A 55,937-nucleotide genomic window follows, 5' to 3' on the forward strand; every position below is an offset into this window, starting at 1 on the left:
TGCTCCGCCGCCTCGCCCGAGGCGAACCCGCCACCCGCCAACAACGCCTCACCTTCGACACACCCGACTGACAGCAATGTGAAACGCCCTCTGAGTCATCTCTTCGCGCAGGGCGCGGTGTCGGTCGACGCACTGCGGTACGAGGCTGACGCCCGCACCGCGCTCGTCAAGATGGTCAAGCGACAGCCGTCCGGACGGGTCATCGACCCGGCCTTCCAGCCCCGCAAGGTGATCTACGCGATCGCCCTCGGCTCCGGTAAGCCGCTCACGGTGAACTCGCTGTTCACCTTCGCCCAGGTCGCGCTCTACCGGGCGATGAAGTCCCTGCGCAACGAGGGCGTCGAGGTCGAGGTCGTCGGCATCCCGTCGGCCTGATCCGTCTACGACATCAGCTCCACAGGTCCCGGATCAGGACCTTCGCTCCGCGCTTCACCCTTTCCGCCGCACATCTCGCAGGGTGGCCGTCCCCGGCCACCCCGCCGCGACCACGCGTTTGGAGTTGACCATGCCTGTCCCCCGCCAGACCTGCGCCGGCACGTCGGCGCTGCCGAGCCGCACCACCCCACCGGTGATCGAGCTGATCTTCGAGCGGCTGGCCGCCGCTGACGTACCGACCGAGACCGCCGAGCTGGTCCTCGCCGCGCTCACCAGCGAGGAGGAGCTGGACGCCGCGCTCGCCGGCGCTCCGGTCCGGCTCGACCCCCGCTCCCCCACCGGCGGCGACTCGGCGGAGCACATCTGGTTGAAGTCGGTGACCGTCGCCGGCTTTCGCGGCGTCGGCCCGGAGCGGACCCTCCAGGTCGACCCCGGTCCGGGCCTCACGCTGGTCGTCGGCCGTAACGAATCCGGCAAGTCCAGCTTCGCCGAGGCCGTCGAGCTCGCCCTGACCGGTGACAGCGCGCGGTGGGCCGACAAGACGAGCGTCTGGCGTACGGGGTGGCGCAACCTGCACAACCCGGACCCGTGCTGGGTCGACGTGGAGTTGCGGGTCGACGGGGTGGCGACGCCGACCCGGGTGCACCGCGCCTGGCCGGTCGACGCGGGTCTGACCGACGCCGAGGTGACGGTCACGAGCGCGCACGGGCGGCACGGGGGCCTCGACGAGCTGGGGCTGGGCCGCCCGCTGGAGCTGTACCGGCCGTTCCTCACGGCGGCCGAACTGGGCAAGCTCGCCTCCGGCACGCAGAGCCAGCTCTTCGACGCGCTCTTCGCGATCCTCGGGCTCGACGCGCTCACCGACGCGGATCAGCGTCTGCTATGCGCCGCCCGGCCGCACGACACCACCATCAAGGAGGTAGGCGCACAGCGCACCGCCCTGGCCCACGCGCTCGCCGACATCACCGACGAGCGGGCCCAGCGGATCGCCGCACTGCTGCGCGGCCGGGGAGCTGTTGACCTCGGCGCGGTCGCGGCGGTCCTCGACGAGCCGGACGAGGCGACCACCGACCGGGAGGTGCTGCTCGGCCGGGAACTCGCCGACCTCGACCCGCCGCCGGTCGACGAGGTGACCCGGCTCGCCGCTCAGCTGCGGGAGGCGGCGGACGAGGCGACGCGGTACGACGGTGGTCGGCCCCGGGCCGCGTTGCGCAGCGCCGAACTGCTCCGCCTCGCCCTCGAACAGCACGAGGACGCGGGCGACGGGCCGTGTCCGGTCTGCGCCACCGGCGCCCTTGACGGTGGATGGCGTGCGGCCGCCGCGCAGTCCGTGACCGAGCTGCGGCAGCGCAGCGTCGCCGCCCAGACGGCGATGACCCGCCGGACGGCCGTGCTACGGCAGGCGCACCACCTGATCGACGACCTGGCGGTGCCCGAGGGTCCGGGGTCGGAGTCCTCGGTCGGCGTGTTGCGCGACGCCGTGGCGGCGCTTCGACGCGTACCCGGGGAGCCTGCCGCGCTGGCCGACCCACATGGCCGCGCGGTACCCGGCTGTGGTGTTGGCGGCGGACGCGGCCCGCGCGTACGCCGAAGGGTTCCTGCGGCAGCGCGGCACCGGCTGGCGGGCTGCGGCGGCCGACGTGCGCGAGTGGGTGGCCGCCGGCGGCGGGCTCGCGGCGCGGGAGGCGACCCTGGCCCGGTTGAAGGCCGCGCGCGCGTGGCTGAAGGGGGCGGCTATGGAGATCCGCAACGAGCGGATCGCGCCCTTCGCCGGGCATTCGCAGCGGATCTGGGCTCAGCTACGGCAGGAGAGCAACGTCGAGTTGGGTGCGATGACGCTGGAGGGGATCAACAACCGGCGGCGGGTGGTCTTCCCGGTCAGCGTGGATGGCGCCGACAACGGGACCGCGCTGGGCGTGATGAGTCAGGGTGAGATGCAGGCGCTCGGGTTGGCCACGTTCCTGCCGCGCAGCTGTGCCCCGAAGAGCCCGTTCCGGTTCATCGTGGTCGACGACCCGGTGCAGAGCATGGATCCGTCGAAGGTGGACGGCCTGGCCCGGGTGCTCGCGGAGTTGGCCGAGCAGCGGCAGGTGGTCGTGTTCACGCATGACAGCCGTCTGCCGGACGCGGTGAGCCGGCTCGACCTGGGCCGGGCTCGGATCATCGAGGTGATCCGGGCGGAGAGGTCGGTGGTGACGCTGCGGGCCGGCTCCGATCCGGTGACCCGCTACCTGAACGACGCCCACGCCCTGTCGCGCAACGACGAGATCCCCGCCGAGGTGCGCGGCCCGGTGGTGGCCGAGCTGTGCCGCTCCGCGGTGGAGGCCGCCTGCCACCGGACGGTCTGGCGGTCCCGGGTAGCGCGCGGGGTCCCGCACGCCGACATCGAGTCGGCCATCGAGGGCGCGTCGCGTCGACTGGCCACCGTCGTCGCCCTGGCCGCGTTCGACGACGCCGAGAAGGGCGGTGACGTGCTCGGCTGGCTCCACCGCCGACACGGGCGGCGGGTCGTCGACGCGTACCAGGCGTGTCGGGAAGGGGTGCACGGCGCGTACCAGGCGGACCTGCCCGGCCTGGTCGCGGACGTCCGTCTCCTCGCCGGGGCGCGGTCGTGAGCGCGCCATCGCCGCAGCGCTGCCTCGCGGCGGCCGACGAACTGCTGCGTAGGGCCGGTCTGCTCGGAGCTGCGGCCCTGAGCGCCGGTTGGTGGCCACGGGCCTGCGCCTGCCTGATCCGACTCGCCCTCGAAGGTGGCGTCGACGCGTACTGGGGGCGGGTAAAGCCGACCGTCGCGGCCTGCCGACAGGGCCGCGCGAAGCAGTTGATGCTGCGCGGCCGGCTCGGTCCGGGCCCAGAGGTCGCCCGCCGGGTGGCGTTCGCGTGGACGACGCTCTCCGCCGCCACGCACCACCACTGCTACGAGTTGGCCCCCACGGCGACCGAGTTGCGTCGCCTACACAGCGAGGTGAGCACCCTCCTCGCCCGACTTGAACCGAGCGGCTAGACCTGTTCAGTCACTCGTCTGTGGACACTACGGGGCTTGAAAGTGCCGCTCCGGTTGAGTCGGCGTGAGCAGCTAGACACGTACTGTAATGCCGCTGTTGTCGATCACGGAGGATGTGCGATGCCGCCCGAGTTCGATGGATCCGCGAACAAGGTATCCATGCCCGCTGACGACGTTTCCGACGCCACCGCTTCCCCCGACGCGGAACCGACAGTCAGCCTGGTCGAGATCGAGCCAGGGTTGGCCGTCCTCTTCGCGGACCAGCCGCCGGTCGGCTTCGACGTGATCCCCTTCGAGATGATGGGCACTCAGGCGAACAAGGGCCTGACCGACAAGCTGGCGTTGGCCTCGGGCCTCGGCAATCTTGCGGCGCAGGGCGCGCAGAGCGCGGTCAACGCGCACGGCCTGGTGCGCCTGGCGCCCGAGACGCTGCAGGCGCTCAAAATGGCGCGACCGATGACGTCGGGCGGTTGGAACCTGGGGTCGCTCGTTACGGGCAAGGGGAGGATCGCCGCCTCGGTGCGCTGGGCGCCCGTGACGGGGGCACAGACCGCCTCCATACTCTCGGCTCTCGGGCCGGCCGCCGCGCTGCTGGCGCTGCAGGTGCAGCTGGCGTCGATCTCACGTCGTATCGACGAGAACGTCGAACTCACTCGTGACGTCCTTCGTGCCCTCCATGAGGATCAGTGGGCAACGCTACTCGGCCTGCACGAGACGACGATGCGCGCCGTGCGCGAGGCCCAGGCGGCCGGCACCGTCAACGACCACATCTACTCCGCCATCGCGACCCGGGACCCCGACCTACGCAAGCAACGACTGCTCTTCCGGTCGTTCGTCCGCGGGCACATCGACGCGCTGGACACCGACGGGCAGAGCCGCCGTGCCCACATCCAGAAGAACGTCGAGCAGATCCTCGCCGACGCCCACGGCATGCTGATGGCAGAGTGGTCCTGGTATCGCTCTCAGGTGTTGCGAGCGAGTCACATCAGCCGCGACGAGGCCCATGCCGTCGAGAACGAGCGGCTTCTGACCGAGTTGGTCGCCGATACCCAGCGCGATCACACCCAGGCCATGGACGAGGTCACGGGTCTCCTCACCGACCTTGAACGTCAGTGCCGTCTGATCGCCGAACTCCCGGCCGAGCGGAGCCTGCCGTTCACCGCCAAGCGTCAGAACATCCGGGACACCGTCGCCATGGCCGAGGCTCTGGCCGAGCGGGTGGCGATTCTCCGCAACCGTGTCTACACGCAACCCGCTTCGCTGGACCCACCTCTCACCGCCTTCCCCGAGGCGGTGCCGGATGAGGTGCTGCGAATCCTCCGTTGGATAGTGCCCGGCGACCAACCCCTGCTGGCCATCGCCGATGTCAATCTCGACCGTCTCGTCGGCGACGACGCCTACCTCGGAGTGACACCCGAACGGTTCTTCATCTCGGCACAGGGCGCCGTGCGCAAACAGGGCATCATCGAGCGCGAATTCCCCCTCGCGGACCTTCGCTACGTGCGGTTCCGCGAACGTGACAAGCGAGGCCCTGTACTGGATGTCATCACGACCGAGGAAAACATCCGGCTCACCTTCGACGACTGGGCCGGCAAGGGGCAGGGGTTGGACGACACTCGCCGGCTTGCCAACCTCCTGGCTACGGCGATGAACCTACCCGAGGCCGAGCGACGCACCGATCCGCTGCTGACCGCCGCGTCCTCGACCCGGCCGGCAATTACGCCGTGACCGCAAGGCGTCCCCGTCGAAGGGCGCATCGGAGGCGACCATCACGGCCCTTCACCAGTCACGGGCCCAGTCCGGCGGCGGTACGACGGCGAGTTGCGGCTCGCCGCTGATCGATTCGAGGGCGTGCACGATCCGTAGGTCGCCGTCGGCCGCAGCGTCCTCGTCGGTGACCACCCGGCCACTGCTGCCGTCGGTGCTGACCAGCAGCCACCGATCGGGATGGATGCTGCCGTCGTCGACCAGCGCCCGCACCCCGAAGGTCTTGGCGAGAGCGGCCGCCAACTCGCGCTCGCCCTGGCCGGTAGCGTCAGCGAGTTCCGTGTCCCCGGTCAGGATCCATCCAAATTCCTCATCGTCGTCGGGAGGATTCAACATGGCGACCGGCCTCGGGTCGTCGACTTCCCGGTCCACGATCCGGCCGACGTAGACGCCGTCAGGTGAGATTCCATACTCCTCGCTGAGCAAGCGGCGAAGGGCGGCCGCAGGCAGTTCCCTCTCGAAGTGGATCTGGTAGAGCAACACTTACCCCCGGTAGCTCTTGTGATGGCGGAAAACATCCAGCGCCCGTTCCTGCGCGGCCTCGGTGAGGAACGGATTGCGGGCCATCGCGGCTCTTGCCTTCTCGATGTCACCGCCAGCGGCAATGTACTCCTTCAGGGCGCCGTACTCGGCGCGGTTCAACTGCGCCAGGCCGGGGCCCGCCTCGGGAAAGACGGTGCCGCTCGGTTCGACCGCGTAGGTACGACCGTTGACCTGGTAACGCTGTCGATCTGGATCCCAGGTGGCGCGACCGGCTGCGATGTCGTCCAGGTCCTTGGCGACGTCCGTGCCGGGCAGGACGACCGTGTTGACTTCCTTCGAGGGGTTCTTGGGTCGAATGCTGTCGAGGTTGTGCCGTGGATGAGGCGGCTTGAGAGAGATCTTCCCGGCGGGCCCGGGGACAGCTCTTCGGGCCGCATCAGTAGCGTCGCCAGCGGCCTTCGGCCCGACCTCCCTGGCTTCGCGCATCGATGCCGAGGCCGCCTTGGCGATGATGCCGGAGGCAGCCTCGCTTCCTGCCTTCCGGCCTCGCCTACCCAAGGACGATCTCCAGCGCTTGACCGATCAGGAAGTCGATAGCGATGTCAATCAGCTTCTTGAAGACGGGTATCTCCAGCAACGAGGCTCCCAGGGTCGGCCCGGCCGCGGCGATGGCCTGGACGATCGCGATGGCCAGCAGAGTCAACTGAACGATCACATTGATCTTCAGAGCGAGCACCGCCATGGCACACACCAACAACGCTGCTCCGACTGCCCGCGCTCCCGTACCGATCCCCCGCAAAACCTCGGACGCCGAATCGCTCTGGGCCCACTGAGCGCGGAAGGCTTCCAACGCCTCCCCGTGGTTGTCGCCGAGCAACGCCGCGGCCTCACTGGCAGCGGCCGAGACGGTGTCGACGTCAGCTCCGAACGCTATCCACGCCTGGCCCAGCTCGAAGAGTCGTTCCTCATCGCTCTCCGGCCAGACGTAGCCGAGTTCGTTCAGCAGGCCAGACAACTCACCCGGAATCTGGATCCCCATCGCGGGTCAGCCGAACGCACGAAAAAGGTCGCGGTTGTCTTCCTCGACCTGGTCGTAGGCATTCCCCATCAGGATCAGGCCATCGCCGAAGCCGGTCAGAGCGTTGAGGACCGAGGTGACCGAACGCTCCGCGACTCCGCTGGCGGCTTGGTAGGACACGCCAATCAGGCCGCCGACATCATCCGTGCCGAAGATGTCCCCCATTCCGTCGGCCGTCGTCCGCAGTTGCTGCCACCGTTCGCCAAGCTGGCCTGCCGCCGTCCGCACCGCCTCCCCGACCTCCCGCAGGCGATCCGGATCGACGTCAAGCGGCCTCATCGACGCGGCTCACGTAGCAGCGCCACGACGTCCTGCAGTGCCTGGTTCATCTGGGCCATCTGTCGGATCGACCGGTCCTGCACCTCGTGCAGGCTCCCCGCCAAGGCGTCGACGTCGACGGGCTGCCCGACGGCGGGCTGGCCTTCTCGCAGGACGTCGAACGCTTCGTTGACGGCGGCCATCACATGCTCGGCCAGCTCCGCCGAGGGCGTCCGCATCAGTCGCGGATCGATCGTGAGCGAGTCGAGCCTATCGCCAGCGACGCTGGCGCTGACCAGCCCGTCGGCGGCGCTGCCGTGGCCGACAGCGACCTCCCGAGAGTCCTCGGTGGTGGTTTCCGGGCCGCTTCGCACTGCCTCCAACGCGCGGCGTGTCTCGGTCAGCACATCGTCCATGGAAGACAGTTCGCGTTCGCTCACCACAACACGGGAAGATATCAGCTCAGCACGAAGCGTCAGTGGCGCGCGAGGGCCGGCGGGATCCGTACCCCTGACGTGGACATCCCTGGCTACGACAGTGGCAGGACCTGGCTACTGGCCCAGGGGCGAACTCGTCAAGAGTCTGAGCGAGCAGGTCAGCGCGACGGCCCCGGTGGCTTATGGTGATAAACCGGACGCTCACCGGGTGGGCGTCCGGCCGTGGGATACGCGCTGCTCAGCCGGAGGGTGGACCGATGATCGAGCACGCCTGCGGCGTCGACGACTGCTGAGATGGACTGGGCCGGATGGGCGTTTGTTCGGGTTGGTCGCCACCGCGCTGCTCACCGCGGCGATGATCACCGCTCAGCTTGCCGGCCTCACCCGGCTCGACCTGCCCCTGGTGCTCGGGACCTTCGTCACCGCCGATCCCGACCGGGCCCGGGTCGTCGGGTTCTTCCTGCACCTGTGCGTCGGTCAGGGGTTCGCCCTCGGGTACGCGGGCACGTTCGCCCTGTTGTACCGCGCCACCTGGTGGATCGGAGCGCTGCTCGGGATCGTGCACGTCGGGATCGCCCTGACGGTGCTCCTGCCGCTGCTTCCTGGTGTCCACCCCCGCATGGCGTCGCAGCGGGCGGGACCGGCCAGCACGGCGGTGTTGGAGCCGCCCGGGCTGTTCGCCCTCAACTACGGTGTCCAGACTCCCCTGGTCACGGTTGTCGTCCACGTCGTCTACGGGGTCGCTCTCGGACTGCTACTGCAAGCCAGGTGACCCGCCGCTCGTCGAGGAGCGGTCGCCGTGACTGGTGAGCGACCGATCAGCGACTACGGGCTGCTGGGCGACACGCGTACCGCCGCCCTGGTCGCGAGCGACGGCGCGATGGACTGGCTCTGCGTACCGCGATTCGACGGTGAGCCACTGTTCGGCCGGCTGGTCGGGGGCCCGGACGCGGGGACGTTCCGGGTCGGCCCGGCCGGGCCAGCCACGGTCGTCGAACGGCGGTACCGGCAGCACACCGCCACCTTGGAGACGACGTGGGCGGTGGGTGACGGCCGGCTCCGCCTCACCGAGGCGATGGTGGCCGAGGTCAGCGGGTGTCTGCTCCCCACGACACTGATCGTGCGACGGTTGTCGGCCGAGCAGGCAGCGGTCGAGGCCGTGGTGCAGTTCGATCCCCGCCTGGGCGCACGGCACCGCAGGCCACGGGTCCAGCACCGGCGGCAGACCCTGGTGTGTGAGTGGGGTGCACTGGCGGTTGCGCTGGACAGCACGCCCGCATTGAGGATCGAACCGGGCCGACCCACGCCGGTCACGGTCCGGCCAGGTCGTCCGGTCACCCTCGTCCTGGCCGTGGCCTACCGCGAACCGGTGATCCACGTCGAGCCCACGGCCGCCTGGGACCTGCTCGTCGAGGACGAGGCCCGCTGGCGCGCCTGGACCGCGGAGATCGACGAGCGGGTGCCGTTCCGGGAGCACGTCGCACGAAGCCTGCTCACGATGCGGCTGCTCACCTACTCACCCTCGGGAGCGCCGGTGGCCGCGCCGACCCCGTCGCTGCCCGAGGAGCCCGGCGGTGAACGTAACTGGGACTACCGCTACGTCTGGCCCCGCGACGCCAGCATCGGCATCAGCGCCTTCCTCAGCGTCGGCAAGGCCGACGAGGCCCAGGGCTTCCTCGCCTGGCTGCTGCACGCCAGCCGGCTGCAACGGCCGCGCCTGCCGGCGCTGCTCACCCTGCATGGCCGGCACGTACCGGCGGAACGGGAACTTCCCGGTTGGCCCGGCTACCTCGACAGCCGTCCGGTACGCCTGGGCAACGCCGCCGCCGGCCAGCACCAGCTCGACGGCTACGGCTGGGTGATCGACGCCGCCTGGGCGTTCGCCCAGACCGGACACCGCCTGTACACCGAGACGTGGCGGGCGGTACGCGGGTTCGCCGACGTGGTCGCCCGGTGTTGGCCGGAGCCCGACGCCGGCATCTGGGAGGTGCGGGAACCCGCCCAGCACGTCCACTCCAAGCTGATGGGCTGGCTCGCCTTGGACCGCGCTCTGGCCATTGCCGACACACACCCCCTGCCGGACCGTCAACGTCGACGCTGGCAGCGATCCCGGGATGCCATCGCCGCCGAGGTCCGGACGCGTGGCTTCGACCCGACGACGGGTAGCTACGTGCGCACCTACGGCTCCCCGGACCTCGACGCGGCGCTGCTCGTCCTACCGCTGCTCGGCCTGGACCCGGCCGAGTCACCCCGGGTACGCGGCACCATCGACGCCATCCGGGACCGGCTGTCCGCCGGGGGTCCACTGCTCTACCGCTACCCGCCGGGGCGTGACGGCCTCCCCGGCGCCGAGGGCGCGTTCCTGCCCTGCTCGTTCTGGCTCGTTCAGGCCCTTGCCCGCACCGGGCGTCGCCGCGAGGCCGTCGAGCTGTTCCAGGCCATGGTCGACCACGCGAGTCCCCTCGGCCTGTACGCCGAAGAGGTGGACCCGGCGACGGGCGCCCACCTCGGCAACTTTCCCCAGACACTGACCCACGCCGCGCTCGTCCAGGCCGCGCTCGCCATCCGCGACGCCCCCATGGTGTCTTCAGCATTTTGAACGGACCAGAGGCAACCGGTTGGGGCATCGAACCGCTTTCTACTGCATGAGGTTCGACAAGGAGCGCACCGTGATGGTTGACCTTCGCGCCGGGCTGGTGGCGACGATGCTCGTCGTCACGATCGCTGGGTGCTCCGACAACGGCCGCACCGACGAGCCGCCAGATCGGACCGTCAGCGCGAGCCCGACACCGGTCCAGACCGACAGAGACCCGATCGCGAAACGGTTCCCGCGCCTCGGCGACTTCGTCGAAGCCCACTGGCAGGCGGCAACGGCCGGGGGCGAGAGCCGGGTCTCCGTACCGGGCCCGACCGACACACAGATCGAGGCACTGGTCGTGCTGCGACCCGACACCATCGCCACGATCCTCAAGGGCTACGAGTGGCAGCCCGCGCCACCCGGTTGGGAAGTGTCGCTGAGCGCCGAGCTGCGTCCGTTCCTGCCCACCGGTGGCACGTGGCAGGTCAGTGAGAAGTACGCCGAGGACGTGCGGACGGCACAGTACAACGGCACCGTCTACCTCGATGCCGGCAGCGGCACGGTCTTCCTACGGGTCATCGACAGTTGACCCAGCCGACGATGACGCGCCGATCGTGCGGGTAGGGTCCCGATCATGACCATCCCGCACCTGACCGCTGCCGACGGCACCGCCCTGCCGGCGATCGGACTCGGCACGTACCAGCTCAACGGTTCGGCGGGGGCCGAGGCGATCGGGCACGCGATCCGGGCGGGCTACCGGTTGCTCGACTCGGCGGTCAACTACGAGAACGAGGGCGCGGTGGGACGGGCGGCCCGGGCGGCCGCCGACGTGCGCGACGAACTGGTCGTCACCTCGAAGCTGCCGGGGCGGCACCACGACTACGACGAGGCGCTGACCACCATCGAGGAGAGTGTCTTCCGCACCGGCCTCGACCGGATCGACCTGTACCTGATCCACTGGCCGAACCCCAAGGTCGACAGGTATGTGCAGGCGTGGCGGGCGTTGATCGAGGCGCGCGAGCGGGGTCTGGTGCGGCACATCGGGCTTTCCAACTTCCTGCCCGAGCACATCGACCGGCTGGTCGCCGAGACCGGGGTCGCCCCGGTGGTCAACCAGATCGAGGTGCACCCGTACTTCCCGCAGCAGGAGGCGCTGGACTACCACCGGGAGCACGGCATCCTGGTGCAGGGGTGGAGCCCGCTCGGCCACGGCAACGACCTGCGACAGCACCCGGTGATCGCCGAGATCGCGGCCGCGCACGGCGTCAGCACCGCCCAGGCGATCCTGGCCTGGCACGTGGCCCGCCAGGTGATCCCGCTGCCCAAGGCCGCGTCGCCGCAGCGGCAGGTCGAGAACCTGGCCGTCTTCGACCTCGCGCTCACCGACGCGCAGGTCGAGGCCATCACGGCGCTGGGCCGCCCGGCCGGGCGGCTGTCAGATCAAGACCCCGCGGTGTACGAGGAGTTCTGACCGACCCACCCCCCCTGCGCCGATCTTGCACTTTCGGTGGCGACATCTGAGGCGTCACCGCCCAAATCGACAACCGAAAGTGCAAGATCGGCGGGGTCAGGGGCGGGGGTCGGGGGTCAGGGGTTCAGGCCAGGCCGCCGAGGGTCGGGTCGCTGATGCTGTCCTTGCCGTTCTCGACGTGGCCGGCGCAGCGGTACGCGAAGTCGGCGTCACCCGCGACGGCGACCGTCAGGTCGTACCAGCCGTGGGTGCGGGCCAGCGGCCAGGTGGCGCGCTCGGTGCGACCGGGGCGCAGCGACAGCGTGACGGGCCGGGAGTGGTACCCGTCCCGGACGGTCACCTCGACGCGCTTCGGCCCACGGTTGGTCAGCGCGAGCCCCATCTTGTCGCCCCGCTCGTCGAGGGAGGGCGTGATGTCGAGATCCGACCGGCCGCCGGCGAACCGCCGGAAGAAGCCGTTGGGCCCGTGCACCGACAGGTCGTACCCGGAGGAGGTTTTCCAGGTGTCGGCCAGGCGCTTGCCCGGCTCGACGGTGTAGCTGCGCGGCGCGGCCGTGCTGCCGCCCTCACGGACCTGGAGGACCGCGGTGGCCCCGCCGGTGTTGCGGAACTCCATCCGGAACTCCCCGTCGCCCCGCCGTCCGTCGGCGTGCAGGGCGTACGGGATCGCCCGCGCCGGGCGTAGGCCGCGCTCCTGCTTCGGCAGCCGTTGATCGACCGGCGGCACGGGCACCTCGTCGGGGTGCCGGACCAGGTCGGCGGGCTTGAAGTCGTCGGTGTCCGGCAGCTTGACGTCGTGCGACCGGTTCGGGTGCCGGAAGTCGAAGGCCGTGGTCAGGTCACCGACGACGGCGCGCCGCCAGGGGGTGATGTTCTTCTCGATCAGGTCCGGCCGGCCGTGCCCGAACCGCGTCTCGAGGAACTTGATCAGCGAGGTGTGGTCGAAGACCTGCGAGTTGACGTAGCCGCCGCGGGTCCACGGCGAGACGATGATCATGGGTACGCGGATGCCGAGGCCGTACGGGCCGGCCGGGTGGTCCGCGTCGCCGGGGAAGATCTCGTTGGTGGTCGGCACGGTCGACTGCCCGTGCTCGCGCGTCTGTGGCGGCGTCGGCGGGACCACGTGGTCGAAGAAGCCGCCCTCCTCGTCGTACGTGATGAACAGCGCCATCTTGCTCCACACCTCGGGGTTCGCGGCGAGGATGTCGATGACCTGCGAGATGTACCAGGAGCCGTAGGCCGGCTCCCAGTTCGGGTGCTCGGTGTACGCCTCCGGCGCGGTGATCCAGGAGACCTGCGGCAGGCGTCCCGCCTCGACGTCGGCCCGGAAGTCGGCCAGCAGCGCCTTCGGGTCGCTGCCCTGGGTGCGGATCTCGGTGCCGGTCTTGGCCCGGTCCGCCAGCGGGGAGCCGGGCTGCGCGTTCTGGTACTGGTGGAAGTAGAGCAGCGAGTTGTCGCCGTAGTTGCCGATGTACGGGTCGTTCGTCCAACCCCAGGAGCCGGCGGCGTTCAGGCCGGTGCCGACGTCCTGGTAGATCTTCCAGGAGATGCCGTTGCGCTCCAGCCGCTCCGGGTACGTCGACCAGTCGTAGCCGGCCTCGGCGTTGGTGATGACCGGGCCGCCGCCCTTGCCGTCGTTGCCGACCCAGCCGCTCCACATGTGGTAGCGGTTCGGGTCGGTCGGCCCCATGAGCGAGCAGTGGTAGCTGTCGCAGACGGTGAACGCGTCGGCCAGCGCGTAGTGGTAGGGCAGGTCCTGCCGGGTGTGGTACGTCATCGACGTGACGCCCTTGTTCGGCACCCACCCGTCGAAGCGGCCGTCGTTCCAGGCGGCGTGCCCGTCGTTCCAGCCGTGCGGAGGGTCCGGCAGGAAGGTCTGGCCAAGGTCCTTCACCTCGGGACGGAACGGCAGCAGCTCGTCGGCGCCGTCGGGCTGGTGCCACACGTCCCTACCCGACGGCAGTGTCGCCGGATGGGGGTCACCGAAACCGCGTACGCCGCGCATCGTGCCGAAGTAGTGGTCGAAGGAGCGGTTCTCCTGCATCAGGATGATCACGTGCTCGACGTCGTTGATCGAGCCGGTCCGGTTGTTCGCCGGGATGGCGAGCGCCTTGCTGAGGTCCAGCGGGAGCGCCGCGCCGATCGCGGGAACCCCCATCGCCTTGAGGAACGTACGCCGATCCACCGTGCCCATAACTCCGCCTTTGTGTGCTCTGGTCGAGAAACTGGCGACCGGACGCTATCGAGGGCGGGTTGACGGCAGATGACCATAATTGGGCCGGACGGGAGCCCTCCGACGTACCGTGAGATCGTGCCGACGAGAGACGTACTCACCAAGGCTGACCTCGCCGAACTACGCCGCACGGCCCTCGGGACGGCCGACCCGCTCGGTGTCGCGGCCGACCTCGCCGAGGCGGTCGAGCAGGGCCGGTTGGAAGACCCGGACGACGCCGGTGACGCGCTGACCCTGGCCGCCGAGATCGCCCGGATCAGGGCCAGGACCGAGGCCGCCCTGCGGTACGCGGACCAGGCGCTGGCGGCGTACCCCTCGGCGGACGATCCCCGCGCGGGTGTTGCCCGCGCGCTGCGGGCCCGGGTCATGTTCCAGGCCGGCGGCCGTGACGACGAGGCGATGGCGGAGCTGACCGCGCTGCGTCCGCTGCTGCTCACGCAGCCCGACGTGCCCGCGTACCTGAGCGCGGCGCTGGACGCCGCCGGTCGGTCGGCGACCGCCGAGACGTGGCTCAGCGAGGCCGTCGACACGCTGCTCGGCGAGCGCGACACCACCGCCGATCCGGAGGTCGGTCCGCCAGACGCGCCCGGCGTGCTGTTCCTCCTGCTGCAACAGCGCCACCGGATACGACGGAACCTCAACCTGCCACACGACCGGCAGGACGACCTGGCCGACCGGCTGGAGAACCAACTCGTCCGCCAGGCCTCGGAACGCCAGGGCGGCACGTCGGATCTGCTGCTCTGGCCCCGGGACGAGTTCGACCGTCTGCTCGCCGCGCATCCCGAGCTGATCGACGTGTACGGGCCGGACTGGGACGCGCACCGGGCGCGGCTGGAGAAGGAGCTGGTACGGCTGACCGGCGCCGGCCGAACCGGTCTGGGCGTGTTCCGGGCGACCGTGGCCGGCCTGGACGCGTTCGCCCGTGGGCGCGACGGCGACCCGACCGACGCCGCGATCCGGGCCGGCTACGCGGCCGAGGTGTCGGCGCGGCCCGCCGCCCGGGTGCCCTGGCCGCCGGAACGCAACGACGCGTGCTGGTGCGGATCGGGCCTGAAGTACAAGAAAGACTGCCTGCCACGGTCGCGAAGCTGAGCGGCGACTCCGCTACCGATAGCCTCCATGCCTGGATCACCGAGATCCGCCATGGCCGGAGGAGTCGCCGAATGTTCGAAGAGTTCCAGGGCATCCCCGCCCATCCGCTCGTGCTGCACGCCGCGGTCGTGTTCGTGCCGCTGCTGGCGCTGCTGGCGATCGCGTACGCGCTCGTCGCGCCGATCCGCCCGCACACGCGCTGGGTGCTGGGTCTGCTCGCGGTGGGCGCGCCGATCTGCGCGCTGCTGGCGAAGCTCACCGGGGACGCCTTCTTCGAGCGGTTGCGCTCGGCGAACCGGGTCACGCCGGAGTTCGTCCCCAAGCTGGAGGCGCACCAGGACTTCGGCGACATGACCCTGTACGCGGCGATCGCGCTGGGTGTCGTGGCGCTGGCCCTGGTCCGCTTCGTCCCGCCGCGCGCCACCGAGGGCGTACCCGCCAGTCGGGCGGTGACCGTGGCGTTGCAGGTGCTGACGGTGGTGGCCGCCGCCGTCGCCGTGTACTACGTGGTCCGGACCGGCGACTCGGGCGCGAAGGTCGTCTGGGAAGGTCAGTGACGTGCAGCGGGGGCGCGGTCCGACCGGAGTCGGGCCGCGCCCCCGCGATGACGGTCAGCCGGCGTGGTACGCCCGGATGACTGTCTGCTCGATGCCGCTCCCACCGTTCGCGGCGGCCTTCACCCGCAGCGAGACAGCCTGCCCGGAGGCGGCCTTCGGCAGGTCGAACCGGTAACTGTCACCGCTGCCGGTGACCCGGGACGGCTTCCAGGTGACGCCGTCGTCGGTCGAGGTCCAGACCTGCATCGACGTCACCTTGTGCGCCTTGACGCCGTGCGCCTGCCGGACGGCCAGCTCGGCGGTTCCGCCGACGGTGTGGTTGTCGTGGTCCATGGGCAGCGCGTAGTCGACCGCGAGCAGCGGCAACGGCACCCTCCCGGTCCCCTCCGGTCCGGCGGAACGGAACGACCACGACGTGGTGACCTTCGTGGAGATCGGCAGGATGAGGCTGGTGTCGACGTCCAGGGTCACCCGGTAGTCGGCCGCCGACTGCGGCACCGTGAAGTCGGCGACCGGCCGATCGCGTTCCTCGACCAGCTTGCCGTTGCGGTACAGCGACAGCGTGCGCTTCAGCCCGATGGCCTCGCCCTGGATGCAGTCGGCGCGCTGGTGCTGATCGGTCAGCGACACCATGTCGACGTGCAGGTTGCCCCGGGTCCGCGACGGCGGGCTGGCGCAGCTCCAGCCCTCACCGGCCGGGTCGTCGTACCAGTCGGAGTGCAGCGGCTGCCGCGCCCACACCTTGGACTGCCGGCTGCCCGGCAGGTACTGGCGCGGCGCCTCCAGGGCCGGCAGTCCGCCGTAGGCGCCCTGGTCGGCCCAGACGATCTCCGGCGAGAGGTAGGACGTCCGGTTCGGTGGCATGGGACCCTCGTACGTCTGGGTCACCGGCACCCCGTCGGCAGTGTCGCCGACGCGGACCAGCCCGGTGTACATCTCCGGCGAGTCGGTCTGGTGGAACCGCTCGTCGAGGCGGGCCAGCCGGGCCTGCTCGGCCCTGGTCACCCGGAACGACGGGTCGGCCGGCACACCGGCGGCGTACTCGTGCACGATGTTGTACCGGTACGGCTTCGCGGTGCCGGCCGGCGCGTCCATGTTGACGGCCGCCCAGGTGCGGCGCGAACCGATGGTGGGCTTCGGGATCGCCACGCTGCGGACCGCCGCCGCCACCCCGAACCCGCTGATCTGGTGCCACCAGGGCAGGCCGTTCACCGCGGTCTGGAAGGTGGTGACGTCGGTCCGGGTGGTCTTGGTGGCCACCCCGTCGACGGTTGCCGTGACCGGCTTCGCCTGCGCGGGGTCGAGGGTCACGGTCCGGGCGCCGCGCACGTCCAGGTCACCGGCCGCGGTGAGGGCCATCTCCTCTACGTCGCTGTCCACGTAGTAGGCGACCGAAGCGCCCAGCACCGAGTATCGACCGGCCGGCACCCGCAGCGTGAAGGTCTCGCCGGGCGTGCCGCTGTCCCCGCCGTAGAACAACAGCGGATCGGTGAGGTTGGCGACCATGAGGTTCACCCAGGTCTCCGCCCCGTCCCGTAGGCCGGGCATCGGCTTGGTGTGGACCGTCAGGTCGTAGCTGGGCTGCTCGACGTAGAAGCTCACCGGGGTGGTGGCGACCACGTTGCGGCCGGTGCGGGCGGTGACGGTGGCCAGGTAGAGGCCCGGCCGGTTGGCCAGCGCCGTACGGTTGATCCGCAGCGTCGCCGCCGCCGTCGCGCCCCGCTTGAGGGTCACCCGGTTCGTCGACAGCGACGCCGCGCCGCGCGGCACGGGCTGGCCGTCGTGGTTGACGATCGCCACGTCGAGGTCGAGAACCGTCGTGGCCGGGGTGGACGCGCCGGTCCAGCTCAGCTTCGTCTCGCTGGTCCCGGACTGCGGGTACGTGAACGTGCCGAGGTTGACCACCGGCTGGTCGCTGGTGGGGCCGCCGAGGGCACGGGCCGCGTTGAGGCGGCCGGCTCCGATGGCGTACGGGTCGATGCCGGTCAGCGGGTCGGACGCGCCGACGAGGGCGGCCTTGAGCTGTGTGCCCGTCCAGTCGGGGTGCCGCTGGGCGAGCAGCGCGGCGGCGCCGGCGACGTGCGGCGTCGCCATCGAGGTGCCGCTGAGCGACTCGTAGTACCTGTCGATCGGGTCCTGGAGGTTGGTGCCGGCGGCGCGGGCCGCGACGATGTCGACGCCGGGCGCGACGAGTTCCGGCTTGGCCGCGTGGTTGTTGATCAGCGGTCCTCGGCTGGAGAAGTCGGCGAGCTTGTCGTCACGGTCGACCGCGCCGACGGTGAGGGCGCTGGCCGCCGAGCCGGGCGAGGAGATCTGCGCGCCGCTGTTGCCGGCCGCGATGACGAACAGCGTGCCGGTCTGCCGGCTCAGGGCGTCGACGGCGAGCGAGAGCGGGTCGCTGCCGTCGTCGGCCTCGCCGCCGCCGAGGCTCATGTTGATCACGTCGGCCCGGGTGGACGCCCACTCCATGCCGGCGATGATGCCGGAGTCGGCACCGGAACCGTGGTCGTCGAGGACCTTGCCGATCACCAGCTTGGCGTCGGGCGCGACCCCACGACGCTGGCCGTGGGAGGCCGCGCCGGTGCCGGCGATGGTCGACGCGACGTGCGTACCGTGGCCGTTGTGGTCGACGGCGTCCCCGCCCTCGGCGGTGAAGTCGGCGCGCTCGACGACCCTGCCGGCCAGGTCCGGGTGGCTGTAGTCGGCGCCGGTGTCGAGCACCGCGACGCGGGCGCCCTCACCGGTGTAGCCGGCCTTCCAGGCGTCGGGCGCGTCGATCTGGGCCAGGTTACGGTCCAGGCCGGCGGGCTTCGCGCCGGCGGGCAGGGCGGTGGCCCGGACCTTGCGGTCGAGCCAGACCTTCTTCGCCCCGGCGAGCAGCGAGTTGGTCGCCAGCTTCGCGGTGGCCGGGCTCTTCTTGGGTACGTGTCCGGCCACCGCGCCGATGCTGGACAGCGTCCGCACGTCGCCGAGCGCGGCAACCCGGGCGGAGGCGGTGGCGGGCTGCACGATGACGGGCAGCTCGGTGGTGTTCTCGTCGTCGTACCCGTCGGCGATCAGCGCGGTGACGTCGAAGAGGTCGGGGTCGAGGACCGGGCCGATCTGGGACGCGACGCGGGCGGGGATGACGTGCAGGTGACCGTCCGGGCCGCAGGTCTGCCGGATCACGGCGTTGGCGTCGGCCGGTCGGATCGTGGCCTGCGGGCATCCGGTGCCGGTGCTCCGCACGGTCACCACGTCGCCGGTCAGCAGGGTGACGGTGTGGGTCCTGCCGTCCGTGGAGGTGCGGGGTGTGTCGGTGCCGGCGATACCGCCGGGGCCGGCTGTGGCGGTGCCGCCGGGCACGGCGGTCAGCGCCGTGGCCGTCATGGCGACGGCCAGCAGCCAGCGTGTCTTCCTGAGCATGTCGCTCCTGTCTCATGTGGACAAATGGCGCCTCTTGGGCGACATTTGCAAGATCATAGGTCCGTATAGCGGATCTTCGGCAGGTCGCGGCGAGGGTTTTTTCGTCCGCCGTGACAACGTTTTCCGCCATGTGTCGACGGCCTACCCAGTTCGATGTCGATTCGATTACGGCCCCTGTCCCGGGCCGGAAAACGGCCGATGCCGGCCACCCGAAGGGATCGACGCCGACGTCCACCCGCACCTAGCATGGCGACGAATGGATCTTCGCGATTGGCCCTGCCGAGACCCGGCACCAGCCCGACCGAAGGGAGACGCGCATGCGTCGACCCCGCCATCTGGCACTTCTCAGCGTCGGCGTGTCCGGCGCACTGGTCCTGAGCGCGACACCGACACCGGCAACCGCCCAGCCCACCGCACCCGCGCCCACCGGCATCGTGGTGGCCGACGGCATGACCCAACCGGTGTTCTCGCTCGCCGACGCCATCGAGGAGCGGGTGTACGTCCAGACCCCGGTGGACACCGACCACGACGGCCGCCCCGACCGGGTCGCCATCGACATCTCCCGACCCCGGGAGACCGCCACCGAGGGCTTCAAGGTGCCCGTCATCTTCGAGCACAGCCCGTACCGCAAGGGCACCTGGGGCGACGTGCCGTACCCGAGCGTGCTCGTCGACGAGCTGCCGCAGAACGGCCGGACCGACCACTCCGGGCGGCGGGCGCTCGACGCCGACGCCCAGCGCGCCCAGGCCAAGGCCGACCTGCCCGGCTCGCTGGACGACTACTACGTGCCGCGGGGGTACGCGGTGGTGCTCGGTCAGAGCGTCGGCACCGGCGACTCGGACGGCTGCCCCACAAGCGGCGACCAGGCCGAGACGCTCGGCACCAAGGCCGTCATCGACTGGCTCAACGGCCGGGCCAGGGGGTACGACGCCAACGGCGCCCCGGTGACCGCCGGCTGGACCACCGGCGCGGTGGGCATGACCGGCGTCTCCTACAACGGGACGCTGCCCAACCAGGTGGCCACCACCGGGGTCAAGGGCCTGAAGACCATCGTGCCGGTCTCGGCGATCAGCAGTTGGTACGACTACTACCGGGCCAACGGCCTGGTGGTCGCGCCCGGCACCTTCCAGGGCGAGGACCTCGACATCCTGGCCCAGTACACGGCCGGGCAGGCGCGCGCCGAGGGGCCCTGCGCCGACGAGCTCGCGCAGATCACCAGGGAACAGGACCGGATCACCGGCGACTACTCCACGTTCTGGCAGGACCGCGACTACCTCGACGCCCGTGACGTCCAGGCCAGCGTCTTCGTCGTGCACGGCCTCAACGACTGGAACGTCAAGACCGAGCACTTCGCCGGTTGGTGGGACGAGTTGGCCAAGCGCCACGTGCCGCGCAAGATCTGGCTGCACCAGGGTGGGCACGGCGGGCCGGGCAGCAGCGCCTCGGTGACCCTGCCGGACGGCCGCACCTGGACGTACAAGCAGACGGAGAACCGCTGGTTCGACTTCTGGCTGTGGAACGTGCGCAACGGCGTCATGGACGAGCCGACCGCGGTGCTCCAGCGCGAGGACCGCGTCTACACCACGTACGCCAACTGGCCCGACCCGGCCGCGCGCGAGGTCGGGCTGCGGTTCGCCGCCACCGACGCCACCGCGCCCGGCACGCTCACCACGGGCAAGCCGCCGAAGGCACGTGTCGAGCAGAGTTTCGTCGACGAGGGACGGACGATCCACCCGGACACCCTGGTGGCCGACCCGGACACGGCCAGCGCCAACCGGCTCGCCTACCGCTCCCCCGCGCTCGCGCAGAGCGTCCGCATCTCGGGCCGACCGGAGATGCGGTTGCGGATGGCGATCGACAACAAGCCGGACGCCAACCTCACCGCGTACCTGGTCGACTACGGCCCGGCCGGGTCGACCGCCGCGCCGACAGTGGTGACGCGCGGCTGGATGGACCCGCAGAACCGCGTCAGCGCCGCGCGCACCGCGCCGGTCAAGCAGGGCAAGCTGTACGACTACCGGTGGACCATGGAGCCGAAGGACTACGTGTTCCCGGCGGGTCACCGGATCGGCGTGGTCGTCTTCTCCAGCGACCAGGAGTACACGCTGCTGCCGTTGGGGGGCACCGAGTTGCGGGTCGCCCCGAACGACAGCGAGCTGCGGCTGCCCGTGGTCGGCGGGCGGGGCGTACTCGGCTTCTGATCGGCTCCGTCAAGGGGTGGGGCGGTTCGACGACGCGTCGGGCCGCCCCACCCGGGTCTGTTCGGCTAACGGCTTTGTGGTGGCGGGCACACCCTCTAAGGCATCCTAGGAAGATAGCCCATCGCGGCTCCGGGCCCGGTGCCGCAGCCGGCCGGGCCCCCACCACGGGGCCCGGCCCTTGTGCTGTCGTCGTCATTTTTCCACCAACTGCGGCACGTATTGACAACTTTCGACATCAGGGTGAGGCTTGGACCGCAGAGAGCGCTCTCTTGTACCGGCCCCACCGGGCCGCCACCAGTCTGGCCAGGGAATTACTCCGCTGTCTTCGGCGGCGGCACCGGAGTTGCCCCCTGACCCGTCCCCCGAACAGGAGTCACACGATGGACAGGGCCGCACCCCTCTCCCACCGCCGGCTACGCCTCACCGTGGCGATCGGCGCCCTGCTGACGCTCCTCGGCACGTACCTGGCCTGGACCACCGACCGGGCCGACGCCGCCCCGGTCGCCAACGTCATCCGGGTCGCCGAGTTCCCCGCCGACTGCACGTACAGTCACCGGCTGCCCGACGACCCGATCGTCTTTCCCGGGCTGCCCGGGGCCTCACACATGCACAGCTTCTTCGGCAGCAAGGCGACCAACGCCACCACCACCCTGCCCGACCTGGTGAAGTCGACCACCACCTGCAACCCGGCGGTGGACGTCTCGTCGTACTGGGTGCCGACCCTGTACCGCGACAACGTCGCGGTGGAACCGGCCATCGCCACCTTCTACTACCTCGGTGAGGGTGTGCGCTCCGACGTCGTCGCCAACACCCAACCGTTCCCGCAGGGCCTGCGACTCGTCGCCGGCAACGCGAAGGCCACCGGGCCGAACGACAGCATCGCCCGCTGGTCCTGCCTGCACGCCGGTCAGGTGCCACCGTCGAAGGACTTCGTCAACTGCCCGGCCGGCACCATGCTGGAGTCGTACCTGGACTTCCCGCAGTGCTGGAACGGCCGCGACCTGGACTCCGCGGACCACAAGAGCCACCTGGCGTACCCGGTGAACCAGGCCTGCCCGAGCACCCACCCGGTGCACGTGCCGAAGTTGCGGCAGGTGCTGCGGTACCCGGTCAGCGGCGACCCGTCGCACTTCCGGCTCGCGTCCGGGCCGGGCTACACCATGCACGGCGACTTCTTCAACGCCTGGCCGACGGCGGAGATGGCCCGCCGGGTCCAGGACTGCATCCGTCCGGTCATCAAGTGCGGCCACGACGGTCGACCGGTCTGAGTCGTCGCACCCGGGAGGGGCGGTCCGGTGCTGCCGGGCCGCCCCCGCTTCTCGCACGCGGTTCCGGAAGGAGGAGGCGTGCGCGCACACGTCACGCTGCTCGTGACGGCGATGCTCGTCGCCGGCTGCGCCGGCGGGCCGTCGAGCACCCCGGACGCCACCGCGCCCACCACACCCGCGCCGACGACGGCCACCCCGTCGGACAGCTCCTTCAGCCCGACCGACATCGCCTGGCTGCAACTGACGGCGGCGATGACGCAACGCCTGCAACCGGTCCTGGACCTGGTGCCGACCCGCACCACCGACCCGGCGTGGCGACGGCTGGCCGTCGAGGTCCAGGCCAGCAACCGGGCCGACCTGACCCGCTCCCTCGACCTGCTGGGCGAGGCCGGAGCGCCGACGACCAACCCGCACGAGGGTCACGACATGCCCGGCATGATCACCGCCGACGAGTTGGCCGCGCTGCGGTCGGCCACCGGGACGCCGTTCCAGCGACGGCTCGCCACGCACCTGCGGGCGCACCTCGCGCAGGCCGTCAAGATCGCTGCCGCTGAGCAGCGGGGCGGCGTCCAGCCGGAGACGACGGCACTGGCCGCAGCCGTCATCCGAGCCGGCGACGCCGACCTCGCCCGCCTCGACCAGCTCGACCGACCAGCAGGAACACGCCCGCCCGCCGGACCGTACGGTCCGGCCCCGGCGCCGCGCCCTCAGCTCACCAGCAGTCGGGCGATCGTCGCCGGCTCCGCGAGGTGCGGGAAGTGGCTACCGGCCAGCACGGTGACCTCGATCTCCGGCAGGGCTTCCGTCAGCCAGGCCAGGTAACGGGCCGGCGGCTCGGACGAGGTGACCCAGCGGTAGGGAATCCCCCGCTCGGCGATGGACCGCAGATCGCGGGACCGCTCGGCCGCGATGCCCTCGTCGGAGGAGTGCAGGACCTCGCCCCAGTAGCCCAGCAGGAGGTCCGGGCGGGGGTCGGTCGCGGTGGTGACGATCTCGCGCGCCTCCGCCGGCAACGACTCGATGCCCATGCCGGCCAGCATGCGGTCCCACACCTGTCGCCACTGCGGGCCGCGCAGCGTCGGCTCGGCCTGGCGTACGGCGACGCCGAACGGGCCGGGCAGCAGGATCTGGTCCAGGTTCACCACACCCCGCACCGGATAGCGCGCCGCGTAGGTCGTGGCGACCACCGCCCCCACCGAGTGCCCCACCACGACCGGCGTGGCGAGACCCGCCTCGGTCACCTGGTTGTGCACGACCTCGGCGACCTCGGCCATCCGGTAGGAGTCCCGCCGGGGCGCGTCGCCGTGCCCGGGCAGGTCGAGGGCGAGGATCTGGCGGTCCGGGTCGATCGCCGCGAGTTCGCGCCGCAGCGGGCCCCACTGTCGCCTGTCGTACGTCAGGCCGTGCACCAGGACCAGCGGCGCTCGGGTGTCGTCGTCGTTCACTGCCGTGCCTCTCTCGGGTTCCGGTCATCTCGGCGGCCTGCCCGCAGCGAGCCGATGGTCAGGTCCAGGGCGGCCTCCAGGTGGTCGACCTTCCCGGTGGAGAGCAGCAGCAGGACGCCGCCCTGGATGCCGGCCAGGAGTGCCGCGGCGGCGCGCTCGGCGTCCACCTCGGGGGCGATGTCACCCGTCGACTGCATGTGCCGGATGCCGTCGGTGATCTTGTCCTGCCAGCGCCACATCAGCCCGGTCACGATCGCCTGGGCCCCCGGCGCCCGTCGGCCCGTCTGACCGAGCAGGCCGTTGAGCGGGCACTTCACGCCCTGCGCGAGGTAGCGCTCGATGAGCCGGTCGCGCCACGCGTGCCAGGCCGGCCAGGACGTCAGGTTGCTGAGCATCGGCTCCTGGTCGATGAGCACCTGGTCGGCCTCGTGCTGGGCCACCGCGAGCAGCAGCCCCTCCTTGCCGTCGGGGAAGTAGTGGAAGAGTTGGCCCTTGCTGGTGCCGGTGTGGGCCATCACATCCTCCAGGCGTACCTCGTCGACGCCGTGCTCACGGATCTCGGCGGCGGCACCGGCGACGATCCGTGCCCGGGTCGCCTCGCCCTTGCGGGTCAACGCACGAGTCATGGCCCCACCATAGCCCGGCTTTGGACTTGCGGGTCCATTTTTGGCGAGCCAGGGTCGGTGACGCGCGGTCCGCTCCGGGCCCCGCACAGCGACCAGGAGGACGCGACGATGAACCAGTACCACCTGCTCGGACGCTCCGGCCTGCGGGTGAGCCGACTCGCACTGGGCACCATGAACTTCGGCGTCGACGGCTTCCACGCCGCGTACGGCAAGACCGAGGAGGAGTCAGAGCCGATCTTCCGACAGTATCTGGAGGCGGGCGGGAACTTCGTCGACACGGCGGACTTCTACACCGCCGGCGAGAGCGAGAAGATCCTCGGCCGCCTGATCGACCGTGCCGGCGTGCGGGAACGGCTCGTCCTCACCACCAAGTTCACCTACAGCGTCGACCCGGGCGACCCGAACGCCAGCGGCAACGGTCGCAAGCACATCATGCGGGCCGTCGAGGCGTCGCTGCGCCGGCTCGGCACCGACTACATCGACCTGTACCTGCTGCACACCTGGGATCGGATCACGCCGGCCGAGGAGGTCGTACAGACCCTCGACGACCTGGTCCGGGCCGGCAAGATCCGGTATGCCGGGCTGTCCGACGTGCCGGCCTGGTACGCGGCCCGCGCACAGAGCTACGCCGAGGCGCACGCCCTGACGCCGATGATCAATATCCAGCTCCCGTACTCCCTGGTGGTGCGGCACATCGAGGCGGAGTTCACCGCGATGGCCCAGACCCTGGGCATGGGCATCACCGCGTTCAGCCCGATCGGCGGCGGCCTGCTCAGCGGCAAGTACCGCCGCAGCAGCGAGGGCCTCAGCGGGACGGGCCGGCTGACCACCCCCGACGCGGGAGGCCGGGAGATCAGCCCCGACGACTGGAAGGTCATCGAGGCCCTGGAGGAGGTCGCCGTCGACCTGGGTCGCCCGATGGCGCAGGTCGCGATCAACTGGGTGGTCAACCAACCGGCCGTCGGCTCGGTGATCATCGGGGCGAGCAGCGCCGAGCAGGTCGCCAGCAACTTCGGCGCGCTCGACTTCGAGATCCCGGCCGACGCCCGACGCCGCATCGACGAGGCCAGCGCTCCGAACCTCGGGCTGCCGTACGGCATGTTCACCCCGCAGTACCAGTCCTGGCTGGTGAGCCCGGGCCTCTCCATCGGCGACAAGCCGGCCGGCTACGCGCCGCCGATCGTCAACGCGCCGCCGGTCGTCAACGCGGCGCGGTAGCACCTGCCTGACGTGGTGTGCCGTAGCGGAGCGGCGCCTCTGCGGCACACCGTCGGTCAGCCGCCGACGGCGGCGTTGTCGGCCGTCGGTGCCGGCTCGCTCTCGTAGAGGTCGACGTAGAGCTGGAGTACGTCGGCGGCCCCGTCGCCGAGCGCGGTGAGGTCGAGGGTGTTGTGACGGACGCCCAGCGATTCGGGCAGCGCGTACACCCGCAGGTCGATGCCGTTGGCCCGTGCGATGCGGCGTGGCACCCGCACCGCCGCGGTGGCGTCCACCACCGTGTCGAGCGGACTGATCGCCACCGCCGCGCTCAGCAGGCCGGTCCGTCGGGGACGGCGTGACAGCGACCGCACGATCGTCAGGTACCGCGTGACGGCCGCGAGGGAGTAGCCGCGCGCGGTGAGCCGGTCGGGCAGGATGCGCCGCCCGTACAGCGTGATGAGTGGCCGGACCGCGAAGGCCGGCGCCTGTCCGGGGCCGAAGAACGGCGACAGCACCAGCAGCCGTCGCACGACGTCCCCACGGACCTGGGCCAGCCAGGTGGCCAGCACCGCGCCACCCGAGATGCCCACGACGCCCACCTCGTCCCCCAGGCCCGCCGCGACCGTGAGGGCCTGCGCGGCGTACGACGTCAGCTCGCCGGTCTCGATCCGGTGGTGACCTGGCCGATCGACCATGCCGTGGCGCGGCGCCCGCGGTATCCACACGTTGTAGCCCCGGGCGAAGAACACCTCGGCCAGCTCGTCGTGCTGCTCCGGCGCCATGGTGTAGCCGTGCAACAGCAGGACGGCCCTGCCGGTACGCGCGCCGTGGCTCAGCAGGCGACTGCACGACTCCGGCCGGACCTGCGCATCCGCGGCCTCTGCCGCCGTGATGCTCAGCGCGGCAGCGGTGGCGGCGTCGAAGTCGAGCGGTGACGCCGGTGCGAGCCGCAACTCCCGGCGCCCCAGCGGCCAGAGGTATAGCCCGCCGACCGCCGCCGCGACGAGCGCCGTCGCGCCGACGAGAAGGGCGATGAACTGCGGCATGGGCAGATCCTGGCAGGAGGTGACGTCGGGACGGCCGCGGGGGCGCGCCCCGGTGACCCGGGGCGCACCCGAAGCGACTACACCGTCTCCGCCAGCGGAGCGCTGTCGACCGGCGGAGCGCCGTCGACCGGCGGAGCGCCGTCGACCGGCGGAGCGCCGTCGACCGAACGGGCCGCCTCGTTCGGCGGCGCGAACAGCACGCGGGCGCGCAGCTGCCGGAAGCCGGTCCGTTCCAGCTCGGCGAGCACCGCGACGCGGTAAGCGTCCACGTCGGCGATGACCTCTCGGGCGCCTCCGGCGGCGAGTACCCGGACCGCCTCGGCCAGCAGCTCACCGCGCGCCGCGTCGTCGAGCAGGCCGAGGTAGGCAAGGAGTGGATAACAGGCGTCGCCGGCCGTGCCGACCAGGCCCACCGGCCGTCCGTCCGCCACGCCGACGCGCCAGTCGTCGGTGGACTCCCCCAGCCAGGCCAGCGGATCGGTGGCCAGGTCGACGCCGCTGACGGCGCGCGCGATCTCCGCGCCGGTCAGGACGTCCGGCTCGGCGACCCGGGCGACCAGGGTGTTGATCTCGGCCACGTCGACGGGTGGACGGAACGTGTAGCGGCCGGAGGTCGTCGGCAGGGGCGTACCCGTCCACGAGCAGCGCAGCCGCTCACCCACCTCGACCAGGCCGGCGAGCCGGGCCGCCTCCATCGGCGCGGTGACCACGGCCAGCACCTCGGGGCGACGTCGCCAGTGCGCGGGCAGGGCCGCGTAGTACCGACCGGGGCCTCCCAGCGCCTCGTGGGCGGTGCGCAGCAGCGCGGCCCCCACCTCCGGCTCGGCGGCCAGGTCGAACCGCTCCAGCCACGCAGCGCCCACCGCGCCGGGTGGGAGGAGCCAGGCCGCCCGGCCGACGACCCGGCCGCCGCGCAGGGCGACCCAGGTGGTCTCGGGTCGGTAGCCACCGCCGGCGATGCCGTCGGCGTACGGGATCTGCCGCAGTTGAGGCAGCGGATCGGTCATGGAGTCGAACAGGTTTTCCTCGCCCGCGACGAGCGGGCGGATGACCAGACTGGTCATGGCGGACCTCCGGGAAGCGCGCGCCCCGGCTCAGATCCGCGTGGACGCCGGTACGCGGAGGGGGCGCAGAACATCGGACATTGTTCTGACCTCCTCTCGGCTTGACGGCGTGCAGCCACCCTACTTGAGGCGTTCTCGGCGTTCAACGCCCCCGCGTCACAGTGTCGGGTTGGTCTGCGCGCCGCGCTGGTGGGCGTGCCCGTCGGCGACGGCGATCCCGGCCAGGATCAGCGCCGCCAGGCCGGTCACGGCGACCGGCGGGAGCAGGACGCTGGGCAGCGCCGCCACCGCCATGACCAGCGCGCCGATGAACAACATCTGGCAGCGCGGCGCGGACTGGTACCGGCGCTCCAGGTAGCTGCGGCCGATCAGGAACAGCACCGGACCACCGAAGATGATGGCCGCCAGAGCCCAGTCGATGGGCGGGTGCGGGTCCTCGATGACCTGCCCGAAACCGACGGCGGTGCAGATGATGCCACCGACGATGAGCAGCAGGCTGTAGCTCGCCAGCCGGGAGAGTTGCAGGCCCTCCCCGGCGGGGCTGCCGCTGGCCTGCCTGCCCGGCCCCACGTGGTAGAAGTAGAGCCGCCAGAACGAGACCGTGGAGACGAACGCGGCCACGAGGACGATGGTCCGCTCGGCCGAGAAACCCGGGAAGCTGACGGCGGCGCCGGCTTCGAGCACCACCTCGGCCAGCGCGATCATGAAGAACTGGTTGTACCGCTCCGCGAGGTGCACCTCGGACACCGAGACCAGGCTGGCGATCGGCGCACGGCCGATCCGCGGCACCGGCCAGTTGGTGCCCGCGCCGACGAGTTCGATGGCGAGCGCGAGCGTCCAGAAGACGCCGCGGCCGAGGCCGCCGTCGAGGCCGCCACCGATCCAGAGCACGCCGGAGACCGTGTGCCAGGCCAGCACCCGGTACGAGAACACCTGCGCCGGATGACCCCGTAGGGCGAACACCAGGTAGAGCGATCTGCCGAGCTGGATGACGACGTACGTGCAGGCGAAGATCGTGCCGCGCTGGCCGAACGCCTGTGGCAGCGACACCGCCAGCACCAGCGTGCCGAACATCGTGGCGAGCAGGAGGACCTGGAGGTCCACGCGGCGAGGGTCGTAGGTGCTGGCCAGCAACGCGTTCAACGACCAGATCATCCACATCGCGGTGAAGAACAGCAGCGTCTGCCCCGCCTCGGACAGCAGCGTGTGCCGGACGATGGTCAGGTCGTCCGCGACCCGCCCGGCGAGACGGGCGAGCGCGAAGACGTAGACGATGTCGAACAGCAGCTCCAGGACGGTCGCCGATCGCGGACTCGTGCTGTCGGCCAGCCCGCGCATCCAGGTGCGCGTCGACATGGCCGCACCCCCTCGTACCGGTTAAGGGAACTTTATCCCGGTACGCGCGGTCGTCATGCCGGATCGCCCACGGTGGGCTCGACGTGGTCGCGCCACGAGTGCCGGGGCTCGTAGCCCAGGACCCGCCGTGCCTTGTCGATGCTGAGCAGGGTCTCGTGCTCGCCGAGCTCCCGGCGGATCTCGACACCCGGGTAGACCTCGGCCAGCAGGCTGGCGCTCGACCGGGACATGACCGTGTCGGCGTTGGCGATGATGAAGACGTCCGCGCCCGGCCGGTCGTACGCGAGCGCCCGCTCGACCGCCTGGGCACCGTCGCGGGAGTCGATGTAACCCCACAGGTTCCACCGCCGGGCTCGCGGGTCGGCGTCGAACGACGGGAACGGCGCGTAGTCCTCGACGTCCATCACGTTGGAGAACCGCAGACCCACCATGACCAGCTCCGGGTCCCAGCGGCAGAAGTGCCGCGCCATCTCCTCCTCCAGAGCCTTGTTCAGCGAGTACGTCGACTCGGGCCGAGGCGCGTACTCCTCGTCGACAGGCGCGTACGGCGGCGGGGTGTCGAACGGGAGCCCGAGCACGGTCTCGCTGGACGCCCACACCACCCGCCTGATGCCGGCGGCCCGCGCGGCGGCGAAGACGTTGTACGTCGCGGCGGAGTTGTTCGCGAACGTGGCCGCGTTCGACATCAGCCCGGGCGCCGGGACGGCGGCCAGGTGCACGATCGCCTCGACGCCCCCGGCGTGCTCGTCGGCGCCCCCGGTGAACGCCTCGACGACCTGCCCGTAGTCGGTCAGGTCGACGAGGAGGAACTCCCCGTCGACGTCACGGGGGTCACGGCCGCCGACCCGGTCCACGGCCAGCACGTCGACGCCGACGCCGCGAAGGTGGGCGACCACGGCGCGGCCGAGCTTGCCGGTGGCGCCGGTGACGACGACACGTCCGGGGAGTACGGGATCGGTCATGAACCCATCCTCGCCGGCCCGTTCCGGCGGCCCGCACGCGGGTGCGTACCGGCGGCCACCCGCCGCATCGATCAGGAATCGAGAAGTCACCGCTGGCGGCCCTACCTAGCATGACCAGCATGGACATCACCATTCACACGACAGTTCTCCCGCACGTCGACCCGGACGCCTCGGTGGCCTTCTACCGCGACGTCCTCGGCTTCGAGGTCCGCAGCGACTTCGGTCAGGGCACGATGCGGTGGATCACCGTCGGGCCCGTCGACCAGCCCGGCACGTCCATCCTGCTGGCGCCCCCGGCTGCCGACCCGGGCGTCACCGAGGACGAGCGGCGCACGATCACCGAGATGATGGCCAAGGGCACCTACGGGTGGATCCTGCTGGCGACCCGGGACCTGGACGGCACCTTCGAGAAGGTGCAGTCCGGTGACGTCGAGGTGGTCCAGGAGCCGACCGAGCAGCCGTACGGCATGCGGGACTGCGCCTTCCGCGATCCGGCCGGCAACATGGTCCGCATCCAGGAACTGCGTGGGGAAAGCCATGGCGAGCGCGCCGCCGCGCAGCCGTGACGAGCGGCTGAGGGACACGCGTGGGAGACTGGAGAACGACGTCGACCTGTGGGTCGCCACGTCGGGCTCCCCCGGCGGCGCGCATCTCGTCCCTCTCTCCTTCCACTGGGACGGGAGCGTGTTTCTCGTCTCGACGCCGCGCGCCTCGGTCACCGGCCGCAACCTGCTCGGGGATGGCCGGGTGCGGCTCAGCCTGGGAACGACACGGGACGTCGTCATCGTCGACGGCGCCGCCGAGGCGGTGGACACCGCCGACCTCGGCCACGAGAGGCGCGCGGCGTTCGCCGCCAGGACCGGTTTCGACCCGAGCGGAGGCGCGGAGCCCTATCAGTACTTCGTGATCCGGCCGCGGCGCGTCCTGGCCTGGCGGGAGGCGAACGAGCTGAAGGGACGTGTCCTCATGCGCGACGGCAGGTGGCTCGATTGAGTCACCCGGCCTCTCGCGTGCCGCGTTCCGCGTCCTGGCGTGCGTGCGCCGGCCGAGTGCGTACCGTGCAGGGGTACCCGCTCATGAGGAGGAGACCCATGTCCAAGCCACCGCTTCCCGAGGCCGCGGTCGAGATGCTCCAGAAGCCGAACCCGGCTGTCATCACCACGCTTCGCAATGGTGGTCAGCCGGTGTCCGCCGCGACCTGGTACCTGTGGGAGGACGGCCGGATCCTGGTGAACATGGACGAGAGTCGCCGCCGCCTGGAGCACGTCCGCAACGACCCCCGGGTCTCCCTCACCGTGCTGGACGAGGCCGGGTGGTACACCCACGTGAGCATCATCGGCCACGTGGCCGAGCTGCGCCCCGACCCGGATTTCACGGACATCGACCGGCTGTCGAGGCACTACACGGGTAACGCCTACCCGCGTCGGGAGCGCGGTCGGGTGAGCGCCCTGATCGAGATCGACCGTTGGCACGGCTGGGGGTCGATGAAGGACAACAGCCAGGTCGGCTGACCGACAGAGGTGGCGGTGGCGGAGGGGCGGCTCTTGACCGCAGAGCGTGATCGGCTTAACTTCATCAATCAGATAAGTGTCTTTACTAATTCTGTTTGATCCCTCGTGGGAGTGCCGATGCGTCAACTGCGTCACCGCCGCCTCACCGCCGTCGTCGCCCTGGCGACCCTACTGATCACCGCTGCCCCGCCCGCTGCCGCGAGCGCCAGCGCCAAGCCCGAGCGCCAGCCCGGCTACCACCGGGTCGGCTACTTCACCCAGTGGGGCATCTACGGCCGGGCGTTCCCGGTCAAGAAGCTCGACACCTCCGGGGCCGCGAGCCGCCTCACCCACGTCAACTACGCCTTCGGCAACATCAGCGAGGACGGCCGCTGCTATCTGGACGGCGGGCCGGGCGAGGGCGACGCCTGGGCCGACTACCAGCGACCGGTACCCGCCGAGGAGAGCGTCGACGGCGTCGCCGACGCGCCCGGCCAGGCGCTCAACGGCAACTTCCACCAGCTCGCCAAGTTGAAGGCCAAGCATCCCCAGCTCAAGGTGTTGATCTCGCTGGGTGGGTGGAGCTGGTCGACGTACTTCTCCAACGCCGCCCGCACCGACGCGTCCCGCAAGGCGTTCGTCGCCTCCTGCATCGACCTGTACCTCAAGGGCAACCTCCCGGGCGCGCCGGGTGCCGGGGCGGGCGTCTTCGACGGCGTCGACCTCGACTGGGAGTGGCCGAACTGGGACGGTGAACCCGGCAACGTCATCCGCCCCGAGGACCGGGAGAACTTCACCAGGCTGCTCGCCGAGTTCCGCCGGCAGCTCGACGCGTACGGCCGCACCACCCGCTCGCACCACCCGCTGACGGCCTTCCTGCCGGCCAACCCGGCCACGATGGACGCCGGCTACGAGGGCCGCAAGATCTTCAAGTACCTGGACTTCGCCACCGTGCAGGGGTACGACTTCCACGGCGGCTGGGAGGCCCGCGCCAACCAGCAGTCGGCGCTGCGCGTACCGGCGGGCTCGCCCGACAACCCGGACTTCTCCGTCGAGGTGGCCGTCGACGGGTGGATCGCCCGCGGCGCGCCACGCGCCAAGCTGGTCCTGGGCATCCCCTACTACGGTCGCGGCTGGACCGGCGTCACCGGCGGCGGCAACGGCCTGTTCCAGCCGGCCGCCGGGCCCGCGCCGGCGACCTTCGAGGCCGGGTACGAGGACTACAAGAACCTCAAGAACCTGGCCGGCAACGGCTACACCGTGCACCGCGACCTGCGCGCCGGGCACGCCTGGCTCTTCGACGGTACGACCCTCTGGACGTACGACGACCCGGCGGTCGTGTTGCAGAAGACGCTCTACATCCGGCGGGCCGGTCTGGGTGGGGCGATGATCTGGTCGCTCGACGGAGACGACGACAACGCCACCCTGACCAGAACGATCGGCCTAGGCCTGACCACCTGGTAGGTGCCCGAAGCGCGGCTCCCTTGATCACTTGATGACCAGCAGTTGCCAGTACCGGTTTCCGAACTGCTCCTCATCAAGTGATCAGGGGGTCGGCCCTACTCCGGGGCCACCGCGCGCACCGCGGCCTCGATGAGCGCCGTCACCTGGTCCATGTCCCGCGCCCGGCGGACGTCCAACTCGGCCGACGATCCGCCGGGCAGAACGAGGTGCACCGTCACGTCCTCGCGGCGGTGGGTCAACCAACTGGCGACCGCTTGGACCAGCACCATGACAGTGCCGGCGTCGCCGATCGCCACCCGCAGCACGTCCGCGCCGCCCTCGGGCACTTCCTCCGGTGGTGTCAGGGTCACCCCGTCGCGCAGCCGGTCGTCGGCGCGCAGCCAGGACGCCAGCGAGCGCCGGACATCGGCAGACGGAAGATCCGGACGAACCGCGATGGTGATCGTCTCCGGCACGTTCTGCTCCCTCCAGGACGACGCTGAGTCACACCACCATCCTGCCAGCCGGTCCCGGACCCGGCATCCCACGCACTCACCGAAGTCGATCGGACCTTGACCGTCGTGTCGGCCCGTCCATAGGCTCCGGCCACTGCGAGGCTTTCCCCCAAGAAGGGAACCCGAGACATGACCCCAACGTCGCGTCCGTTCTGGACGGTCCCTCCGAAGCGGCTGGCGGGTGCCGCCGCCATAGCGCTCCTGCTCGGCACGACTCCCCTGCTCGGCGGCACGCCACCCGCGAGCGCCGCCCCACCGTCGACGTGCAGCAGTGACCCGACGGCACGGCTGGATACCGTCCCGACCCCGGAGGCGACGCTCGGCTTCCCCCTCGGCCTCGGCCAGGAACGGGTCGTGACCAACGACGAGGTCCGCACCTACCTGGGGGCTGTCGACAGCGCCTCCGACCGGGTCGTCACCGGGGTGCTGGCCACCAGCGTGCTCGGGCAGCCCCTGCCGTACGCGGTGGTGTCCAACGAGCGCAACGTACGCCCGTCCGCGCTGCGCCGGATCGCCGACGACGTACGCGACCTGCGTGACCCACGCCGGACGAGCGCGCGCACGGCGGCCCGTACGGCGAAGGACGGCCCGGCCATCGTCTGGATCGCCGCGAACGTGCACGGCGGCGAGAAGAGCGGCACCGACGCGGCCCTCAAGACGCTGTACGAGCTGGCCGCCGGCCTGTCCTGCGAGGTCGCCCGGCGCAACGACAACCTGGTCACCGTCATCGTGCCGACCCAGAACCCGGACGGCCGCGACGCCAGCCGGCGGCAGAACGAGTTCGGCTTCGACATGAACCGGGACTGGTTCGCCCGCACCCAGCAGGAGACCGACGGCAAGCTCGAACTGCTGCGCCGCTATCCGCCGCAGGTGTTCGTCGACGCGCACGAGATGGGCGGCCGGCAGTACTTCTTCCCGCCCAACGCCGACCCGATCCACCACGAGATCGCCGGCGAGGCGGTGGACTGGATCAACCGGATCGGCGAGGCCAACAAGGCCGGCTTCGGCTACAACGGCGCCTGCGACGACACCGTCACCACCGAGTGCTACTTCAACTACGACACGTACGACATGTTCTTCATGGGCTACGGCGACACCGTGCCGACCACCGGCTTCGGTGCGGCGGGCATGACGTACGAGAAGGGCAGCGCGTCGGCCGTGGCCGACCGGGTGCAGCAGCAGTTCCACACCCAGTGGTCGACGCTCGGGTGGGCCGCCGCCAACAAGCGTGCGGTGTTGGACGGCTACTTCGACATCTGGACCGACGCGCTCGCCCAGGGCCGCGCGGGCACGCTGGAGCCGAACGAGGTGGTGCAGCCCACCAACGAGGTCCAGTTCCCGGTACCCGACGTGACGATCCGCTCGTACTTCCTGCTGCCCGACCGGCAGCTCGCCGACGTCCGCCGGCTCGTCGAGCGGCTGCGCCGCATGGACGTCGAGGTGTACGAGGTGCAGAAGCCCACCCGCGTACCCACCGCCCGCGTCTTCGGAGGCCGCAGCGCCACAGACGTCACGGTGCCCAGGGGCGCGTACTGGATCCCGATGGACCAGCCGCAGAAGCACTGGATTCAGGCGATCATGGGCGAGGACCCGTACGTCCCGTTCCCGTACTTCTACGACGTGTCGTCCTGGAGCAACCCGCTGCTGATGGGCGTGTCCACCATCTACACGGGCGACAACGTCCGCCCGAAGGCCCAGCTCGTCCGGGGGATCGCCGGCGGCCGGAGCGGGCTGGCCTGGCCGTGGGGCTCCTACACGTACCCGCTGGATTCGGCCGCCGCCGCGGAGTTCACCTTCACCCTGCTCGGCCGGGGTGTGCCGGTCGTGCGTGACCTCGACACCGGCCGCGTCGCGATCCCGGCACGCAGCCTGAGCCGCACGGTCGACGACCTGGCCCGGTCACTCGGCGTCACCCTGACCCCGGGTGGGCGGGTCACCGGCACCCCACTCGACCTGCCCGACGTCGGACTGTTCCAGGGCACCGGCATCTCCACCACCTCCGGCTCGCACGGCGAGGCCCGTTACGTGCTCGGCAAGCGGTGGGGGCTCGACCTGAAGCCGGTCACCACGGCCGACATCAACGACAACACCGAGGCGTTCACCGGGCGTACCGTGCTGCTGGTCCCCGACGGCAGCAACGCCACCGGCGGCCTGACCGCCACCGGACAGGCCAACCTGCGCGACTGGATCGCCCAGGGCCACACCTACGTCGGGCTGCGCAACGAGGGCACCCGGCTGGCCCGCGCCGCCGGCCTCACCTCCACCACGGAGAAGACCAAACCGGCCGACTACCTGGTGATCGGCTCACACCTGCGGGTCGACGTCGACACCGACAACCCGGTCGCCCTGGGCCGCCCCGCCGAGGACTTCGAGTTCAACAACAGCGACCCGATCCTCACCCCGAGCAGCACCGGGACGAACGTGCTCACCTACCCGAGCGGCGACACGTTCTGGACCAACGGCTACACCGTCGGCGCGGACACACTCAAGGGCACGGCCGCCGTCGTCGACGAGCCAACCGGCGCCGGTCGGGCGGTGCTGTTCGCGTTCAATCCACTCTTTCGGGCGTACAACGAAAATGGTCTGCACCTGGTGGCCAACGCGCTGCTCTACCCGCCGGGCGCGCCCGACGCCCGACGCACGCCGGGCACCGACGCGGCGCGCGCCAGCGCCGCCGCCGCGCCGGTGACGGCGGACCTGGGCGGCGGCTGGCGGCCGATCACCATCGAGATCGCGTCGGCCGACCTGCCGCGCGCCCGGGCCGTCGTCGAACGCTTCACCACCGACGCGCGCACGACCGCGAAGGACACCTCGGTGTACGTCGTGATCCCCAACCCCCAGGGCCTCCAGGCCGACGAACACCCCTTCACGAACGACCTGGTACGCGCCCTGCGCGCCGCCGGAGTGCCACTACGGTCGGTGGTCGCCTGACCCGTCCCCGCACAGCCAAGCGCCCGTCCCCGGTGTTCTCCGGGGGCGGGCGCTTCTTGCTTCAGGGGATCACGGCCGACGGGCGACCTCAACGACGAACGCCCGCCACGAGGCCGGCCCGAAGATCAGCGCCGGACCGTCGGGGTCCTTGGAGTCCCGCACACCGACGATGCCCGGCAGATTGTCCGCAACCTCGACACAGTCGCCACCGCTGGAGCCACTGCGGGTGGACTTGCGCCACGTAGCGCCGATCAGGTCCATGACGTCACCACTTCCTTCATCAGGTCGGTTGACTGCCGTCGAGGTAGGGCCTCGTTCCGTATGGTCTCCCACTTCGACAGAAGCGTAGCTACGTCATCGTCGCCACTGATGACCAGCCCGCCAAGTTGGTTCTCCAACTGGCCGACCCACTTACCGTCAGCAGCCCGAGCCAGGATGAACGGACCGGTCAGCCCTGCGTGCATGCTCACGTCACCCGGCACGATGTGGACACTGACATTTGGGCGCTCCGCCATAGCCGTCAAGTGCGTGATCTGCCCTGCCATGATTCCTCGAAAATCCTCGCCCGCACGACGCAGCACCTCCTCCCCGATGACCGCCACGAATTGCGGTGCCTTTGGCTGAGTGAGGATCGCTTGCCGGTCCAGGCGAGCGGCAAGCCGCTTATCGACCTCCTCCTCACTGAGCGTGTCGTCGCAGCGAATGACCGCTCGGGCGTACTGCTCGGTCTGAAGTAGGCCGGGCACCAGGGATGGCTGCCACGACCTCAGTTGTGTCGCTACGCGTTCCGCGTCCAGCCACGGTAGGAACCAGGACGGCGCGCCGAGCTTCGCCACCATGCGTTCGAACAGGCCGTTGTTCTTGAGGGCGCGGTCGGCGCCCTTGATGAAGTCCATCGTCAGCGCTCGCGTCTCGCCCTCGACGGCGCTGACATGCGAGGCGCTGAACCCGGCCCCTCGGCCGAACGCCTCCTGCGTCATCCCGGCGGCCCCTCGGGCGCGGCGGATCTCTCCGACGATGAACGCGGCGAGCGAGTGCGGCAGATCAGCCATTCAGTGCTCCCCAAACCGGAAGATCGATTACCCACGCCACTGCCCGACGTGGAACGTTTCGCCAGCTCAGCCCGAACCGGCGAAGCACCTTCCGAGCGTAGTGGCCTCCACAGCAGAGTGTCACCAACGGCGCGGCCGGTGGAGGACCCGAGACCCGGCGGACGCGTTCGCATCGGGGCCGCCCTCCGGGCCAGCGCTCACGGGGCGGCCCCTCCCAACGTCAGCCAGGGGAAGACCATGCCCATCGACATGCCACCGCAGGTGCGGTCCGGTGACCTGCTTCACCTGACCCGTGCCGCGAGCCCGCAGTTCGCCCGCCCCATCACCGTCCGGGTGATCCGCGCCCTCACCGACCGGCACACGTACCACGGTTGGTTGTGGATCGACGCCTACCAGCTCGGCCCGAACGGCGACGCCGTCGCCCGCCGCGAGCTGTACCTGATGCCCGCCGGCGCGCGCCGGCTCGCCTCCCCACCAGCGGCACCTCCCCGGCCCGCCGCCCCACGCCGACCCACCGCACCTTCCAGCTCCGCCGCCTCACCGCGCACCGCCCCGCGCCGGACCACGGCCTCACGCTGGTCCCCCGCGCCACCCGTGCCCACCGCGCCACCCCTGCCCACCGCGGCTCCCGCCTCTGCGCTGCCCCGCCCGGCCACCACCCCATCCCGGACCACCACGCCGGCGCGTCGTGATGCTCGGTGCCCGGCCGCGCACGGTCCGGTGCGGGTCGGCTGATGTCCCGTCGCGCTCCCGATCATCAACCGGCCCGCCCGACATGGCGCTGCGGCACCTGCGGAATCGCCTGGCCGTGCTCGGCCGCCAAACTCCGCCTCCTGGCGACCTACCGGATGGATCGCCAGGGTCTGCTGGACCACCTGGCGGCACTTCAGTCGGAGGCCGCCGCCCACCTCGCGGCCCTCAATCCCGACAATCCACCCATCAACCTGACCGATCGCTTCACCACCTGGGCCTCCCCCCGCTAACAAACCGTCCACTCCCGCGAATCCGTGCAGATCTTGGACAGTTTCCGTTAGCTGCTAACGGAAACTGTCCAAGATCTGCACGAAACGCGCCCGAAAGCGGACGCGAGGGCGGCGCGCGGAGACGCAGAGGTCGCGAAGAGACGCGGAGGTCGCGCCGAAATGCGGAAGCCACGCGCGAAGACGCGAGGCGCGGAGGCCACGCGCGAAGACGCGAGGCGCGGAAGCCACGCGCGAAGACGCGAGGCGCGGAAGCCACGCGCGAAGACGCGAGGCGCGGAGGCCACGCGCGAAGACGCGAGGCGCGGAGACGCATGGCGCGGTCACGCATGGCGCGGAGGCCGCGCGCAGACCCTGAGGCCGCGCCGAAACGCGGCGGCCACGCGCGGAAGCGGGAAGCAGAGGCCGCGCGCACGAAAATGCGGAGGGCAGCGCGCAAGCCCAGCGAGCGGCCAGCGGCCAGCGGCCCCGAAGTGTCCAAGATCTGGTGGCTCGATGTTCGTCGGGCGGCAAGGATCGACGGAATGTTGCCCGCCGATGACGCCGACGCATGTGATTGGCTCGCCTTCGAGCAGGCGGGCGTGCTGACGACCGCGCAGCTTGCCGGCCTGCTCAGCGAGGGTGCGGTCCGGGGTCGTATCCGCTCCGGACGCTGGCGGTCGATCTGCCATGGCATCGTGCTCACTGGCAACGGTCGACTCACCCCTGACCAGCAGCTGTGGGTGGCGGTCCTGGCGGCCGGGCCGGGAGCGGTCCTGGCCGGGGTGACCGCAGCCGCCGAGGCCGGCGTACGGGGTCTGCGGCGAGAACCTCTGCACGTGCTGGTGCCGGCCAACCGCCGCGCCGCTCGGACGAGCCTTCGTCGACTGCCGATCGACATGCCCGCGGTGCTGCTCCATCGCACGTCGGTGCTGCCCGACGCGCATCTTCAGCTTGCCCGTCCGCCGCGCACGACGACGGCCCGAGCCCTGGTGGACGCGGCCGGGTGGGCCGGCAGCACGGACGAGGCACAGGGGTTGCTGGCCGCGGGGTGCCAGCAGCGTCGTGTGCTGCCCGAAGAGCTGGCTGCCGTCGTCGACGTCCTGCCTCGGGCGCCTCGCCGGCGGCTGATCCGGCAGACCATCGCGGACATCGCCGGCGGCGCGCAGGCACTCTCCGAGATCAACTTTGTGCGGTTGTGCCGACGGCATCGACTGCCCGCCCCGGACCTGCAACGACACCGGGTCGATGCGGCGGGTCGCAACCGCTGGTTGGACGCGTACTGGCACGAGTGGCGGGTGCAGGTGGAGATCGACGGCGCGCACCACATGGACGCGCGGCAGTGGGCGGCGGACATGCGTCGACAGAACGACGTCTGGACCAGCGGCGACCGTATCCTGCGCTTTCCCGCCTGGCTGGTCCGCGCCCGGCCCGACGAGGTCGCCGACGTCGTGCGCCGGGCGCTTGTCGCGGCCGGCTGGACTCCGACGGGAGCGGCGCGAATGCCGTCGAGACAGGCCCGCTGACGCCTACGGTTTGCGGGCGACGCCGCTGTATCCGGTGCGGGCGACGTCCGCGTCGACGGTGGCGGGCGGCTCGGGGTACGGCCACATGTTGACCAGGCCGGGCGGCTCGAGGACGAAGTCGCCGAAGAACCGGGTGACGTCGGCGTGGCTGCGCGGCACGAACGGGGTGTTCGCGCGGGCGTAGATCGCCGAGATGCGGGCCATCAGGTCGGGGTGCACGTCGGTGCTGGCGTGGGACAGCGCGAGGTAGCTGCCGGGGGCGAGCGCGTCGCGGTAGGTCGTCACGATGCGCTGCGGGGCCTGCTCGTCGGGCACGAGGTGCAGCACGAACATCATGAGGACCGCGACCGGGCTGTCGAAGTCGATGGCGGCGGCGACCTCCGGGTGGCCGAGCACTTCGCCGGGTCGACCCAGGTCGGCCTGCACCACCGACACCGTCGCCGCGTCGGCGAGCAGGGCACGCCCGTGGGCGCAGACCACGGGGTCGTTGTCGACGTAGACGACGCGTACGGCCGGGTCGATGCGGTGGGCGATCTCGTGCACGTTGTCGCGCGTCGGCAGCCCCGATCCGAGATCCAGGATCTGCCGGACGCCCTTCTCCTCGACGAGGTGGCGGACCGTACGGGCGATCAGGTCGCGGCCCTGCCGAGCCGCCTCGGGCATCCACGGCGCGACCTGCAACACCATCTCGGCGGCGGCCCGGTCGGCGGCGAAGTTGTCCTTGCCGCCGAGGTAGTAGTCGAACATCCGCGCGGCGTTCGGCCTGTCGGTCTGGAGCTTGACCCCGGGCTCGGACTGCGTCATGGCCGACCACCTCTCCCCTGCCGAGCCCGCAGCATAGCGTCCACGATGGCCGGTCATCTTCCCCCGGGATGGCGCTCGGAACGCGGCCTCGTGCCCCAGAGACATGCGGGAGATCAGAGAGGCAGGTACCGCATCGGCGTGCCGGGTCCGACTGGACTGGTGACCATGCCGTGGTTCGCGGGTGGGACAAATGTCCTGGTCGACCGCGTACCGGTGACTCTGCCCGTGCCCCGCGCGCCTGCCTAGCGTGACAGGCATGGATGACACAGCCGTACGCCTCGACGGCCTGACCCGGCGGTTCGGTCCCGTCCGAGCCGTCGACGGGCTCGACCTGACGATCGCGCGGGGCAGCACCGTCGCCCTGCTCGGCCCCAACGGCGCCGGCAAGAGCACCGCCATCTCGCTCATGCTGGGCCTGGACCGACCCGACAGCGGCACCGTGAGCCTGTTCGGTCGGCCACCGGCCGAGGCGGTCCGGGCGGGACGGGTCGGCGCGATGCTCCAGGACGCCGGCTGGGCGCCGAGCGCGACGGTCCGGGAGGTCGTCGACCTGGCCCGTGCGCTCTATCCGCGAGCGGTGCAGACCGACCGGCTACTGGCGCTGGCCGGGCTGACCGTGCGTGCCGGCCGCCGCCTCGACAAACTTTCCGGCGGCGAGCAGCAGCGGGCACGGTTCGCGTTCGCGCTGGCCGGCGACCCGGACCTGCTGGTCCTCGACGAGCCCACCGCCGCGCTGGACGTCGCCGCCCGGCAGGCGTTCTGGGCGGCCATCGACCGGTACACCGCCGACGGACACACCGTCCTGTTCAGCACCCACCACCTGCACGAGGCGGACGAGTTCGCCGACCGGGTCGTGGTGCTCGCCGCGGGGCGGGTCGTCGCCGACGGGCCGCCCGCGCAGATCCGCGCGCTGGCCGGCGGTCGTACCGTCTCCTTCGACGTCGCCGGCGGGCCGCTCGACGGCCTCGACGCGCTCCCCGGGGTCCGAGCGGTGCAGGTCCGGGGCGGCCGGGTCGCGCTCACCACCGACGACGCCGACGCCACCGTCCTCGCCCTGGCCGGCACGCGTGGCTTCCAGGGCCTGGAGGTCACCGCCGCCGCCCTGGAGACCGCCTTCCTCACCCTCACCGCGACACCGACGACCCGCACCGCGACACCGACGGAGCACTGACATGCGCGCTTACCTGCGATTCGAACTGCGCCGACTGGCCCGCGACCCGCGGCTGCTGCTGTTCACCGTCCTCACGCCCGTGGTCACGTACCTCATCTTCTCCGGGGTTGGTCTTGACGGCGACCGGCTGGAGGGCGTCGACGCGGCGGTGGCCCTCATGGTCGGTCTTGCCGGCTACGGCGCGGTGGCGGGCGTGCTCTCGGTGGGCACGTCGGTCTCCCAGGAGCGGGCGTCGGGTTGGCTGCGCCAGCTCCGCGTCACTCCGTTGCCCGCCTGGCAGGCGGTGATCGCGAAGGCCCTGGTCTGCACGCTCAGCGGGGTGCCGTCGGTGATCGCCGTCGGCTGCGCCGGACGCATCCAGCACCACGTCGAGCTGGGGGCCGGCCGGTGGGCCGCGCTGCTGCTGCTGATGTGGGTCGGCACGGTGCCGTTCGCGCTGCTCGGGCTCGCCATCGGGTACGGCCTCACCCCCCAGCTCGCCCAGCCGGTCAACTTCCTCGCCTTCCTCGGCCTGTCGGTGCTGGGCGGCCTCCTGGTGCCCGTGGCGTACTTCCCGAGCGTGCTGCGCCACCTGGCCCACGCCCTGCCGACGTACCGGTTCGCGGAACTCGGGTGGCGCTCGGCCGCCGGGCTGACGCCCACCCCGTCCGGGCTCGCCGTGCTCGCCGCGTGGACGCTGGCGTTCACGGCCCTCGCGACCTGGGCCTACCGGCGGTCCACCACCCGCCGGTGACAGCCGATACGGTGTCCACCATGTCGTCCGGTGCGACAGGGTCCGGCGGAACCCGCCGACGAGGGTTGATGCTCGTCGCCGCGCACACCCTCTGGCTCTGGCTGCTGCTGACGCCGGCCGCCGCGATCGCACGCGGGCAGGTGCATCCCGCACCACCGGCGGCGGTGGGGCTCGTCGTCTTCGCGCTGTTCTACCTGGCCCTGGTGGCCGTACCCGTGGCCGACCTGCCCGTCCGTCCGACAGTGCACCAGGCGGGGCTCGTCGCCTTCGCGCTGCTCGGGATCGGGCTCGCGGTGGCGTACGCCGGTGGGCCGGAGGGCTGGCTCGTCCTCTTCCTGTACGTCGCCACGGCCGGCGCGGTCGCCTTCGTGCGCATGACCTGGGGGTTCGGTTGGGTCGGCGGCTCGGCCGCCGCCGTCCTGGTGATCGGCGTGGCGCACCGGCTGCCGGCCACCGAGACCGCCCAGATGGCGCTGATCACCGTGCTCGGGGGCACGCTGACGTTGGCGTTCGCCCGCACGGCCCGCCTGGTGGAGGAGTTGCGCCGCACCCAGCGTGAGCTGGCCCGCACGGCGGTGGAGCAGGAGCGGCTGCGCTTCGCGCGGGACCTGCACGACCTGCTGGGCCACACGCTGTCCCTGGTCGTGGTCAAGGCCGAGGTGATACGCCGGCTCGCCCCGACCGATCCACAGCGGGTCGTCGCGGAGGCGACGGACATCGAACGGATCGGTCGTACGGCGCTCGCCGAGGTGCGCGAGGCGGTCACCGGCTACCGGGAACGCAGCTTCGCGCGGGAACTCGACAGCGTCCGTGCGGCCCTGGCCGACGTCGGGATCACCGTCAGCGTCCGGGGCGGCGACCGGCAGCTCGGTGTCGAGGCCGACGACGCGTTCGGTTGGGTGCTGCGCGAAGGGGTGACGAACGTCGTGCGGCACAGCCGGGCGTCGCGCTGCGACATCGAGGTCACCACCGACGCCGACGAGGCGGTGCTGACCATCCGCGACGACGGGGTGGGCGGCCGGCCGCAGCTCGGCAACGGCCTGCGCGGCCTCACCGAGCGGCTGGCGCAGGCCGGCGGGACGCTGCACGTCGGCCCGGCGCACGACGGCGGCCTGCGGGTCACCGCCCGGCTCCCCCACTCCCCCACCGGACGGTGGGCGTCGTGATCCGGCTACTCCTCGCCGAGGACCAGGGCATGATGCGCGGCGCGCTGGCCCTGCTGTTGAACCTCGAACCCGACATCGAGGTCGTGGCCGAGGCCGCGACCGGGGCGCAGGCCACGAGCGAGGCTCTTCGGGTACGCCCCGACGTGGCGCTGCTGGACATCGAGATGCCCGACGGCAGCGGTCTCGACACCGCTGCCACGCTGCGCGACCAGCTCCCCTCCTGCCGGGTGCTGATCCTCACCACCTTCGGCCGGCCCGGCTACCTGCGACGGGCGATGGAGGCCGGCGCCCACGGCTTCCTCGTCAAGGACGGGCCGGTGCAGGAGCTGGCGGTGGCCGTCCGACGGGTGCTGGCCGGCGAACGGGTGATCGACCCGACGCTGGCCGCCGCCGCCCTAGCGGCCGGCCCGAACCCGCTCACCGAACGGGAGCGGGAGGTGCTGTCCGCCGCCGTGGACGGCGCCACCGTCGCCGACATGGCCGCCGCGCTCCACCTGTCCGAGAGCACCGTGCGCAACTACCTGTCCGCTGCCATCGGCAAGACCGCCACCCGCAACCGCATCGAGGCGGCCCGCACGGCGCGCGCCAACGGCTGGCTCTGAGCAGGTGCTGGCGGCGTTTGCAAGCCCACGACACGCTAACTTGAGGGCATCCCCAGACAGAGGAGAGCCCCGTGGGCACTGTGGTCCTGTACAGCTCGGTGTCGGTGGACGGCTTCGTCGCGGACGAGAAAGACCAGCCCGGCCCGCTGTTCGACTGGTTGTCCAGCGGTGACGTCCCGTTGGACGAGAGCGGCGCGCTGACGGTGTCGCAGGCGTCCTACGACTACATCCGGCCGTACTGGGACCAGATCGGGGTGACAGTCGTCGGCCGTCATGTCTTCGACCTGACCGACGGCTGGGACGGACAACCTCCGAGCGGGATCGCCCACGTGGTCGTCGTGACCCACCGGGGCAGGCCCGACGGCTGGGACCCCGGGGCGCCGTTCCACTTCGTCGACGGCGTCGAGGCAGCCGTGGCGAGGGCGCAGGAGCTCGCGGGTGACCGCATCGTCGAGGTCGCCGCCGGCGACGTCGGCGGCCAGGTGCTCGCCGCCGGCCTGGTCGACGAGGTACGCATGGACGTCGTACCCGTCGTGTTCGGGTCCGGCAAGCGCTACTTCGGATCGGTCGACGCGCGGCACCTGTTGGAGGACCCCGACGTGGTGATCCACGGCAACCGCGTGCTGCACCTGCGCTACCGCGTGCGCCGCTGACCGCCCCGGGCCGCCGGACTAGTCTCGCCCGCATGCGGGGACGAATCGCTGTGGCGCGGTGGTACGGGGAACGTCGACGGCTCGTCCGTCGTACTTTGCTGGCTCTGGTGGTGGGTGCGGTGGTCCTGGCCGGCAGCACCGTCGCCAGCGTGCGGTGGGTCCGTGACACCGCCGCCGGCCACCTCTACGACGAGGCCGACGTTCCGGCGGCACCGGTCGCCCTGGTCCTGGGCACCAAGGTGGACACCGATGGTGAGCCGTCGCCGGTCCTCGCAGCTCGGCTGGAGATCGCGCGGCGGTTGTTCGACGCCGGCCGGGTGAGCGCGATCCTGGTGTCCGGCGACAACATGAACGCCGACTACAACGAGCCCGAGGCGATGCTGCGCTGGCTGGTCGACCGAGGTGTGCCGGCGCGCAAGGTGGTCCTCGACTACGCCGGTTTCGACACGTACGACTCCTGCGCGCGGGCCCGACAGATCTTCGGCGTGCGGCGGGCGACGGTCGTGACCCAGTCGTTCCATCTGCCGCGGGCCGTGGCCCTGTGTCGGCGACTCGGCATCGACGCCCAGGGGGTGGGCGACGACAGCGCCAAGCGGTACTCCCGGACGTGGCGGTTCGGGTCGCTGCGCGAGAACGGCGCCTGTCTGAAGGCGGCGGTGGACGTGCTGTCCGGCCGGGAGCCCGCGCACCTCGGTCGGCGCGAGACCGGCGTCGAGGACGCCCTGCGCGACGCCTGAGCGCGGTCGACGTACCGACGACAGGCCGCGCGGTCAGCGGGGTGGTCGGGCGCTGTCGCGGACGACGAGTTCGGTGGCGAGTTCGATGCGCGGGCTCTCGGTCTTCTCGCCGCCGGCGAGCCGCAGCACCGTCCGGGCGGCCAGCATGCCCATCTCCGAGAGGGGCTGGCGGACGGTGGTCAGCGGCGGGGAGCACCAGCGGACCTCCGGCAGGTCGTCGAAGCCGATCACGCTGATGTCGTCGGGCACCCGCAGGCCACGTTTGCGGACGGCCTCGTAGACGCCCAGCGCCATCTGGTCGCTGGAGGCGAAGATGGCGGTGGGTGGGTCGGGCAGGGACAGGAGCTGGGTACCCGAGGTGAAGCCGGCCTCGTGGTAGAAGTTGCCGGGCCGGATGAGGGCTTCGTCCACGGCGATGCCGGCCGCGCCCAGAGCCGCGCGGTAGCCGTCCATCCGGGCTCGGCTGCACATCAGGTGTGGTGGCCCGGCGATGAAGCCGATGCGGCGGTGCCCGAGGCCCAGCAGGTACTGGTTGGCGCTCAGGCTGCCCGCCCAGTTGGTCGCGCCGATGGTGGGTGACTCCTGCGGATCGACCCCGGCGGGGTCGATGATGACCACCGGCAGGTGCAGCCGACGCAGCTCCGCCTGCAGTGGCGGGTTGACCATCGAGGTCACGAAGATGACGCCCTCGGTGGATCGCGTACGCATGTTGTCCAGCCACTGCTTGGCCGAGGAGATGCGCCAGTGGATGGCGGAGACGACGGTGCCGACGCCACTGGCGCGGGCGACGTCCTCCACCCCGCGGATGATCTCCACCGCCCACGGGCTGTCCAGGTCGTTGAAGACCAGGTCGATCAGTGCGGCCTCGGTCCGCCGGGCCTGGGTGCGCCGGCGGTAGCCGTGTTGGTTGAGCAGCGCCTCGACGCGCTCCCGGGTGTCGGGAGCGACGTCGGTGCGGCCGTTGATGACCCGCGAGACCGTGGGCACGGAGACACCGGCCAGTCGCGCGATCATCGCGATGGTGACGTTTCGGCCGTTGTCGGAGCCCATGGTCCGCTCCTTCGTCTGGCGGGATTGTTCAGGTTGGTCGGCGATCTGGTGTCGTCACCCCTTGACGCTGCCGGTCAGACCGCCGATCAGTTGGCGTTCGGCGACGGCGTAGAAGCCCAGGGCGGGGAGCATCGACAGGACGACGTACGCGAGCACCCGCGCGGTGTCGTCGGCGTACTGACCCTGGAACGCCTGGACCCCGACGGGCAGGGTCCACCAGCTCTGATCGCTGAAGACGACCAGCGGCAGCATGAAGTTGTTCCAGCTGGTGACGACGGCCAGGACCGAGACGGTGGCCAGCGCGGGGCGGGCCATCGGCAGCAGGACCCGCCAGAAGAACCCGAAGGAACTGCAGCCGTCCAGGACGGCGGCCTCCTCCACCTCGGCGGGGATGGTACGGAAGAACTGGCGCAGGATGATGATGGTGATCGGCAGCCCGAAGGCGGCCTGGGGCAGGATGACGCCGAGCGGGTTGTCCAGCAGGCCGATGGAGCGCAGCAGGACGAACAGCGGCAGGATCGCCACCGCGAACGGGAACATCAGGCCGATCGCGAACAGGGTCACCAGGAACTCGCGGCCCCGGAAGGCGTAGCGCGCGAAGACGAACGCGGCCATCGCCGCCGCGGCGACGACGATGAACGTGCTGCTGACGGCGATGAGCAGGCTGTTGCCGAGCTGCCGCCAGAACACCCCGGAGGCGAACAGGTCGGTGTAGTTCGACGGCACCCACGGGTCGGGCAGGCCCAGCGGGTTGGTCGACAGCTGGCCGTTGTCCTTGAAGCCACCGATCACACCGAACCAGACCGGCACGACGATGAGCGCGCCGACGCCGATGCAGACGAGGTGCAGCACGATGCTGCGGGTCCGCTGGGCGCCACTGGTCTTGGCGGTCATCGCTGGCCTCCCTGGTTGGTGATGGCGCCCGCGGTGTCCCGACGCAGGACGACGCGCTGGTAGAACAGGGCGAAGACGAGGCTCAGCAGGAACATGACCATGCTGATCGCGCTGGCGTAGCCAACCTCGAACCGGCGGAAACCGAACTGGTACATCGTCACGGCCATGGTCTCCGAGGAGTGGATCGGACCACCGCCGGTGAGCACCCAGACCATGTCGAACAGTTGGATGGTGCCGATGACCGACAGGAAGATGCTGATCCGGATCGTCGGCCCGAGCAACGGCAGGGTGACGTGGCGGAACGCCTGCCACGCGGTCGCGCCGTCGGTGACCGCGGCCTCGGACAGCTCCTTCGGGATGCCCTGTCGGGCGGCCAGGAAGAGCATCATGTACAGGCCGAAGTACTTCCAGGACACCACCAGGAAGACGGCGTACAGCACGGTGGACGGATCGGCGAATACCGCTCCCGCCTCCGCTCCCAGGAACGTGGATATCGACTCGCCCAGACCCCGGTTGGGTGAGAACACCAGGGTGAACAGGACGGCCGTGGTGACCTCGGAGAGCACGTACGGGGCGAAGAAGATCAGCCGGTAGACGGCTCGGCCGCGCAGCGGCTGGTTGAGCAGCATGGCCAGGGCCAACGCGACGGGCAGCTGCACGGTCAGCGACAGCAGCACCAGCACGAGGCCGCGCCACAGGTCACCCCGGAACGTCGGGTCGCCGAAGGCGCGGGTGTAGTTGTCCAGCCCGACGAAGTTCTCCGGTAGCCCGAAGCCGTTCCACTTGTAGAGGCTGGCGTAGGCGGCCACCACGATGGGCGTGATGACCAGCAGCACGAACAGCGCCAGGGCGGGCGTCAGGAACACTGCGAGGACGCCACCCCGCCCCGGCCGGGGCTGGCGGCCGCGCTGTCGCGCGGTGCCCGGCCCCGGTGCCGGCGGATCTGTCGCCGTGTCGCCGCGCCCTGTGTACGACACGGTCGATGGCCTGGTCATTCCTGCTCCACTCGATGTCGATCGCCGGCTACGGATGGGTACGGGGTCACGGTCAGGCGGTCTTCGCCACCTGCGTGATGTCCTTGAGGATCGCCGCGGGGGCCTTCTTGCCGGCGATGATCTCGGCGACGCTGTCGTTGATCTGCTGCCCGAGCGCCGGCGCGTACGCCTGGTCGAGGTAGAGCTGGAAGCCGGTGTTCTTCGCCAGGGTCTCCGCGACGACCTTGTTGTTCGGGTCGCTGATGGCGTCGGTGGCGTCCTTGACCGTGGGCAGGACCGCGCCGGTCTTGGCGGACCGGCGCTGGTTGTCGACGCTGAGCAGGAACTTCAGGAAGTCGATCGTGGCGGCCGGGGCGTCCTTGCCGACGGCGAAACCGTTGCCGCCGCCGAAGACCTCGGTAGCGGTGCCCTTGCCGCCGTCCACGGCGGGGAACGGGAAGAAGCCCAGCTTGTCGCCGATGCCCTTCTTGCTGGTCGAGCTGGACGCCTGCACCGCCGGCGCCCACTGACCCATCAGCTCCATGGCCGCGCCGCCGTTGCCCATGGTGGCGGCCTGCCCGTCCGGGGAGCCGTACTCGGCACCGAGGAAGCCCTTCTGGAACGGCTGCAGGTCGACGAGCTCCTTGAGGCGCTCACCTGCGGCGACCAGGTCGGGGGTGTCGAAGTTCTTGTCGTCGACGGCCTTCTGCAGCGCGCCGACGCCACCGATGCGCATCGCCAGGTACGACCAGTAGAAGTGGGCCGGCCACTTGTCCTTGCCGGCGATGGCGACCGGGGTGATGCCGGCGGTCTTGAGCTTGCGGACCGCGTCCAGCAGAGCGGTCCAGGTGGTGGGGGGCTCGGTGATGCCGGCGCGGGTGAAGAGGTCCTTGTTGTACCAGAACCCGACCATGCCGATGTCGAACGGGATGCCGTAGATCTTGCCGTCGATCGTGTACGGGCCCATGGCGGCGGGCAGGATGCCGCCGACCAGGTCCTTCACGTCATCGGTGAGGTCCTTGACCAGACCCGCGTCGACCTGCTGCTTGAGCACGCCGCCGCCCCAGGACTGGAAGAGGTCCGGCGGGTCGCCCGCCTGCGTGGCGGTGGTGAGCTTGGCCTTGAACGCCTCGTTCTCCAGCGGCTGGATGGTGAACGTGACGTTGCTGTGCGCGGTCTTGTACTCGTTGGCCATCGCGGCCCAGACCGGCAGCATCGGCTCGGTGTTCTGGATGTGCCACCAGTTGATCGTCTGCGGCGCGTTCGGGTCGCTGGACTTGTCATCGCCACTGCAGGCGCTGAGCAGGTAGGCGCCGGCGCCGGCGCCGGCAAGGCCGAGCAGCGATCGGCGGGAGAGGTGCGCTGTCATGATCCATCCCTTCGGGGACTCACGGTGTGCTCGGACGCCGGCCGAGCCGGCAAGGGTTCGAACCTGGATCTCCGGAACTTTCATTGCTTCGTCGGTATTACCGATCGATGGCCGGGACGCTACGAGCAGTTCCCCCAGCGGTCAAGACCCCTGTCCTATCGCGATAAGACCGGCTACCGTACGAGGGGCTTCCAGTGATCTGGTACCCGCAAGTTTCCGGAAGTTTCACAGCCGCACCGCACAGAGGAGCCCCCGTGTCGACCGACACCGCTGACGTGGCGACCGCTGCCTGGTCGATCCGCAACCCCGTCCTCGCCGGGTTCCACCCGGACCCGTCGATCCTGCGCGTCGGCGATGACTTCTACCTGGCCACCTCGACCTTCGAGTGGTATCCGGGGGTACGCGTGCACCACTCGCGCGACCTCGTGAACTGGCGCCCGCTGGGTGGCATCATCACCGACCGCCGCCTGCTCGATCTGCGCGGCTGCGGCGACTCCAACGGTGTGTGGGCGCCCGACCTGACGTACCACGATGGGGAGTTCCACCTCGTCTACAGCGACGTGGCCAGCTTCGCCAGCGGTTACTGGGACCCGCAGAACTTCCTGATCACCGCGCCCGACATCGCCGGGCCCTGGTCGGACCCGGTGAAGCTGCACGGGCGTGGCTTCGACGCCGCCCTGTTCCACGACGACGACGGCCGCACCTGGCTGCTGAGCATGAGCGCGGACTGGCGTCCCGGCCGGGACCGGTTCGGCGGCATCGAGATCCAGCAGTACGACCGGGCGACCCGTCGTCTCGTCGGCCGGCCGCGCATCCTGTTCACCGGCACGTCGGTAGGGGTGACCGAGGGGCCGCACCTGTACCGCCACGACGGCTGGTACTGGCTGATCACCGCCGAGGGTGGCACCAGCTGGGAGCACCAGGTGACCGTGGCGCGCTCGCGGGAGCTGTTCGGCCCGTACGAGGTGGACCCGGACGGGCCCCTGCTGACCTCGGTGGGTCGGCCCGACCTGCGGTTGCAGAAGGCCGGTCACGGCAGCCTCGTGCAGACCCCCGACGGCGGCTGGTACCTGGCCCACCTGGTCGGTCGTCCCTACTCGCCGCTGGGCAACTGCGTGCTCGGTCGGGAGACCGCGATCCAGCGGGTCGAGTGGCCGGACGGCGGTTGGCCCCGCATCGCCGGCGGGGTGCCGGCCGAGGAGGTCGTCGCCCCGGACCTGTCGCCGCACCCGTGGCCCGAGGAGCCCGCGACCGACGACTTCGACGCCGCCGAGCTGGCTTCCTGCTGGTCGACGCTGCGCCGGCCGGCCAGCGCCGACTGGATCGACCTGCGCTCGCGGCCCTCGCACCTGCGTGTCCACGGTGGACAGTCACCGGTGGGCCGGCAGGCGCCGAGCCTGGTCGCGCGACGGGTCGGGGCGACGCACTGCTCACTGGAGACCGTCGTCGAGTTCGACCCGATCGACCACCGGCAGCTCGCGGGGATCACCGCGTACTACAACACCCTGAACTGGCACCACCTCTACCTGACCCGCGCCGACGACGGACGTACGGTGTTGGAGCTGCTCAGCTCCGACAACGGCCGACGCACCCCGTACCCGGAGCTGACCGTCGACGCCACCGGCGTCGCCCAGGTCGGTCTGCGGGCGGTGTTCGACGGACCCGTGGTGCGTTTCGACTACGACCTCGGGGCCGGTTGGCAGCGCCTGCCCGTCGACCTGGACGCGACGATCCTGTCCGACGAGCACGCCGCGCTGATCATCGACGGGGAGCCCGCAGCCTGGGGTTTCACCGGCTCCTTCCTCGGCCTGTGGGTGCAGGATCTCGGCGGCGACGGGGTGTACGCCGACTTCGACCGGGCCACCTACCGGGAGCACTGAGCACGCGGACGCCTCAGGGGCGCTGGGCGACCGCGCGCAACTGACCGAGGGTGGTACGGAAGCCGTGACCCGACGCCGTCGCGTCCTCCGTGCGCAGGCCGGTGACGGCCATGGCCTGCGAGCGGCTGGACGCGACGGCATCGTCACCGGCCCCGGTGACGTCGAAGACGCCGAAATCGCCGCTGAGCGTCCGGAACGTCGGCGTCGCGGCCCCCGCGTCCTGGGACAGGTAGAGGACCACTCTCTGACCCACGTCGAGGGTCGACATGTGGGCCATGTCCGCCACACCGGCGTCGAGGCTGGCGAGTGTGATCGACGCTCCGGCGCGTACACCGGTGTCGGTCCTGGCCCGCAGGACCTCGTCGACCCGGAAGCCGGCGGACGCGACCTCGCCGCGCACGACCAGGTCGGCGGTCTCGGTGAGCTGCCGCACCGTGCCGTACCCGCGCAGCTTTCCCTGCGGCGGAGCGGGCGGCGCGGTCGCCGTCGGCGCGACCGCACCGCCGGTGGTGGGCGCGGCGGCCGGTTCGGCGCGGTCGTCGCTGCCGCAGGCCGTCAGCGCCGCCGCGGCGAGCACGGCGACCGCGGCGGCCCACCAGAAGTGGGTACGGCGGAAAACGACTGCCATGGAACGCTCCTCGCGGCTCGGTGGTGCTGCTGACGCGGCTCGACCCGGCATCGTCCGGGCCCTCGCGCGGGCTGACGATAGCCACCGTCGCGCACAGCCGGGCGACCGGTTGATGAACAAATGATCTTCGTCTCCGACGTGCCGCGTCGCCGGATCGCGGCCCGGGGCCGCCGCTCACCTCGGCTCGCTGCTCAACCCCTCCAGGCGCCCGAGCGCCCGCCGCGTCGCGTCCTGACTGGCGGGCAGCAGCGGCAGGCGTACCGACGGGGTCGGGATGCGTCCCCGCGCGTGCAGCACCGACTTGACGACGCTCGGGTTGGGCTCGGCGAACAGCGCCGCCGACAGGCCCGCGAGTCGGTGGCCCAGCGACCTCGCGGGCGTGACGTCGCCCGCCTGCCAGTGCGCGACCAACCGGACGTAGTCCCCGGCCGCGACCTGGGCCGAGGCGGCTATGGCGCCGTGCGCGCCGAGGGCGAGCAGCGGGGACAGGAGCGGATCCTCACCACCGAGTACGGCGAACCCGGGCGGGACGTCGGCGAGGAGGTCGACGGTGTCCGCGTCGATCCCTCCCGTGGCGTACTTGACGCCGACGACGCCGGGCAACTCCGCGAGCCGCCGCAGGTCGTCGGCGTCGAGCTGCTGCCCGGTCCGGTACGGCACGTGGTAGACGACCAGCGGCACGGGGCTGGCCCGGACGAGGTGGGCGAAGTAGGCGAGCACTCCCGGAGCGCCCGGCCGCAGGAACGGGGGCACCAGGGTCAGGGCCGCCGTCACCTCGGGCCGGTCGGCCAGCGCGCGTAAGGCCTCGGCGCTGTTGGCGCCCACGAGCAGACGCGCGCGACGCTCCCGGCACACCGCCCCCAGGACGTCGAGCACCGCGCTCCGCTCCTCGTCGGTGAGCGCGGCCGGCTCGCCCGTCGTGCCCAGCGCGACCACACCGGCCGCGCCGGCGTCCAGGACGTCGACGGCCAGGGACGTCAACGCGTCGGTGGCAACGGCGCCGGAGTCGTCGAACGGGGTGATCAGTGGAACGTAAAGGCCGGTCAGGGTCATGCCCTCACTCTCCGGCGACCGATCAGGAAGGTCCAGTTCCGATTGCTCAACCAATACGTAAGCTGGCCTGATGCTTGACGTCCGTCGTCTCGTCCTACTGCGAGATCTGGCCCGTCTCGGGACCATCGCCTCGGTCGCCCAGGCGCACGCCTACACGCCGTCCGCCGTCTCGCAGCAACTGGCCGCCCTGCAACGGGAGGCGGGCATCCGCCTGCTGGAGCGCAGTGGGCGCCGGGTCAGCCTCACGGCGACGGCGACCGCGCTCGTGCGGCACACCGAGGTCATCCTGGCAGCGCTGGAAGCCGCCGACGCGACCCTGGCGGCCGCCCGGACGGGCCTGCGCGGGAGCGTGCGCATCGGCGCCTTTCCCAGCGCCGTACGCACCCTGCTACCGGCGGCGCTGGTCACCCTGGCCCGCGACCATCCGGCACTGGACCTGATGATCACCGAGTTGGACCCGGTCGACATGCCGGCCGCCCTGCGGAGCCGGCAGCTCGACGTCGCGCTGCTGCACGACTACGACATCGCGCCGGTCCCACCCGACCCGGCGCTGGACTCCATCGCGCTGCTGGAGGAGACCGTCCACCTGGCCGTACCCGCTGGGGTCCTGTCGGACGACGACGCGGATCTCGGCGCGGTCGGCGGCGCGGATCTCGGCGCGGTCAACGATCCGGTCGGCGGTGCGCGCGACGCACAGTGGATCGTCGGCAGCCCCGGGACGCTCTGTCACTCGGTCGCCCTGCACGTCTGCCAGATGGCGGGTTTCGCCCCGGCGGTGCGGCACCACGTCGACGACTTCACCGCCATGCTCGCCCTGGTCGCCGCGGGCGAGGGGGTCGCGCTCGTCCCACAGCTCGCCGTCACGCAGCCCTCGCCGCAGGTTCGCCTCCTCCCGCTGACCCTCCGCCGACGCACGAGAATCGCCTACCGCAGGGGTGCGGGCGACCACCCTGCGGTGTTGGCATGCGTCTGGGCGCTACGCAGAGCCACCACCGCCCTGCCCAGTGGAGTTCCGATTGACAGTTGATCGACCTGCTGCTATCTGTTAATAGAGTTTCCTGATTCTCGCGGTGCCTTGGCGCCCTCCCCCACGCCGGGCACCCGACCGGTCGGCGGCATGCCGCCCCTTTCCCCCGAGGAACACCATGGTGCGTAAGAGAACAGCCGCCTACGCCGTGGGCACCCTGCTGATCGGCGTCGCGGCGGTCGGCTACGGCCTGCCGTCGGCCAGCGCCGCGACCGCCGGCCCGATCACCGGCCTGGCCGGCAAGTGCGTCGACGTGGCCGGTGCCAGCTCGGCCAACGGCACGGCCGTGCAGCTCTACGACTGCAACGGCAGCGCAGCCCAGACGTGGACGGTCGGCAACACCGACAACTCGATCCGCGCACTCGGCAAGTGCCTCGACGTCACCGCCGCCTCGACCGCCAACGGCGCAAAGATCCAGCTGTACGACTGCAACAGCACCGGCGCCCAGAAGTGGACCGCCGCCAGCGGCGGCGCCCTGGTCAACACCGCCTCGGGCAAGTGCCTCGACGTGACCGACCGCAGCACCGCGAACGGCGCCCGGCTGCAGATCTGGACCTGCGGCGGCACCACCAACCAGCAGTGGACCCTTCCGGGCGGCGGCGGCAACCCCACCCCCACGCCGACCGCCAGCGGCTCGACCGGCACCAATCTGGACGACCCGGCGAAGAAGGACGTCGCCATGCAGCTCGTGTCGGCGGCGGAGAACTCCTCACTCGACTGGCGTGCCCAGTTCTCCTACATCGAGGACATCGGCGACGGCCGGGGCTACACCGCCGGCATCATCGGCTTCTGCTCCGGCACCGGCGACATGCTCGAACTGGTCCAGGCGTACACGAACACCAAGCCCGGCAACGTGCTGGCCGGCTACCTGCCGGCGCTGCGCGCCGTCAACGGCACCGCGTCGCACTCGGGCCTCGACCCGAACTTCACCCGCGACTGGCGCACCGCCGCCAACGACTCCGTGTTCCGGGCCGCGCAGGAGGCCGAGCGGGACCGGGTCTACTTCAACCCGTCGGTCCGCGACGGCAAGAACGACGGGGTACGGGCACTCGGCCAGTTCGCCTACTACGACGCGGCGGTCATGCACGGGTACGAGGGCATGCGCCAGATCCGCAGCCGCGCCCTCGCCCGGGCGAAGCCCCCGGCGCAGGGTGGCGACGAGCGGACCTGGCTCAACGCGTTCCTCGACGAGCGGGTCATCGAGATGAAGAAGGAAGAGGCCCACTCGGACACCTCCCGCGTGGACACGGCCCAGCGGGTGTTCCTCAACAACGGCAACTTCAACCTGAACACGCCGTTGGCATTCGCCGTCTACGGTCAGCAGTTCCGCATCAGCTGACCGTACGACGTGACAACGGTGATCGCGCCGCTGCC

General features: G+C 71.1%; 55 protein-coding genes. 32 read left to right on the forward strand and 23 right to left on the reverse strand.

Going from position 1 to position 55,937, the window contains the following annotated elements; genetic code table 11:
• The 5 genes from ABZV06_RS17025 to ABZV06_RS17045 all read left to right on the forward strand — a co-directional run.
• Nucleotides 1-375 (forward strand): DUF6119 family protein (locus ABZV06_RS17025; RefSeq protein WP_355622388.1); only part of this gene is annotated, 375 nt, incomplete at its 5' end.
• A gap of 130 nt (nt 376-505) precedes the next feature.
• Nucleotides 506-2,308: an ATP-binding protein gene (locus tag ABZV06_RS17030; RefSeq protein WP_355622391.1), complete on the forward strand. Its 1,803-nt coding sequence runs from the start codon at nt 506-508 to the stop codon at nt 2,306-2,308.
• On the forward strand, nt 2,208-2,990 hold the full coding sequence (locus ABZV06_RS17035) for an AAA family ATPase (protein WP_355622394.1): 783 nt from the start codon (nt 2,208-2,210) through the stop codon (nt 2,988-2,990). The genes ABZV06_RS17030 and ABZV06_RS17035 overlap by 101 nt, the downstream gene beginning before the upstream one ends.
• Complete coding sequence (locus ABZV06_RS17040; RefSeq protein WP_355239951.1) at nt 2,987-3,379, forward strand: hypothetical protein; 393 nt, start codon at nt 2,987-2,989, stop codon at nt 3,377-3,379. The genes ABZV06_RS17035 and ABZV06_RS17040 overlap by 4 nt, the downstream gene beginning before the upstream one ends.
• Before the next feature lie 120 nt (nt 3,380-3,499).
• Nucleotides 3,500-5,107, forward strand: coding sequence for a hypothetical protein (locus tag ABZV06_RS17045; protein WP_355622397.1), 1,608 nt, complete (start codon nt 3,500-3,502; stop codon nt 5,105-5,107).
• Nucleotides 5,108-5,158: 51 nt separating this feature from the next.
• Here ABZV06_RS17045 and ABZV06_RS17050 read toward each other — a convergent pair whose 3' ends face one another.
• From ABZV06_RS17050 to ABZV06_RS17070, 5 genes are all read right to left on the reverse strand, one after another.
• Entirely contained in the window at nt 5,159-5,629 is a 471-nt protein-coding gene (locus ABZV06_RS17050; RefSeq protein ID WP_355239957.1) for a hypothetical protein, read from the reverse strand.
• The gene (locus ABZV06_RS17055; RefSeq protein WP_355622399.1) at nt 5,630-6,115 is read right to left on the reverse strand and encodes a hypothetical protein; all 486 of its coding nucleotides are present in this window, start codon (nt 6,113-6,115) and stop codon (nt 5,630-5,632) included. It abuts the gene before it with no gap.
• A gap of 64 nt (nt 6,116-6,179) precedes the next feature.
• Entirely contained in the window at nt 6,180-6,668 is a 489-nt protein-coding gene (locus ABZV06_RS17060; RefSeq protein ID WP_355239962.1) for a hypothetical protein, read from the reverse strand.
• A 6-nt stretch (nt 6,669-6,674) separates the two neighbouring features.
• Nucleotides 6,675-6,986, reverse strand: coding sequence for a hypothetical protein (locus ABZV06_RS17065; RefSeq protein ID WP_355239965.1), 312 nt, complete (start codon nt 6,984-6,986; stop codon nt 6,675-6,677).
• Entirely contained in the window at nt 6,983-7,405 is a 423-nt protein-coding gene (locus tag ABZV06_RS17070) for a YbaB/EbfC family nucleoid-associated protein (protein WP_355239968.1), read from the reverse strand. Before ABZV06_RS17070 ends, ABZV06_RS17065 begins: the two co-directional genes overlap by 4 nt.
• Before the next feature lie 313 nt (nt 7,406-7,718).
• On the opposite strand from ABZV06_RS17070, the gene ABZV06_RS17075 reads away from it, so the two are divergent.
• The 4 genes from ABZV06_RS17075 (at nt 7,719) to ABZV06_RS17090 (ending at nt 11,451) form a co-directional block, all read left to right on the forward strand.
• Nucleotides 7,719-8,174: a hypothetical protein gene (locus ABZV06_RS17075; RefSeq protein ID WP_355622402.1), complete on the forward strand. Its 456-nt coding sequence runs from the start codon at nt 7,719-7,721 to the stop codon at nt 8,172-8,174.
• Between the two features lie 27 nt (nt 8,175-8,201).
• Nucleotides 8,202-10,001: a glycoside hydrolase family 15 protein gene (locus ABZV06_RS17080; protein WP_355622407.1), complete on the forward strand. Its 1,800-nt coding sequence runs from the start codon at nt 8,202-8,204 to the stop codon at nt 9,999-10,001.
• A gap of 73 nt (nt 10,002-10,074) precedes the next feature.
• Nucleotides 10,075-10,569: a hypothetical protein gene (locus tag ABZV06_RS17085; RefSeq protein WP_355240295.1), complete on the forward strand. Its 495-nt coding sequence runs from the start codon at nt 10,075-10,077 to the stop codon at nt 10,567-10,569.
• Nucleotides 10,570-10,614: 45 nt separating this feature from the next.
• The gene (locus ABZV06_RS17090) at nt 10,615-11,451 is read left to right on the forward strand and encodes an aldo/keto reductase (RefSeq protein ID WP_355622410.1); all 837 of its coding nucleotides are present in this window, start codon (nt 10,615-10,617) and stop codon (nt 11,449-11,451) included.
• 124 nt (nt 11,452-11,575) lie between these two features.
• On the opposite strand, the gene ABZV06_RS17095 is transcribed toward ABZV06_RS17090, so the two are convergent.
• Nucleotides 11,576-13,645, reverse strand: coding sequence for a phosphocholine-specific phospholipase C (locus ABZV06_RS17095; protein WP_355622413.1), 2,070 nt, complete (start codon nt 13,643-13,645; stop codon nt 11,576-11,578).
• Nucleotides 13,646-13,762: 117 nt separating this feature from the next.
• Between ABZV06_RS17095 and ABZV06_RS17100 the strand changes: the two genes are divergently transcribed.
• Together ABZV06_RS17100 and ABZV06_RS17105 are read left to right on the forward strand one after the other, a co-directional pair.
• Nucleotides 13,763-14,776 carry an SEC-C metal-binding domain-containing protein gene (locus tag ABZV06_RS17100; protein ID WP_355622416.1) on the forward strand — a complete coding sequence of 338 codons (1,014 nt, stop codon included), beginning with the start codon at nt 13,763-13,765 and terminating at the stop codon, nt 14,774-14,776.
• A 71-nt stretch (nt 14,777-14,847) separates the two neighbouring features.
• On the forward strand, nt 14,848-15,333 hold the full coding sequence (locus tag ABZV06_RS17105) for a DUF2231 domain-containing protein (protein ID WP_355239983.1): 486 nt from the start codon (nt 14,848-14,850) through the stop codon (nt 15,331-15,333).
• A 54-nt stretch (nt 15,334-15,387) separates the two neighbouring features.
• On the opposite strand, the gene ABZV06_RS17110 is transcribed toward ABZV06_RS17105, so the two are convergent.
• Nucleotides 15,388-18,738, reverse strand: coding sequence for a S8 family peptidase (locus tag ABZV06_RS17110; protein ID WP_355622418.1), 3,351 nt, complete (start codon nt 18,736-18,738; stop codon nt 15,388-15,390).
• Between the two features lie 317 nt (nt 18,739-19,055).
• Between ABZV06_RS17110 and ABZV06_RS17115 the strand changes: the two genes are divergently transcribed.
• From ABZV06_RS17115 to ABZV06_RS17125, 3 genes are all read left to right on the forward strand, one after another.
• Nucleotides 19,056-20,939 carry a Xaa-Pro dipeptidyl-peptidase gene (locus ABZV06_RS17115; protein ID WP_355622421.1) on the forward strand — a complete coding sequence of 628 codons (1,884 nt, stop codon included), beginning with the start codon at nt 19,056-19,058 and terminating at the stop codon, nt 20,937-20,939.
• A gap of 380 nt (nt 20,940-21,319) precedes the next feature.
• Nucleotides 21,320-22,207 carry a DUF1996 domain-containing protein gene (locus ABZV06_RS17120; protein ID WP_355239990.1) on the forward strand — a complete coding sequence of 296 codons (888 nt, stop codon included), beginning with the start codon at nt 21,320-21,322 and terminating at the stop codon, nt 22,205-22,207.
• Nucleotides 22,208-22,285: 78 nt separating this feature from the next.
• Nucleotides 22,286-23,029 carry a DUF305 domain-containing protein gene (locus ABZV06_RS17125; RefSeq protein ID WP_355622424.1) on the forward strand — a complete coding sequence of 248 codons (744 nt, stop codon included), beginning with the start codon at nt 22,286-22,288 and terminating at the stop codon, nt 23,027-23,029.
• Here the strand turns inward: ABZV06_RS17125 and ABZV06_RS17130 are convergent.
• Together ABZV06_RS17130 and ABZV06_RS17135 are read right to left on the reverse strand one after the other, a co-directional pair.
• Complete coding sequence (locus ABZV06_RS17130) at nt 22,915-23,652, reverse strand: alpha/beta fold hydrolase (protein ID WP_355239995.1); 738 nt, start codon at nt 23,650-23,652, stop codon at nt 22,915-22,917. The genes ABZV06_RS17125 and ABZV06_RS17130 overlap by 115 nt on opposite strands.
• A complete protein-coding gene (locus ABZV06_RS17135; RefSeq protein ID WP_355239998.1) occupies nt 23,649-24,278 on the reverse strand; it encodes a TetR/AcrR family transcriptional regulator in 630 nt (209 codons plus the stop codon). Before ABZV06_RS17135 ends, ABZV06_RS17130 begins: the two co-directional genes overlap by 4 nt.
• Before the next feature lie 108 nt (nt 24,279-24,386).
• Between ABZV06_RS17135 and ABZV06_RS17140 the strand changes: the two genes are divergently transcribed.
• Nucleotides 24,387-25,496, forward strand: a complete 1,110-nt coding sequence (locus tag ABZV06_RS17140) for an aldo/keto reductase (protein WP_355622427.1) — start codon at nt 24,387-24,389, stop codon at nt 25,494-25,496.
• A gap of 56 nt (nt 25,497-25,552) precedes the next feature.
• Here the strand turns inward: ABZV06_RS17140 and ABZV06_RS17145 are convergent, their stop codons facing one another.
• From ABZV06_RS17145 to ABZV06_RS17160, 4 genes are all read right to left on the reverse strand, one after another.
• Nucleotides 25,553-26,524: an alpha/beta hydrolase gene (locus ABZV06_RS17145; protein WP_355622430.1), complete on the reverse strand. Its 972-nt coding sequence runs from the start codon at nt 26,522-26,524 to the stop codon at nt 25,553-25,555.
• 77 nt (nt 26,525-26,601) lie between these two features.
• On the reverse strand, nt 26,602-27,588 hold the full coding sequence (locus tag ABZV06_RS17150) for an acetyltransferase (protein WP_355622433.1): 987 nt from the start codon (nt 27,586-27,588) through the stop codon (nt 26,602-26,604).
• A 156-nt stretch (nt 27,589-27,744) separates the two neighbouring features.
• The gene (locus ABZV06_RS17155; protein ID WP_355622436.1) at nt 27,745-28,944 is read right to left on the reverse strand and encodes a low temperature requirement protein A; all 1,200 of its coding nucleotides are present in this window, start codon (nt 28,942-28,944) and stop codon (nt 27,745-27,747) included.
• Between the two features lie 53 nt (nt 28,945-28,997).
• Nucleotides 28,998-29,906, reverse strand: a complete 909-nt coding sequence (locus tag ABZV06_RS17160) for an NAD(P)-dependent oxidoreductase (RefSeq protein WP_355240013.1) — start codon at nt 29,904-29,906, stop codon at nt 28,998-29,000.
• A 119-nt stretch (nt 29,907-30,025) separates the two neighbouring features.
• On the opposite strand from ABZV06_RS17160, the gene ABZV06_RS17165 reads away from it, so the two are divergent.
• From ABZV06_RS17165 to ABZV06_RS17180, 4 genes are all read left to right on the forward strand, one after another.
• Nucleotides 30,026-30,472: a VOC family protein gene (locus ABZV06_RS17165; protein ID WP_355622439.1), complete on the forward strand. Its 447-nt coding sequence runs from the start codon at nt 30,026-30,028 to the stop codon at nt 30,470-30,472.
• Nucleotides 30,444-30,899 carry a pyridoxamine 5'-phosphate oxidase family protein gene (locus ABZV06_RS17170; protein WP_355622442.1) on the forward strand — a complete coding sequence of 152 codons (456 nt, stop codon included), beginning with the start codon at nt 30,444-30,446 and terminating at the stop codon, nt 30,897-30,899. Before ABZV06_RS17165 ends, ABZV06_RS17170 begins: the two co-directional genes overlap by 29 nt.
• A 98-nt stretch (nt 30,900-30,997) precedes the next feature.
• A complete protein-coding gene (locus tag ABZV06_RS17175) occupies nt 30,998-31,417 on the forward strand; it encodes a PPOX class F420-dependent oxidoreductase (protein WP_355240019.1) in 420 nt (139 codons plus the stop codon).
• Nucleotides 31,418-31,534: 117 nt separating this feature from the next.
• Nucleotides 31,535-32,860, forward strand: a complete 1,326-nt coding sequence (locus ABZV06_RS17180; protein ID WP_355622445.1) for a glycoside hydrolase family 18 protein — start codon at nt 31,535-31,537, stop codon at nt 32,858-32,860.
• A 95-nt stretch (nt 32,861-32,955) separates the two neighbouring features.
• Here ABZV06_RS17180 and ABZV06_RS17185 read toward each other — a convergent pair whose 3' ends face one another.
• Nucleotides 32,956-33,315 (reverse strand): hypothetical protein, encoded by a 360-nt coding sequence (locus ABZV06_RS17185; protein WP_355240025.1) that lies wholly within the window; start codon nt 33,313-33,315, stop codon nt 32,956-32,958.
• Nucleotides 33,316-33,483: 168 nt separating this feature from the next.
• Between ABZV06_RS17185 and ABZV06_RS17190 the strand changes: the two genes are divergently transcribed.
• On the forward strand, nt 33,484-36,285 hold the full coding sequence (locus ABZV06_RS17190; protein ID WP_355622448.1) for a M14 family zinc carboxypeptidase: 2,802 nt from the start codon (nt 33,484-33,486) through the stop codon (nt 36,283-36,285).
• A gap of 69 nt (nt 36,286-36,354) precedes the next feature.
• On the opposite strand, the gene ABZV06_RS17195 is transcribed toward ABZV06_RS17190, so the two are convergent.
• Nucleotides 36,355-36,546 carry a DUF397 domain-containing protein gene (locus ABZV06_RS17195; protein WP_355622451.1) on the reverse strand — a complete coding sequence of 64 codons (192 nt, stop codon included), beginning with the start codon at nt 36,544-36,546 and terminating at the stop codon, nt 36,355-36,357.
• Nucleotides 36,537-37,337: a helix-turn-helix transcriptional regulator gene (locus ABZV06_RS17200; protein ID WP_355622454.1), complete on the reverse strand. Its 801-nt coding sequence runs from the start codon at nt 37,335-37,337 to the stop codon at nt 36,537-36,539. The genes ABZV06_RS17195 and ABZV06_RS17200 overlap by 10 nt, the downstream gene beginning before the upstream one ends.
• Nucleotides 37,338-37,574: 237 nt before the next feature.
• Between ABZV06_RS17200 and ABZV06_RS17205 the strand changes: the two genes are divergently transcribed.
• The 3 genes from ABZV06_RS17205 to ABZV06_RS17215 all read left to right on the forward strand — a co-directional run bounded on the left by ABZV06_RS17205 (nt 37,575) and on the right by ABZV06_RS17215 (nt 39,822).
• Nucleotides 37,575-38,072 (forward strand): hypothetical protein, encoded by a 498-nt coding sequence (locus tag ABZV06_RS17205; protein ID WP_355622457.1) that lies wholly within the window; start codon nt 37,575-37,577, stop codon nt 38,070-38,072.
• Nucleotides 38,073-38,185: 113 nt separating this feature from the next.
• Nucleotides 38,186-38,320, forward strand: coding sequence for a hypothetical protein (locus tag ABZV06_RS17210; protein ID WP_355622460.1), 135 nt, complete (start codon nt 38,186-38,188; stop codon nt 38,318-38,320).
• Between the two features lie 521 nt (nt 38,321-38,841).
• Entirely contained in the window at nt 38,842-39,822 is a 981-nt protein-coding gene (locus tag ABZV06_RS17215) for a hypothetical protein (protein ID WP_355622463.1), read from the forward strand.
• A 3-nt stretch (nt 39,823-39,825) separates the two neighbouring features.
• On the opposite strand, the gene ABZV06_RS17220 is transcribed toward ABZV06_RS17215, so the two are convergent.
• Nucleotides 39,826-40,626 carry an SAM-dependent methyltransferase gene (locus tag ABZV06_RS17220; RefSeq protein ID WP_355622466.1) on the reverse strand — a complete coding sequence of 267 codons (801 nt, stop codon included), beginning with the start codon at nt 40,624-40,626 and terminating at the stop codon, nt 39,826-39,828.
• Nucleotides 40,627-40,882: 256 nt separating this feature from the next.
• Between ABZV06_RS17220 and ABZV06_RS17225 the strand changes: the two genes are divergently transcribed.
• The 6 genes from ABZV06_RS17225 to ABZV06_RS17250 all read left to right on the forward strand — a co-directional run bounded on the left by ABZV06_RS17225 (nt 40,883) and on the right by ABZV06_RS17250 (nt 45,688).
• Complete coding sequence (locus tag ABZV06_RS17225) at nt 40,883-41,797, forward strand: ABC transporter ATP-binding protein (RefSeq protein WP_355622469.1); 915 nt, start codon at nt 40,883-40,885, stop codon at nt 41,795-41,797.
• Between the two features lies 1 nt (nt 41,798).
• Nucleotides 41,799-42,530 (forward strand): ABC transporter permease, encoded by a 732-nt coding sequence (locus ABZV06_RS17230; protein WP_355240049.1) that lies wholly within the window; start codon nt 41,799-41,801, stop codon nt 42,528-42,530.
• A gap of 68 nt (nt 42,531-42,598) precedes the next feature.
• The gene (locus ABZV06_RS17235; RefSeq protein WP_355622472.1) at nt 42,599-43,696 is read left to right on the forward strand and encodes a sensor histidine kinase; all 1,098 of its coding nucleotides are present in this window, start codon (nt 42,599-42,601) and stop codon (nt 43,694-43,696) included.
• Entirely contained in the window at nt 43,693-44,298 is a 606-nt protein-coding gene (locus ABZV06_RS17240; RefSeq protein WP_355622475.1) for a response regulator transcription factor, read from the forward strand. Before ABZV06_RS17235 ends, ABZV06_RS17240 begins: the two co-directional genes overlap by 4 nt.
• Nucleotides 44,299-44,369: 71 nt before the next feature.
• Nucleotides 44,370-44,951: a dihydrofolate reductase family protein gene (locus ABZV06_RS17245; RefSeq protein ID WP_355622477.1), complete on the forward strand. Its 582-nt coding sequence runs from the start codon at nt 44,370-44,372 to the stop codon at nt 44,949-44,951.
• 32 nt (nt 44,952-44,983) lie between these two features.
• On the forward strand, nt 44,984-45,688 hold the full coding sequence (locus ABZV06_RS17250; protein WP_355240061.1) for an ElyC/SanA/YdcF family protein: 705 nt from the start codon (nt 44,984-44,986) through the stop codon (nt 45,686-45,688).
• Nucleotides 45,689-45,721: 33 nt separating this feature from the next.
• Here the strand turns inward: ABZV06_RS17250 and ABZV06_RS17255 are convergent, their stop codons facing one another.
• The 4 genes from ABZV06_RS17255 to ABZV06_RS17270 all read right to left on the reverse strand — a co-directional run bounded on the left by ABZV06_RS17255 (nt 45,722) and on the right by ABZV06_RS17270 (nt 49,975).
• A complete protein-coding gene (locus tag ABZV06_RS17255) occupies nt 45,722-46,738 on the reverse strand; it encodes a LacI family DNA-binding transcriptional regulator (RefSeq protein ID WP_355240064.1) in 1,017 nt (338 codons plus the stop codon).
• A 54-nt stretch (nt 46,739-46,792) separates the two neighbouring features.
• Nucleotides 46,793-47,632, reverse strand: coding sequence for a carbohydrate ABC transporter permease (locus ABZV06_RS17260; RefSeq protein ID WP_355240067.1), 840 nt, complete (start codon nt 47,630-47,632; stop codon nt 46,793-46,795).
• Complete coding sequence (locus tag ABZV06_RS17265) at nt 47,629-48,498, reverse strand: sugar ABC transporter permease (RefSeq protein ID WP_355240070.1); 870 nt, start codon at nt 48,496-48,498, stop codon at nt 47,629-47,631. Before ABZV06_RS17265 ends, ABZV06_RS17260 begins: the two co-directional genes overlap by 4 nt.
• 181 nt (nt 48,499-48,679) lie before the next feature.
• Nucleotides 48,680-49,975 (reverse strand): extracellular solute-binding protein, encoded by a 1,296-nt coding sequence (locus ABZV06_RS17270; protein WP_355240073.1) that lies wholly within the window; start codon nt 49,973-49,975, stop codon nt 48,680-48,682.
• A gap of 254 nt (nt 49,976-50,229) precedes the next feature.
• Here ABZV06_RS17270 and ABZV06_RS17275 point away from each other — a divergent pair, with 254 nt between their 5' ends.
• Nucleotides 50,230-51,855 (forward strand): glycoside hydrolase family 43 protein, encoded by a 1,626-nt coding sequence (locus tag ABZV06_RS17275; RefSeq protein WP_355622480.1) that lies wholly within the window; start codon nt 50,230-50,232, stop codon nt 51,853-51,855.
• Nucleotides 51,856-51,868: 13 nt separating this feature from the next.
• Here the strand turns inward: ABZV06_RS17275 and ABZV06_RS17280 are convergent, their stop codons facing one another.
• Together ABZV06_RS17280 and ABZV06_RS17285 are read right to left on the reverse strand one after the other, a co-directional pair.
• Complete coding sequence (locus ABZV06_RS17280; RefSeq protein ID WP_355240079.1) at nt 51,869-52,483, reverse strand: hypothetical protein; 615 nt, start codon at nt 52,481-52,483, stop codon at nt 51,869-51,871.
• Between the two features lie 174 nt (nt 52,484-52,657).
• Nucleotides 52,658-53,536 (reverse strand): dihydrodipicolinate synthase family protein, encoded by an 879-nt coding sequence (locus tag ABZV06_RS17285; protein WP_355240082.1) that lies wholly within the window; start codon nt 53,534-53,536, stop codon nt 52,658-52,660.
• Nucleotides 53,537-53,606: 70 nt separating this feature from the next.
• Between ABZV06_RS17285 and ABZV06_RS17290 the strand changes: the two genes are divergently transcribed.
• Nucleotides 53,607-54,563: a LysR family transcriptional regulator gene (locus ABZV06_RS17290; RefSeq protein WP_355622483.1), complete on the forward strand. Its 957-nt coding sequence runs from the start codon at nt 53,607-53,609 to the stop codon at nt 54,561-54,563.
• Between the two features lie 118 nt (nt 54,564-54,681).
• Complete coding sequence (locus tag ABZV06_RS17295; protein ID WP_355240088.1) at nt 54,682-55,902, forward strand: chitosanase; 1,221 nt, start codon at nt 54,682-54,684, stop codon at nt 55,900-55,902.
• Nucleotides 55,903-55,937: the final 35 nt, after the last annotated feature.

The sequence above is a fragment of the Micromonospora sp. NPDC005172 genome, assembly GCF_040608555.1.
Lineage (GTDB): Bacteria > Actinomycetota > Actinomycetes > Mycobacteriales > Micromonosporaceae > Micromonospora.

Coding starts and splice junctions, on each gene's coding strand:
- ABZV06_RS17030 (WP_355622391.1), top strand. CDS start 506: ATGCCTGTCCCCCGCCAGACCTGCGCCGGCACGTCGGCGCTGCCGAGC.
- ABZV06_RS17035 (WP_355622394.1), top strand. CDS start 2,208: ATGACGCTGGAGGGGATCAACAACCGGCGGCGGGTGGTCTTCCCGGTC.
- ABZV06_RS17045 (WP_355622397.1), top strand. CDS start 3,500: ATGCCGCCCGAGTTCGATGGATCCGCGAACAAGGTATCCATGCCCGCT.
- ABZV06_RS17055 (WP_355622399.1), bottom strand. CDS start 6,115: ATGCGCGAAGCCAGGGAGGTCGGGCCGAAGGCCGCTGGCGACGCTACT.
- ABZV06_RS17060 (WP_355239962.1), bottom strand. CDS start 6,668: ATGGGGATCCAGATTCCGGGTGAGTTGTCTGGCCTGCTGAACGAACTC.
- ABZV06_RS17065 (WP_355239965.1), bottom strand. CDS start 6,986: ATGAGGCCGCTTGACGTCGATCCGGATCGCCTGCGGGAGGTCGGGGAG.
- ABZV06_RS17085 (WP_355240295.1), top strand. CDS start 10,075: ATGGTTGACCTTCGCGCCGGGCTGGTGGCGACGATGCTCGTCGTCACG.
- ABZV06_RS17090 (WP_355622410.1), top strand. CDS start 10,615: ATGACCATCCCGCACCTGACCGCTGCCGACGGCACCGCCCTGCCGGCG.
- ABZV06_RS17095 (WP_355622413.1), bottom strand. CDS start 13,645: ATGGGCACGGTGGATCGGCGTACGTTCCTCAAGGCGATGGGGGTTCCC.
- ABZV06_RS17105 (WP_355239983.1), top strand. CDS start 14,848: ATGTTCGAAGAGTTCCAGGGCATCCCCGCCCATCCGCTCGTGCTGCAC.
- ABZV06_RS17110 (WP_355622418.1), bottom strand. CDS start 18,738: ATGCTCAGGAAGACACGCTGGCTGCTGGCCGTCGCCATGACGGCCACG.
- ABZV06_RS17115 (WP_355622421.1), top strand. CDS start 19,056: ATGCGTCGACCCCGCCATCTGGCACTTCTCAGCGTCGGCGTGTCCGGC.
- ABZV06_RS17120 (WP_355239990.1), top strand. CDS start 21,320: ATGGACAGGGCCGCACCCCTCTCCCACCGCCGGCTACGCCTCACCGTG.
- ABZV06_RS17135 (WP_355239998.1), bottom strand. CDS start 24,278: ATGACTCGTGCGTTGACCCGCAAGGGCGAGGCGACCCGGGCACGGATC.
- ABZV06_RS17140 (WP_355622427.1), top strand. CDS start 24,387: ATGAACCAGTACCACCTGCTCGGACGCTCCGGCCTGCGGGTGAGCCGA.
- ABZV06_RS17145 (WP_355622430.1), bottom strand. CDS start 26,524: ATGCCGCAGTTCATCGCCCTTCTCGTCGGCGCGACGGCGCTCGTCGCG.
- ABZV06_RS17150 (WP_355622433.1), bottom strand. CDS start 27,588: ATGACCAGTCTGGTCATCCGCCCGCTCGTCGCGGGCGAGGAAAACCTG.
- ABZV06_RS17155 (WP_355622436.1), bottom strand. CDS start 28,944: ATGTCGACGCGCACCTGGATGCGCGGGCTGGCCGACAGCACGAGTCCG.
- ABZV06_RS17160 (WP_355240013.1), bottom strand. CDS start 29,906: ATGACCGATCCCGTACTCCCCGGACGTGTCGTCGTCACCGGCGCCACC.
- ABZV06_RS17165 (WP_355622439.1), top strand. CDS start 30,026: ATGGACATCACCATTCACACGACAGTTCTCCCGCACGTCGACCCGGAC.
- ABZV06_RS17170 (WP_355622442.1), top strand. CDS start 30,444: ATGGCGAGCGCGCCGCCGCGCAGCCGTGACGAGCGGCTGAGGGACACG.
- ABZV06_RS17175 (WP_355240019.1), top strand. CDS start 30,998: ATGTCCAAGCCACCGCTTCCCGAGGCCGCGGTCGAGATGCTCCAGAAG.
- ABZV06_RS17180 (WP_355622445.1), top strand. CDS start 31,535: ATGCGTCAACTGCGTCACCGCCGCCTCACCGCCGTCGTCGCCCTGGCG.
- ABZV06_RS17190 (WP_355622448.1), top strand. CDS start 33,484: ATGACCCCAACGTCGCGTCCGTTCTGGACGGTCCCTCCGAAGCGGCTG.
- ABZV06_RS17195 (WP_355622451.1), bottom strand. CDS start 36,546: ATGGACCTGATCGGCGCTACGTGGCGCAAGTCCACCCGCAGTGGCTCC.
- ABZV06_RS17200 (WP_355622454.1), bottom strand. CDS start 37,337: ATGGCTGATCTGCCGCACTCGCTCGCCGCGTTCATCGTCGGAGAGATC.
- ABZV06_RS17205 (WP_355622457.1), top strand. CDS start 37,575: ATGCCCATCGACATGCCACCGCAGGTGCGGTCCGGTGACCTGCTTCAC.
- ABZV06_RS17210 (WP_355622460.1), top strand. CDS start 38,186: ATGGATCGCCAGGGTCTGCTGGACCACCTGGCGGCACTTCAGTCGGAG.
- ABZV06_RS17215 (WP_355622463.1), top strand. CDS start 38,842: ATGTTGCCCGCCGATGACGCCGACGCATGTGATTGGCTCGCCTTCGAG.
- ABZV06_RS17220 (WP_355622466.1), bottom strand. CDS start 40,626: ATGACGCAGTCCGAGCCCGGGGTCAAGCTCCAGACCGACAGGCCGAAC.
- ABZV06_RS17225 (WP_355622469.1), top strand. CDS start 40,883: ATGGATGACACAGCCGTACGCCTCGACGGCCTGACCCGGCGGTTCGGT.
- ABZV06_RS17230 (WP_355240049.1), top strand. CDS start 41,799: ATGCGCGCTTACCTGCGATTCGAACTGCGCCGACTGGCCCGCGACCCG.
- ABZV06_RS17235 (WP_355622472.1), top strand. CDS start 42,599: ATGCTCGTCGCCGCGCACACCCTCTGGCTCTGGCTGCTGCTGACGCCG.
- ABZV06_RS17250 (WP_355240061.1), top strand. CDS start 44,984: ATGCGGGGACGAATCGCTGTGGCGCGGTGGTACGGGGAACGTCGACGG.
- ABZV06_RS17255 (WP_355240064.1), bottom strand. CDS start 46,738: ATGGGCTCCGACAACGGCCGAAACGTCACCATCGCGATGATCGCGCGA.
- ABZV06_RS17260 (WP_355240067.1), bottom strand. CDS start 47,632: ATGACCGCCAAGACCAGTGGCGCCCAGCGGACCCGCAGCATCGTGCTG.
- ABZV06_RS17270 (WP_355240073.1), bottom strand. CDS start 49,975: ATGACAGCGCACCTCTCCCGCCGATCGCTGCTCGGCCTTGCCGGCGCC.
- ABZV06_RS17280 (WP_355240079.1), bottom strand. CDS start 52,483: ATGGCAGTCGTTTTCCGCCGTACCCACTTCTGGTGGGCCGCCGCGGTC.
- ABZV06_RS17285 (WP_355240082.1), bottom strand. CDS start 53,536: ATGACCCTGACCGGCCTTTACGTTCCACTGATCACCCCGTTCGACGAC.
- ABZV06_RS17290 (WP_355622483.1), top strand. CDS start 53,607: ATGCTTGACGTCCGTCGTCTCGTCCTACTGCGAGATCTGGCCCGTCTC.
- ABZV06_RS17295 (WP_355240088.1), top strand. CDS start 54,682: ATGGTGCGTAAGAGAACAGCCGCCTACGCCGTGGGCACCCTGCTGATC.